40 protein-coding genes and 1 tRNA gene (2 of these 41 cut by a window edge) are annotated in these 57,671 nt (G+C 60.2%); 31 read left to right on the top strand and 10 right to left on the bottom strand.

Annotated features, from left to right (window positions below):
- The 15 genes from WKV53_RS08045 to WKV53_RS08110 form a co-directional block, all read left to right on the top strand.
- Positions 1 to 1,278, top strand: the end of a protein-coding gene (locus WKV53_RS08045; protein ID WP_341404026.1) for a BPTD_3080 family restriction endonuclease. It extends 1,791 nt beyond the left edge of the window; 1,278 of the gene's 3,069 nt are visible here — the last part of the coding sequence; its start codon lies off the left edge, out of view; it ends in the stop codon at positions 1,276 to 1,278.
- A gap of 52 nt (positions 1,279 to 1,330) precedes the next feature.
- Positions 1,331 to 4,477, top strand: coding sequence for a helicase-related protein (locus tag WKV53_RS08050; protein WP_341404028.1), 3,147 nt, complete (start codon positions 1,331 to 1,333; stop codon positions 4,475 to 4,477).
- Positions 4,474 to 6,411, top strand: a complete 1,938-nt coding sequence (locus WKV53_RS08055) for a hypothetical protein (protein ID WP_341404030.1) — start codon at positions 4,474 to 4,476, stop codon at positions 6,409 to 6,411. Before WKV53_RS08050 ends, WKV53_RS08055 begins: the two co-directional genes overlap by 4 nt.
- Before the next feature lie 19 nt (positions 6,412 to 6,430).
- Positions 6,431 to 9,265, top strand: a complete 2,835-nt coding sequence (locus tag WKV53_RS08060) for a site-specific DNA-methyltransferase (RefSeq protein WP_341404032.1) — start codon at positions 6,431 to 6,433, stop codon at positions 9,263 to 9,265.
- A 14-nt stretch (positions 9,266 to 9,279) separates the two neighbouring features.
- Entirely contained in the window at positions 9,280 to 12,399 is a 3,120-nt protein-coding gene (locus WKV53_RS08065; RefSeq protein ID WP_445974770.1) for an SIR2 family protein, read from the top strand.
- 52 nt (positions 12,400 to 12,451) lie between these two features.
- The gene (locus WKV53_RS08070; protein ID WP_341404036.1) at positions 12,452 to 14,248 is read left to right on the top strand and encodes a DUF262 domain-containing protein; all 1,797 of its coding nucleotides are present in this window, start codon (positions 12,452 to 12,454) and stop codon (positions 14,246 to 14,248) included.
- Positions 14,245 to 15,573, top strand: a complete 1,329-nt coding sequence (locus WKV53_RS08075) for a phospholipase D-like domain-containing protein (RefSeq protein WP_341404038.1) — start codon at positions 14,245 to 14,247, stop codon at positions 15,571 to 15,573. Before WKV53_RS08070 ends, WKV53_RS08075 begins: the two co-directional genes overlap by 4 nt.
- The gene (locus tag WKV53_RS08080; protein WP_341404040.1) at positions 15,570 to 15,986 is read left to right on the top strand and encodes a hypothetical protein; all 417 of its coding nucleotides are present in this window, start codon (positions 15,570 to 15,572) and stop codon (positions 15,984 to 15,986) included. Before WKV53_RS08075 ends, WKV53_RS08080 begins: the two co-directional genes overlap by 4 nt.
- Positions 15,987 to 16,011: 25 nt before the next feature.
- A complete protein-coding gene (locus WKV53_RS08085) occupies positions 16,012 to 16,779 on the top strand; it encodes a DUF6602 domain-containing protein (protein WP_341404042.1) in 768 nt (255 codons plus the stop codon).
- An 8-nt stretch (positions 16,780 to 16,787) separates the two neighbouring features.
- Complete coding sequence (locus tag WKV53_RS08090; protein WP_341404044.1) at positions 16,788 to 18,854, top strand: UvrD-helicase domain-containing protein; 2,067 nt, start codon at positions 16,788 to 16,790, stop codon at positions 18,852 to 18,854.
- Positions 18,855 to 19,380: 526 nt separating this feature from the next.
- Positions 19,381 to 19,995 carry a zinc-binding metallopeptidase family protein gene (locus tag WKV53_RS08095; RefSeq protein ID WP_341404046.1) on the top strand — a complete coding sequence of 205 codons (615 nt, stop codon included), beginning with the start codon at positions 19,381 to 19,383 and terminating at the stop codon, positions 19,993 to 19,995.
- A 227-nt stretch (positions 19,996 to 20,222) separates the two neighbouring features.
- On the top strand, positions 20,223 to 20,429 hold the full coding sequence (locus tag WKV53_RS28680) for a helix-turn-helix domain-containing protein (protein ID WP_375341826.1): 207 nt from the start codon (positions 20,223 to 20,225) through the stop codon (positions 20,427 to 20,429).
- Positions 20,426 to 22,705, top strand: coding sequence for a BT4734/BF3469 family protein (locus tag WKV53_RS08100; RefSeq protein ID WP_341404048.1), 2,280 nt, complete (start codon positions 20,426 to 20,428; stop codon positions 22,703 to 22,705). The genes WKV53_RS28680 and WKV53_RS08100 overlap by 4 nt, the downstream gene beginning before the upstream one ends.
- A gap of 427 nt (positions 22,706 to 23,132) precedes the next feature.
- Positions 23,133 to 23,462 carry a hypothetical protein gene (locus tag WKV53_RS08105; RefSeq protein ID WP_341404050.1) on the top strand — a complete coding sequence of 110 codons (330 nt, stop codon included), beginning with the start codon at positions 23,133 to 23,135 and terminating at the stop codon, positions 23,460 to 23,462.
- Positions 23,459 to 23,731, top strand: a complete 273-nt coding sequence (locus WKV53_RS08110; protein WP_341404052.1) for a hypothetical protein — start codon at positions 23,459 to 23,461, stop codon at positions 23,729 to 23,731. The genes WKV53_RS08105 and WKV53_RS08110 overlap by 4 nt, the downstream gene beginning before the upstream one ends.
- 96 nt (positions 23,732 to 23,827) lie before the next feature.
- Here the strand turns inward: WKV53_RS08110 and WKV53_RS08115 are convergent.
- The 8 genes from WKV53_RS08115 to WKV53_RS08150 all read right to left on the bottom strand — a co-directional run bounded on the left by WKV53_RS08115 (position 23,828) and on the right by WKV53_RS08150 (position 29,845).
- A tRNA-Asp gene (locus WKV53_RS08115) sits at positions 23,828 to 23,904 on the bottom strand.
- A 111-nt stretch (positions 23,905 to 24,015) separates the two neighbouring features.
- Complete coding sequence (fabD, locus tag WKV53_RS08120; RefSeq protein ID WP_341404054.1) at positions 24,016 to 24,942, bottom strand: ACP S-malonyltransferase; 927 nt, start codon at positions 24,940 to 24,942, stop codon at positions 24,016 to 24,018.
- 13 nt (positions 24,943 to 24,955) lie between these two features.
- Positions 24,956 to 26,065 (bottom strand): glycerate kinase, encoded by a 1,110-nt coding sequence (locus tag WKV53_RS08125; protein WP_341404056.1) that lies wholly within the window; start codon positions 26,063 to 26,065, stop codon positions 24,956 to 24,958.
- Positions 26,066 to 26,076: 11 nt separating this feature from the next.
- Positions 26,077 to 26,787: a YebC/PmpR family DNA-binding transcriptional regulator gene (locus WKV53_RS08130; RefSeq protein ID WP_341404058.1), complete on the bottom strand. Its 711-nt coding sequence runs from the start codon at positions 26,785 to 26,787 to the stop codon at positions 26,077 to 26,079.
- Between the two features lie 193 nt (positions 26,788 to 26,980).
- Positions 26,981 to 27,418 carry an Hsp20/alpha crystallin family protein gene (locus tag WKV53_RS08135; protein ID WP_341404059.1) on the bottom strand — a complete coding sequence of 146 codons (438 nt, stop codon included), beginning with the start codon at positions 27,416 to 27,418 and terminating at the stop codon, positions 26,981 to 26,983.
- A gap of 395 nt (positions 27,419 to 27,813) precedes the next feature.
- Positions 27,814 to 28,473, bottom strand: a complete 660-nt coding sequence (locus tag WKV53_RS08140) for a hypothetical protein (RefSeq protein ID WP_341404061.1) — start codon at positions 28,471 to 28,473, stop codon at positions 27,814 to 27,816.
- A 151-nt stretch (positions 28,474 to 28,624) separates the two neighbouring features.
- Positions 28,625 to 28,879, bottom strand: a complete 255-nt coding sequence (locus WKV53_RS08145) for a hypothetical protein (protein WP_341404064.1) — start codon at positions 28,877 to 28,879, stop codon at positions 28,625 to 28,627.
- A gap of 69 nt (positions 28,880 to 28,948) precedes the next feature.
- Positions 28,949 to 29,845, bottom strand: coding sequence for a TIGR01777 family oxidoreductase (locus tag WKV53_RS08150; RefSeq protein WP_341404066.1), 897 nt, complete (start codon positions 29,843 to 29,845; stop codon positions 28,949 to 28,951).
- A 93-nt stretch (positions 29,846 to 29,938) separates the two neighbouring features.
- On the opposite strand from WKV53_RS08150, the gene WKV53_RS08155 reads away from it, so the two are divergent.
- The 15 genes from WKV53_RS08155 to WKV53_RS08225 all read left to right on the top strand — a co-directional run bounded on the left by WKV53_RS08155 (position 29,939) and on the right by WKV53_RS08225 (position 53,435).
- Complete coding sequence (locus WKV53_RS08155; protein WP_341404068.1) at positions 29,939 to 32,527, top strand: LPS-assembly protein LptD; 2,589 nt, start codon at positions 29,939 to 29,941, stop codon at positions 32,525 to 32,527.
- Positions 32,528 to 32,566: 39 nt separating this feature from the next.
- Positions 32,567 to 33,205, top strand: coding sequence for an NAD(P)H-dependent oxidoreductase (locus WKV53_RS08160; protein WP_341404070.1), 639 nt, complete (start codon positions 32,567 to 32,569; stop codon positions 33,203 to 33,205).
- A 135-nt stretch (positions 33,206 to 33,340) separates the two neighbouring features.
- Positions 33,341 to 33,679, top strand: a complete 339-nt coding sequence (locus WKV53_RS08165; protein WP_341404072.1) for a hypothetical protein — start codon at positions 33,341 to 33,343, stop codon at positions 33,677 to 33,679.
- Between the two features lie 69 nt (positions 33,680 to 33,748).
- Positions 33,749 to 34,156, top strand: coding sequence for an ester cyclase (locus tag WKV53_RS08170; RefSeq protein ID WP_341404074.1), 408 nt, complete (start codon positions 33,749 to 33,751; stop codon positions 34,154 to 34,156).
- Positions 34,157 to 34,229: 73 nt separating this feature from the next.
- The gene (locus WKV53_RS08175) at positions 34,230 to 35,174 is read left to right on the top strand and encodes a hypothetical protein (RefSeq protein ID WP_341404075.1); all 945 of its coding nucleotides are present in this window, start codon (positions 34,230 to 34,232) and stop codon (positions 35,172 to 35,174) included.
- Positions 35,175 to 35,184: 10 nt separating this feature from the next.
- On the top strand, positions 35,185 to 35,778 hold the full coding sequence (locus WKV53_RS08180; RefSeq protein ID WP_341404076.1) for an RNA polymerase sigma factor: 594 nt from the start codon (positions 35,185 to 35,187) through the stop codon (positions 35,776 to 35,778).
- Entirely contained in the window at positions 35,775 to 36,113 is a 339-nt protein-coding gene (locus WKV53_RS08185; RefSeq protein WP_341404077.1) for a hypothetical protein, read from the top strand. The genes WKV53_RS08180 and WKV53_RS08185 overlap by 4 nt, the downstream gene beginning before the upstream one ends.
- 102 nt (positions 36,114 to 36,215) lie before the next feature.
- Positions 36,216 to 37,457, top strand: coding sequence for an ATP-dependent 6-phosphofructokinase (locus tag WKV53_RS08190; protein WP_341404078.1), 1,242 nt, complete (start codon positions 36,216 to 36,218; stop codon positions 37,455 to 37,457).
- A 9-nt stretch (positions 37,458 to 37,466) separates the two neighbouring features.
- Positions 37,467 to 38,573, top strand: a complete 1,107-nt coding sequence (gene cax / locus WKV53_RS08195; protein ID WP_341404079.1) for a calcium/proton exchanger — start codon at positions 37,467 to 37,469, stop codon at positions 38,571 to 38,573.
- Positions 38,574 to 38,592: 19 nt separating this feature from the next.
- Complete coding sequence (locus WKV53_RS08200; protein ID WP_345789647.1) at positions 38,593 to 39,606, top strand: 2-hydroxyacid dehydrogenase; 1,014 nt, start codon at positions 38,593 to 38,595, stop codon at positions 39,604 to 39,606.
- Positions 39,603 to 41,720: a glycogen debranching protein GlgX gene (gene glgX / locus WKV53_RS08205; protein WP_341404081.1), complete on the top strand. Its 2,118-nt coding sequence runs from the start codon at positions 39,603 to 39,605 to the stop codon at positions 41,718 to 41,720. Before WKV53_RS08200 ends, glgX begins: the two co-directional genes overlap by 4 nt.
- A 33-nt stretch (positions 41,721 to 41,753) precedes the next feature.
- The gene (locus tag WKV53_RS08210) at positions 41,754 to 44,222 is read left to right on the top strand and encodes a glycogen/starch/alpha-glucan phosphorylase (protein WP_341404082.1); all 2,469 of its coding nucleotides are present in this window, start codon (positions 41,754 to 41,756) and stop codon (positions 44,220 to 44,222) included.
- A complete protein-coding gene (locus tag WKV53_RS08215) occupies positions 44,219 to 46,519 on the top strand; it encodes an acetate/propionate family kinase (protein ID WP_341404083.1) in 2,301 nt (766 codons plus the stop codon). Before WKV53_RS08210 ends, WKV53_RS08215 begins: the two co-directional genes overlap by 4 nt.
- Before the next feature lie 24 nt (positions 46,520 to 46,543).
- The gene (locus tag WKV53_RS08220; RefSeq protein ID WP_341404084.1) at positions 46,544 to 49,651 is read left to right on the top strand and encodes a discoidin domain-containing protein; all 3,108 of its coding nucleotides are present in this window, start codon (positions 46,544 to 46,546) and stop codon (positions 49,649 to 49,651) included.
- 25 nt (positions 49,652 to 49,676) lie between these two features.
- Entirely contained in the window at positions 49,677 to 53,435 is a 3,759-nt protein-coding gene (locus WKV53_RS08225; RefSeq protein WP_341404085.1) for a GH36-type glycosyl hydrolase domain-containing protein, read from the top strand.
- Here WKV53_RS08225 and lnt read toward each other — a convergent pair.
- Positions 53,422 to 55,179 carry an apolipoprotein N-acyltransferase gene (gene lnt / locus WKV53_RS08230; RefSeq protein ID WP_341404086.1) on the bottom strand — a complete coding sequence of 586 codons (1,758 nt, stop codon included), beginning with the start codon at positions 55,177 to 55,179 and terminating at the stop codon, positions 53,422 to 53,424. The genes WKV53_RS08225 and lnt overlap by 14 nt on opposite strands.
- A gap of 11 nt (positions 55,180 to 55,190) precedes the next feature.
- Positions 55,191 to 57,119 carry a phospho-sugar mutase gene (locus tag WKV53_RS08235; RefSeq protein WP_341404087.1) on the bottom strand — a complete coding sequence of 643 codons (1,929 nt, stop codon included), beginning with the start codon at positions 57,117 to 57,119 and terminating at the stop codon, positions 55,191 to 55,193.
- Positions 57,120 to 57,165: 46 nt separating this feature from the next.
- Here WKV53_RS08235 and WKV53_RS08240 point away from each other — a divergent pair, with 46 nt between their 5' ends.
- Positions 57,166 to 57,671, top strand: the 5' portion of a protein-coding gene (locus WKV53_RS08240) for a class I SAM-dependent rRNA methyltransferase (protein WP_341404088.1). The gene runs 388 nt beyond the window's last position; only the first 506 of its 894 coding nucleotides appear in the window; the start codon lies at positions 57,166 to 57,168; the stop codon falls past the right edge of the window.

A 57,671-nucleotide genomic window follows, 5' to 3' on the forward strand; every position in this document is an offset into this window, starting at 1 on the left:
GGGCGCTTGGGAGAATCGATCCGCTGCGTCGTCTCCGTGTCGATGCTTACCGAAGGTTGGGACGCGAATACGGTCACCCATATTCTTGGCGTCCGAGCGTTTGGCACCCAGCTCCTGTGCGAGCAGGTCGTTGGTCGCGGCCTACGCCGCCAATCCTACGAGCTGAATTCAGAGGGACTCTTCGACGTGGAGTACTCCGACATCCTCGGCATTCCCTTCGATTTCACCGCCAAGCCAGTCGTCGCGAATCCCAAACCGCCCAAGGAGACGGTCCGAGTCCATGCCGTTCGTCCCGACCGCGATGCCTTGGAGATCACCTTCCCCCGTGTCCAAGGATATCGGACGGAACTGCCCTCCGAGCGCCTAAGCGCCAAATTCAACGACGATCACATCCTTGTGTTAGACCCCAAGCTTGTCGGGTCCACGACGGTTCTAAACTCCGGTATTATCGGAGAGCAGATTGACCTCACACTCGATCACCTCGCCGAAGTGAGGAAAAGCACCGTGATCTACGAACTAACCAGCCACCTGCTCTTCACCAAATTCCGCGATCCTGGCGAGGAGCCGAAGATGCACCTCTTCGGCCAACTCAAGCGCATCGTCCGAGAGTGGCTCGATGGCGGCTACCTGAAGCTCGTCGGCGGCACCCAGCTCGCCCAGATCAAATACAAGGCGCTTACCGACATGGCCTGCGAGCGTATCCGAAAGGCCATCACCGACGCCCACATTGGCGAGAACAAGATTCTCGCCATCATCGATCCTTTCAACCCCATCGGTTCGACATCCTCGGTGAACTTCAACACCTCCAAGGATACCTACGCCACCAATCATGACCGATCTCACGTGAACTACGTGGTGACGGACTCCGACTGGGAGGCGGAGTTCGCCCGTGTGGCGGAGTCGCGCAAGGAGGTGCTCTATTACGTAAAGAACCAAGGTCTCGGCTTGGAAGTTCCCTACCTCATGGGAGCGGACACTCATCGCTACATTCCCGACTTCCTCCTTCGCATCGACGACGGCAAAGGCCCTGACAATCCGCTCAACCTCGTCATCGAAATTAAGGGTTACCGAGGAGAGGACGCGAAGGAAAAGGCCAGCACCATGCGCTCCTATTGGATTCCGGGGGTCAACAACCTGGGCATCTATGGACGATGGGCGTTTGCCGAGTTCACCGAAGTTTTCGCCATGGAGAAGGATTTCGAAAAGCTCCTTCAGGACAAGTTTGACCAAGCCTTCGCCGCAGCGGGCGAAGGAGAAACCCAGAACCTGATCGTCTGAGATTCCGCAACCTATGCCCCCCCTGGCAGACATTGACGTAGTGAAAGGTGTCATGGTGCGACACCTACGACAGCCCACCTTGGTCGGCCAGCTTACCGGCAAAAAGATGTCGGCGGTCGTCCCCATGGTGGAGGTCCGCTGGGGCATCAAGACAGAGTTTGTGGCATTGGCCGTCTTGGAGACCTTCGCCGATGACGACGACAATGACTTCGAATCCATCGTCGCCAAAAGCCGCTACGAAAAGATCGAAGAGTTACGCTCCCTCATGACTTTCGAAAAGCTCAGCGGCTCGTTGAGCAACGTCATGTATTCGATGCGGACGGCGGAGATCAAGTTCTTCGCCCATCAGTTCGTCCCCGTCCTGAAGTTCGTCAATTCACCGCTTAGCCGCCTGCTGATCGCTGATGAAGTAGGTCTCGGTAAAACCATCGAAGCCGGGCTGATCTGGACGGAGTGCCGTGCTCGCTATCAGGCACGCCGACTCTTGATCATTTGCCCACCAACGCTGGTTCCCAAATGGCTTCGCGAACTTCGGAACCGGTTTTCCATCGATGCGGAGGAAGCCACCGCCAAAGACCTCCAAAACAGATTCGAGCGATTCGAAAAGCGAGGTCCCACCGAATCGTTCGCCTTGGTCACCTCCTACCACGCTCTCCGTCCGCGCAGATCGGAAAGGAGGCTGCTTCAGCCATGGCTGGCGCTCCAAGGAACGGATGTCGAATTCGAGGGCAAGCCTTCGATCAAGGATTGGAAGCCCCGGCCCGCGCTTTTCCGACAGCTTTTGGAATGGGACGGCAAAGATCCCTTCATCGACCTTGCCGTTTTCGACGAAGCCCACCTGATGAAGAACACGGCGACGGCAAATCACCTGGTCGGCGACGTGATCGCCTCGTCCGCCCAAGCAGTGATCGCCTTGTCGGCCACGCCCTTGACCAACCAAAGTCGTGATCTTTACGCGCTGCTCCGGCTGGTCGATCCCGACATGTTCCGTTCCGAGGCCATCTTCCAGGACTTGCGGCGGCGAAACATCCCGGCGGTGAAGCTCGCCAGCGAGCTTTCAAAGGCTCAGATCAACATCGATCGCTGTCAGGAGCTTCTCTCAGAGATTCCGGAATCGGCGGCGCGGGACAACCTTGATCATCGCATCAGTCAGATCGGCAGCGCATCCGATCTAACAGCCGACGACCGGATCGATATCCTCGGGAAGGCGACCCGTCTCAATGAGCTAGGCTCGTTCCTCACTCGCACCCGGAAGGTCGAAATCCCAGAGCACAAGGCTGTGCGGGAGCCCGTGACGCTGACCGTCGAACCGGAAGACGAGGAGTTGGTCTTCTACAACGCTGTCCTGTCCCTTATTCGACAGCGGGTGAAGGAAAAGGGAGAGATGCTTTCGCTATTCCATCTGATTGCCCCAGCCCTTTCCATGACGAGCTGTCTGCCCCTAATGGCGGAAAAGCTTCGCAAAGGCGAATCCCGCTGGGGCGACTTGGACGATCTTGCCTATCTCGACACCGCCTATACCGAGGATTCCGACGATTCCGACTTCGTTGGTGAGAACCAGACATCCATTCTCGGCGACCGCTCATGGTTGCCGAATTTCGATTTCGAAGCGGCGGACACCAAATACACCGCGCTAAAGAAGGAGCTGTTGGGACGGGCAACGACCGAAAAGGTGATCATCTTCGCCTTCTTCAAGGGGACGCTCCATTACTTGAAGCGGCGGCTGGAGGAGGACGGCATGCGCTGCATGCTGGTGACAGGTGACGTGAAGGACCTCGATGAACGCGACCAGCTTCTTCAGGATTTCGCCAAGCCGGAGTATCGGATTCTCCTCTGCTCGGAGGTCGCCGCGGAAGGCGTAGACCTTCAGTTCTGCCGCGTCATGGTCAACTACGACCTGCCCTGGAACCCTATGCGGGTGGAACAGCGCATCGGTCGTATCGACCGCATCGGACAAGAAGCGAAATCCATCGTCATCATCAACTTCCACGTCAAAGGCACCATCGACGGGAGCATCTACACCCATCTTCACAGTAAGATCGGGCTTTTCGAGGATACCATCGGCGACCTGGAAGGCATCGTTGGCGAATACGTGAACCGCCTGACGTTGGAGCTGCTCAGCAACGACCTGACCCCCAAGCAGGTCGAGGCGCGGGTCCAGCAAGTGGCAAAAGCCATTGCGCTGGAAAGGCAGCAAATGGCTGCCATCGACCAAGAGTCCGACACGCTCCTCGGACTGCGCTCCTATTTCCACGAAACCGTCACCCGTAGCCGCTCGCTCGGTCGCTATATCAAGCCCTCCGAGCTTCGGTTGTTCACGGACGACTTCTTCGCCGAAACCTACAGCGGAGGCGACTCCTGCCAGTTGAACTGGGACAGCCCCGCCAAGGACTGTCTTGCGATCACGTTCAGCTTCCACGCTTTCGAGGACTTCAAAACCTACCTGACCAATCAGGCCCAGCCAATTCCGAAGGGTTTCAATCAAAGCACCCGGACTGGCGTCCTCACTCTCGATCCCGAGGTCCACGAGAAGCTCAAACGCAAGCACCGCAATCTGATCCTGGCGAATCACCTCCACCCCTTCGTTGGGTGGATGACATCCACCTACCAACACCGTCAAAAGAGCTGGCATCCGGCAGCTGCGGTCAAGGTCGCGACGGGTGCCGTTCCGCCCTCCGTCTATTTCTACGTGGTGATGCGCATCACGCTAAAGCACCACGTGCTTTCCAAGGAGGAGTTGCTGTTCCGCGCCATCGACGCCGAGACTCTCCAAGTTCAGCCGCTCACCGAATCGGAGGCTCTTCTCAATGACGTCCTCGACCACGGAGCCACCTGGAGCAATCCAGCCGGTTTCCCCGACCACGGCGACGCTCTTGCCGACGCTCTTGATCGATTGGAACGCGATTGCACCGAAATCCAAGATGCGTTTGCCGAGGAATTGGAACTTCGCATTAATACCAAACGCGCCCAAATCGAGAGCCACTTCACCCGCCAGATCGAGACCCAGAGGCGGCGACTGGAAAGCATGTCTCAATCGGGAAGCGCACGAGCACAGGACATTGCGGGTGCCCGCACCCGCATCGGGAACCTGGAAGTTCGCTTCAAGGAAGAGCTGGAAAATCTCGACTCCGCCGAAGAGATCACCCCGGAGTTCAAGCGAGTCGCCTGCGGTCTCATCAAAACCTGCGCTGACCGATGAACTTCTTCTTTGTCGCAGGATTCGACTTCGGTACCAGCTACTCGAAGGTGGTACTGCGTGACCAGTTCACCGGTGTCGCCAAGGTCGTCACCTTTGGCAAGAGCGCCTCCGGCCTACTCCCCTCACTCGTCCGTGTTGGTGATTCGCAAGTCGCCGGTCCCGGCGGGCTGGAACAGAAGGGAATTCTCCTTTCGTACCCCAAGCTAATCGCCGCAGATGCCGCATCGGGCAAATGCGACTTCTCCTCTCTCTACGGCGACAGTCTCAAGGATGTCCTTACCCAACTGCGAGCCAAGGACGTGAAGGGCGCGGCCCACCTGCTTCTTACCCGCTACTTCCTCAGCGTCCTCGATGGAATCCACGATTCCATCGCTGGGGACGAGGACTGGAAGGGATTCAATCCGGAGGCAGACCCACTCGTCGTCCAGATTGCCGTCCCGACCGGACTCATGTCGGATGGCGACAAGTCGGTGGACAAGCTGATGCAGGGGGCTCTTGCCTCTGCCACGCTCATGCGCAACAAGCCGAGCCAGTCATCCCCCGTTTCCACGGTGGACGAGCTTTGGGCTGCCACCAAACAGCTCGGCAAGCTATCCCCCGCCGACCGCGAGGCGCTAGACACTCGCTGCATCACCTACCCTGAGGTCGCGGCCGGAGTTCAGACTGTCCTGCGCTCCCGGAACACTCCGGATGGCAAATACATCACCCTCGATGTGGGAGCTGGCACCGTGGACATCAATGCCTTCCTTCGCCGCAGTCGTGATCGAGATGAGGACAACCCCGGGCTCGACTACTGGGCTTGCGAAGTGGAGCCCCTCGGCTTCGCCCGCTTGAACCTCGGGAAAACCCGGACCAACGTTGAGTTTCATGAAACGACAGTGAATCCCCTGCCCGAGCCGCTGTTGCTAGCAAGGCTGGGGGAAACCATCGGCCGCCTGATGGGAAATGCATTTCGCTTCCAACCCCACGCCACCACCGGCAGCGGTCCTTCGCCTTGGCGCGGTGAAACTTATGCCTACGCTTGGGGCGGGGGTGCCGCGCACCAGCCCTATCTCGATCAGTTCCGTTCCTCGCTAAACGCCCTGCGACTCAACATTCCGAATGTCAACTTGCTGCCGTCGCCCGGTGACCACTTCACCTTGCCGGCCGACTTGGAGGGCAATTTCGGCCGGCTCGCCGTCGCCTACGGTCTCTCCTACCACCAGGCAAACCTGGAGGCAGTTCGGCTGCCGCATCAGATCAAATCTTTCGAGGAGCTGCACCCGGTCCGCTGGAAAGATGCTTATCGTGGCAAAACCGGTATCTGTTCCTGCCGGGGAAATCCAGCCTGCCCAGCTTGCTTCGGAGCCGGCTTCATCGATCCCAAAAAGGAACTTATCCCCCGATGGCTGCCTTCGGGCTTCGGCACCAATCGCCACCCCACCGCTCATCGCATCAGCCGCTTCGAGCTGGCATTGGACAATCTCATCCGGGACTACCACGGCCTCGGCCATCGGATAATCCTCGCAGATCGGGTTCGCCGCATGAATGAAATCAACGAACTGCTCAAGCGCCCGGAGGTCCAGAAAAACCACGGCCTGGTGACGGACGCCCAGCACATCCTCCTCCATAACCTCGCTCTCTTCAAGGGCAGGATTCGCCTCCAAACCCTCTCCGCGGTTCCGACCACCGGTGGCTGCCGGGCCGTCGTGAACCTCCATCGGCGGCTGACCGACGAAATGGTGATCCTCCACCCTAAGCCGGATACGATCACCGTTTCGATCAACGTCCCTCCACCGCCCGATTACCTGGAGCTGGGTTGCATCATCCAAAGGAATGACCGCGGGAAGTTCTTCCTCAAAGCCACTGAGGACGTAGCCTCACCTCCATCCGTTCCCGCTGGCCCCAGAACGGTCGTCCGCGACCTTCGCCAGAACCGCCGACCTAACTCCTGATCTCTTTCCCGACTCATCCATGGCCGCAAAGAAGAAGCCCGTCCCCCTCTACAAGCAAGTCGCCAACCTCAAGCACGCTGAGGCCACGCGGAAAAACCTGCCTACCGCTGAGCATCAGTCCGTGATGGCCGAAGACGAGCGGTCGCCGGTTCGTGTCGCCTACGAGCGACGGAACCGCGACCTCGATCCTCAGCTTGTATGGCGGGGCAAGGACGAGCAGGACTGGTCCGACCTCGTCGTCCACGCACCGCCGCTCTACATTCAGGAGAAGGTCCACCCGAAAGTGCTGATCGACGATCTGACTAAGCAAACCCGCGAACGGGCTCAACTAGGTGGCTTTGAAACACTCGACCTTTTCGCCGACTTCAACGGCTTGCCGGCGGATGCGAAGTCCACCGAGTTCTATCAGCACGACGCCCATTGGACTAATCGGATGATTCTCGGAGATTCGCTTCAGGTCATGGCGAGTCTGGCAGAACGAGAAGGTCTACGAGGAAAGGTGCAGTGCATCTACTTCGATCCGCCTTACGGAATTAGATTCAATAGCAACTTCCAGTGGTCTACCACCAGCCGCGACGTGAAGGACGGCAAGGCCGACCACATCACTCGCGAGCCCGAACAGGTCAAAGCGTTCCGCGATACCTGGCGCGATGGAATCCACAGCTACCTCACCTATTTGCGCGACCGCCTAACAGTTGCACGTGATCTCCTCACCGACTCTGGCTCCATCTTCGTCCAGATCGGCGATGAAAATGTCCATCGCGTACGGGCTGTGATGGATGAGGTATTTGGAGAATTGAACTTCGTAAGTCTTATTACCGTCAAAAAGACCAGCAGCGCATCAAGCGAACTACTTGCCGGAGTTGGTGATTACCTGCTGTGGTATGGGAAACAGCATAGCGCAACCAAATACAGGCAGCCCTTCTTCAAAAAAAAGGCCGGAGACGCGGGAGCGACCCAGTATAACTTCGTTCAGAACGAAGACGGCACTCGACGTTCGCTTAAAAAAAGTGAGTCAGCAGTGGAAGCGGCAACAATTGGGAAACTCTTCGCTCATGGGGACCTCACGAGTCAGCGCCCGCCCGGCGATTTCCCGATCGAATTCGAAGGCCGAACTATACGTCCTTCGCGTGGGTACTGGAAGTCAGGCCCGCAAGGTGTTCACCGCCTCAAATTGGCGCGCCGCCTGATGCTTGTTGGCAATACTCTCCGTTACGTCAGGTTCTTTGAGGACTTCCCTGTATTCGCGGCCACCAACCTTTGGGACGACACTGTCACTTCCGGATTCGACGACTCAAAGCTCTATGTCGTACAGACGAATTCCAGCATTGTTGAGCGATGCATTCTAATGACCACTGACCCTGGTGATCTGGTTCTCGACCCGACTTGTGGTTCGGGGACCACTGCCACAGTCGCCGAGCAATGGGGTCGCCGATGGATCACAATCGACACCTCTCGCGTAGCATTGGCACTGGCACGCGCGCGAATCATGGGAGCACGCTACCCATTTTACCTCCTGGCTGATTCACGTGAAGGGCAACTCAAGGAAGCTGAAGTCACCCGCACTGCTCCGAGCACTCAACCGGTTCACGGCAACATTCGCCACGGCTTCGTCTATGAGCGCGTTGCTCATATCACACTCAAGTCTATCGCCAACAATTCCGAGATCGACGTGATTTGGGAAAAATGGCAAGAAACCTTGGAACCATTGCGGGACGAGCTAAATTCAGCTCTAAAGAAAAATTTGCCGGAGTGGGAGATTCCGCGCCAAGCGGAAAAGGGGTGGTCCGATTCAGCAAGAGTAGCCCATGACCAATGGTGGGAAGCGAGGATCAATCGTCAAAGGGAGATCGATGCCTCCATTGCCGCAAAGGCTGAATCGCAATACCTCTACGACCACCCCTATGAGGACAAGAAGACCGTCCGCGTCGCCGGCCCATTTACCGTCGAGTCGCTCTCGCCGCATCGCGTTCTCCACGTCGATGAGAACGACGAGGTTGTGGACGGCTGGCGCATCCGCGAGGACGAGCCGCAGCTCGCCCGCACCAACGACTTCGCCAGCATGATCCTGGACAACCTGCGCACCGCTGGCGTGCAGCAAGCGCACAAAGAGGACCGCATCGTCTTCTCCTCCATCACCCCGATTCCCCTCCGACTGCCGGACGGCGCGGAGAACTGCGGCTACATCTGCGCCGAAGGCCGCTACTCCGAAGGCGATTCCGAGAACGCCCCGGTAAAGCGTGCGGGCATCTTTATCGGTCCCGAATTCGGTACGGTCTCCCGTCCCGATCTTGTCGCCGCCGCCCGCGAAGCCGGCGAGCTGGGATTCGACGTGCTCATTGCGTGCGCCTTCAACTACGACGCTCACAGCGCCGAGTTCGAAAAGCTCGGCCGCATCCCGGTCCTGAAATCCCGCATGAATGCTGACCTTCACATGGCCGGCGATCTCAAGAATACCGGAAAGGGCAACCTCTTCGTCATCTTCGGCGAACCGGACATCGACATCCTCCCCACCAAGGACGGCAAAGTGCAGGTGAAGATCAATGGCGTGGATGTATTCAAGCCCTCCAGCGGTGAGGTTGTCTCCTCCGGCCCGGACGGCATCGCCTGTTGGTTCATCGACACCGACTACAACGAGGAATCGTTCTTCGTCCGCCACGCATACTTCCTCGGTCAGAACGATCCCTACAAATCGCTAAAAACCACGCTCAAGGCAGAGATCGACGAAGACGCTTGGTCCTCTCTCAAGAGCGACACCAGTCGCTCCTTCCCCAAGCCCACCACCGGCCGGATCGCCGTTAAGGTGATCAATCACCTCGGGGATGAGGTGATGAAGGTGTTTTCGGTGACGTGAACAGCTACTCTTAGATGGACTCTGACCAACTGCTGACTCTGGACGCTCTGGTGCGGTCTTTGACCGTCAATCGAGGACGATCGGTCTGCCTTCTGCTAGGTGCTGGTGCCTCTATTTCCTCGGGCATGCCAACTGCCCAACGATGTATTTGGGAATGGAAGCGGGACATCTTTTCCACGCAGAATCCTAGGCTTCGAGAATCCGTAGGAGAGTTGACTCTCGCAGGCACCAAAAAGCGTATTCAAACGTGGCTGGATCAGCGACCTGGCTACCCGCCTGAAGGCGATGCTTCCGAATACTCTTTTTTCGCCCAGGAGTGCTATCCAACCAGCGAGGACCGGCGCGCATTTTTTCAGCGGTATGTCGCAAGTTCTCGACCGCATCTGGGCTACTCTCTCCTTCCCTTACTGGCCCAGACAGGACTCTTGAGGACGATCTGGACAACCAATTTTGACGGACTGGTATCGAGGTCCTGCGCCGCCGCGAATATTACGTGCATCGAAGTTGGACTGGATTCAGCTCAACGAGCCGCACGCTCACAATCGCAAGGGGAGATTCGATTAGTATCATTACACGGTGACTACCGATACGACGAATTGAAGAATACCAGCGCAGAGCTACAACGCCAGGATCAGGCTCTTCGCGAAGAACTGCTGCACGAACTTCAAGATCACGATCTGATCGTAGTTGGCTACAGCGGCCGAGACGATTCCCTCATGGAGGTGCTTCGTTCGGCCTATGGGAAGAGAAACCCTTGCCGGCTCTTCTGGTGCGGATACGGAGCGGTTGTTCCTGAACCCGTGGACTCGCTCTTTAGAACGGCACGTGAAGCAGGTAACAGTACCTACTTCATTGACTCCGGAGGTTTTGACGACCTATTTACGCGACTGGCTCTCCGGCATCTTGACGGCGATTTGCTCGCGCAAGCAAAAGGACTATTGGATACAATGGAGGCGACGACTAGCCCGATAGCGCCGTTCACTGCTCCATCGCAGCCTCCCACTTCGATCATCAAGGGCAACGCCTACCCCCTGATTTTTCCCTCTCACGTACTGAAGGTTCCGCTTAGGTTCCCGCCCGACGTAAGGCCACGGACCTGGCTGGAGGACAATCTTCCTGTCAGCAAAGGAGCTATTGTGGGATTCAAAGACTGTGCATTGGCGTTCGCCGAAACGAGCGATGTCCTTGCTGCCTTCTCGGATGCCATTACTGGAGAGCCCATCTCCGACGCCCTTACTGAAGTTCAACTTGAGAAAGACCCTCGTATACTGTCGCTTGTCAGACGTGCACTCGTTCAATCGATCGCGAAACTGCTAGGCCTCGGTACCGATTCCAATCGGAGGGTTTGGGAGACAACGTCATACGACAAGCACACTTTCAATGGCACCCGGTATGGAATCCACCGGGCGATGTCCCTGCGACTTGAGTCGATCAACGGGAAGACGCATGTCGCGATCATGCCGGAGGTAGTCGCCACCCTGCCCGATGGCCAATTGGCCGACTTCGAGGCAACCAAGGACATCCGCATCAAGGTGTATGGCTACCAGCATAACGATGTCTTCGATCGGGACATCAGCTACTGGGTCAGACAAATGAAGGAGACGGACCTACCTGCGATCGGAGGAGGCACATTCCGAATTTCGCGTGCTCCGATCTATGCCGGGCTAGTCCAACGTGGCTTCAGCGCCCTCCCTGAGGACATTCAACGGCACGTGACTCAACGCGGATTGGTCGTGCCGGACGCCAATCTCGTTTTTAGTTCGGCTAACGGTTCGACGGAAGTTCGGAACGTGAATCCGCTCAAGGGATTGGTTCAGAACCGCCCTTGGGATTTCCAACTTACCTCCTCCGGTCTGTCGCCCTCCATCGAGATCGCGGCGATATGCCCCCCTCAAGACGCCGGGAAAATCCGTCGCTTTCTGTCTCAGTTTCAAGAGTCGTCTGACCCTGGAAAATCAGAACGCGACTACGTCCAGCCCTTTCCGGGATTCTCTGGCGCATTCGGGATACCCCTGAAGCTTCCATCTCAAGGCCAGCCCGGTTGGGCAACTCTTGACGATTCTATTTCGGGCACTGGGCTGGTCCCTTCCAAGATGCTAGCCCATCGAATCTGCCAAGCCTTGGATTCGATACGCTACCTCAAGCCAAGTGCTGTGGTGGCAATTTTCGTTCCAGAACGATGGGCCCCCTTTGAGAAGGTGGACGCGGATCAAGAACGATTTGATCTCCATCATTTCGTAAAATCCTACGCAGCGCGGCATGGGCAAAGCACTCAGTTTATCAGGGAAAGAACAGCCCTCAGCACCCAGCCGTGCAGGGTTCGCTGGTGGCTATCACTGGCATTGTATTCGAAAGCGCAGCGAACTCCTTGGCGTCTCGATAGCCTTGACGACAACACGGCTTTCGTCGGAATAGGCTACAGCATCGACGGATCAGCTGACCGAGGCCATCACATCCTGTTGGGGTGCAGCCATCTCTACAACTCCCGTGGCGAGGGGTTGCAGTTCCGACTTGGACGAGTCGAATCGCCAATCATGCGAGGACGAAACCCCTATATGTCCATCGATGACGCTCGCCGGACGGGAGAGACCATACGCGAGCTATTCTACGATGCAAAAATGCGGCTTCCGACAAGGGTGGTCGTTCACAAGCGGACCCCCTTTATTGAGGAAGAACGCAAGGGGTTGTTGCAAGGGCTGGAAGGTGTGGAAAATGTTGAACTCATCGAGATCACGATTGAAGAGTCACTCCGTTACCTCGCGTCCAAATTGGTGAATGGGAAGCCGGAGATCGACAAGTATCCGATTCCTCGCGGCGCAGCGGTTGTCCTCAATTCGACTTCGACCTTACTGTGGGTTCATGGCGTAACACCTAGCGCCCAGAACCCAAGTTGGAAGTATTACCAAGGCAAACGGCGGATACCCACCCCCCTTCTCATCCGTCGCTACAGCGGAAAATCGGACGTGACACAGGTTGCGAGCGAAATCTTGGGACTCTCCAAAATGAACTGGAACACCTTCGATTACTACTCCCGCCTGCCGGCAACCCTCGACTCAGCAAGCGCCATCGCCCGCATGGGGTCTTACCTCACCGGATTTGGCCATGCTCCTTACGACTATCGCCTTCTCATTTGAAAGCGTGGCCGACTCCAGCAGCATTTGTTAGAGACTTTCCCTCCCATTAGAAATGATCATCAAGCCAACCTCGCTTACCGTTACTCAATTGCTCGGTTCTGCAAATGAGCAGTACGTTGTCCCAGCCTATCAGAGGCGCTATTCTTGGAAAGAGCGGCAGCTAGCGGACCTTTGGGACGACATCGATGTCATTGACGGCAGCGACAACCACTTATTGGGCAGCATCGTTTGCCTCACCGGTCACCACACTGCTGGATTGAACAGGCTGGAAGTAGTGGACGGCCAACAGCGGCTCACAACCCTGAGCATCCTCCTCCATTGCATTCACGAACGCCTGAAAGCTGACGGAGCTACAGACGAGGCTCAAGAAATCGACCGACTACTCCATGCCAAACCTCTCGGTGGCAAAAGCGTTAGGAAGGTCTGTCTAGATTCGATGGATTCAGGAGAGTTCGAGTTGCTCGCAAAAGGTGAATCCGCCGAGCAACTGTGCAATTCGCAGTTAGCCAATGCCTTCGCAACCTTTCGCGGATGGGTTGCCGAGATCGATTTGGAACACTTGCGCCAATTGCTTTACCGCCTCATGAACCAAGCCATCGTGATCCGTCTCGATGTGAGCGAAGCAAAAGACGCCTTCAAACTCTTCGAAACGATCAACAATCGCGGCCTTCGCCTCAGTCCAACCGACATCATCAAGAATTTCATCCTCGGAAATTCTGCTAGATTCGGAAAGGACGAGCTGGACATGGCTCGGAGAAAATGGGGCCAACTTATTTCACACCTCGACGGTATCAATTCCGAGGCGTTCTTCCGCCATTTCCTGTGCGCCCATCTTAAGAAGCGCATTACAGCGTCGTACGTGATTCCAAATTTCAAGATGGTCTTCATGCTTGAAGTCGAAGAAGCGGAGAAGCTGCCCGAGCTTCATTGGTATACCGACGACGAGGGCTCAGACGAGGAAGAAGACGACGACGGCTACGCCGAGACGAATGGTGAAACCGTGGTCAAAGAAGAGGACTTGGACGAGATCGAGCGCGTCCCCTTCGCCACATTTTTGGATCGTCTCGTTAACAGTGCGAAAACCTACCGCGAGATCGCACTCGCCTCAACGGGTAAGCCCAAACTGGACCGACGGCTCCGGAATTTGAGAATGATCAAGTCCCTTCAGACCTTCGGATTTCTCATGGCCGTCCGAACCAGTGGATGCAGCGACGACAATTTCGAAAAGATTCTCAAGCTCACCGAGGCCTTGCTCGTCCGTCGTCACATTTGCCGAGAGCGAGCCAATGAGAACGAGACCGCTTTTGCTAAACTTTGCGGTGTCGATCCCCGAAATCCCTTGCCGGAAGTCATCGAGGCCTACCGGCTCCTCTCGCCAACAGACGAGCGATTCCGGGCAGAGTTTGCTGAGACTCGATTCATCCCCCGGCTCATCGAGCGCGCCCGGTATTGCCTCGAACAGATCGAACTGAATCGACACGGCAGGCATCCAGAACTCCTCGTAGGCGGACCGGATTTGGTTCACGTCGAGCACATTATTCCTCAGAAGATCAAGACCCGCAGAGCCAAGTCCGAGTTCGGTGATTGGCCAGCTTACCTCGGCGCGAAGTACGAAAGCCAGCATCCGAAGTTCGTTTCGAGAATCGGAAATCTCACGCTTTTTGCCGGTCCCTTGAATATCGGCGCATCCAATAATCCGTATGGTCGGAAGAAGTCGGCCTACAAGGAATCCGCAATTCACATCACGAAGGTGCTTCCCACCGACTACACGAACTTCCGGTTCGCCCAAGTTGAGGCTCGATCTGAGGAATTCGCCGATCTGGCTTTGGAAATCTGGCCCATTCCATGAACTCTATCTCGAAGAACTCCCCAATGTCTCTTCGCGCAACCGTCCTGTTCGATACGCCTCAGCACGAGCTGGCCTCGCTTCTTCGCAAGAAAATAGCTTCATCAACGAAAACCCAAATCGTAGCGGGATTTGCGACCGTCGAGGGAATGGCCGCAATTGAGGGAGCCCTTTCAGCCAATCCGTTGACGCTCGACACCTTCATTGTAGGAGCTGGAACCTATCGCGCCTACGAAGCCTTCGACCGATTGATCAACCTGAGCATTCCTCAGGACCGCCTGTTCGTCCACCTTGGACATACAAGGCTGACTGGCAACCAAGCCACATATCGCTTCTATCGGTATCACCCCATGCTCCATAGCAAGGTCTATTATATGGAGCACGAGAACGGAACCGCCTCGGCGGTAATCGGGTCTCACAACGTGACGGGATTTGCTCTCATGGGGCTAAATGGCGAGGCTGCGGTCTTGTTGGAAGGGCCCAAGGATGACCCTGAGTTTGACAAGATTCGGGGTCACATCAACGCAGCCAAGGCTGAATCCCTTCAGTATGCGCCCCAGATGAAGTTGGCTTTCTCATGGTGGACCCATCAGTTTGTCGAGGGACTTGCCGATAAGGCTAACGACGCGCCACGCGAGGGCGAGAATAAGACCACCATCGTCATTCTGTGTGAATCGAAGGACAGAAGACTCCCAAAGAGAAAGGAGAGCATTTACTTCGAACTCAGGTCGGCGCTGGGGAAAGTAAAGTCGCTCAGAGCCGAGGTACATCTCTACGTTTTCGACTCTCTTCCAGCAAGCCCGCTTGAAGCCTTAGCCAACCGCTCCCAAGCGCGAGCCTCGTTTTGGTGCAGGCCAATCGGCGTGGAGGAGGAACAGGGCGGTGTCGAACTCCTAGCCGAATGGCAGCTCAATGATGACAGGCATCCGATTCTTAAGCCCACGTCTAAGCCATTCAGGCCGAAACCGACTCCCGACATGCAGCAGGTGAGGGTCGTCGTTTACAACGAAGTCCGCGGCGATTTCGAATACCTATTCGACCCTCCTGAGCTGGGATGGGTGCCTCGGGTAGACCAAGAGAGGTCGGTTCAAGTGCCTGCGGATTTTGCCGAAACGCTTGCGCCCTTGGAAATTATTCCGTCCGAGGACCAGCCTTGGTTCCTCGTTCAAGGGTTGTCCCGTGCCGAACGCCAGAAAGATGACCGATACCTAAAAGCGTTGGACGACATGTCTCCCTCCGCTGGATCGTATTTCCTGATGTCTTTACGGAGAAAGGACCAGTCGCCAGATGAGGACGAGCCTAAGAGCCGAGGAAGGAGGAAGAAGTGACGCCCTACTTCACTCCTGACCCTCACCAATTACGCTGGGCTAAAAGAAGGGCCCAACGATACGGCGGCGGCGTAACTCGCTTCCTCGAAATAGTGTCAGAGCAAAAAGGCAAGTGCGCGCTTTCAGGCGTGCCTCTATTGTTCGACTCAGCCCATGGAACAGCGATACCGGGGCGTGGAGTTCACGCACGTTACGCGGCGCTCGATCATGTTTCACCTGCTTGCGAGTCTCAAGGATTCCAGATCGTCTGCTACGCGTTGAACGACCTCAAAGGCCATCTCCCTTATGATTGCTTCCAGGCGCTCAAAAGCACAGGAGCGTGGGAATCACTAATGACCCGTTGGAATGCCGTGCATGCCAAGCAGCCGATGGATTCGAAGGCATTTTATTCGCTTTTGAAGACGCAAGGTTAGTGAGTTTCATAATCGATTGCCCACAATGGACCCCAAATTCCATTTTGAATCGCTCACGCAGGAGTTGGAGTCGCTGAAGAATCGCGTTCGCCACTTCATCGATCATCGCCACCCACCCACCGACGGGGAATGGAAGGAATCGGTATTGCGATCCATGCTGGCGCAGCGACTTCCCGACACTGTGAAAGTGGGACGAGGATTCATTCTGCGCAGAGACCAGCCATCATCACAATGTGACGTGCTGCTCTACCGAAGCGATCATCCCATCCCATTTTGCGACGGGGATTGTGTATTCATCTCAGAAGACGCAGTGCTGGGCGTAATTGAGGTAAAAACACGCCTCGACAAGGATGAGTTCCGTCAAGCATTGGGGAAGCTCGCAGACATCGGCGCTGCGTTTACCCGGAGAGGCGAGCTTCCAATCTTGGGCCTTTTTAGCTACGAAAAGCAAGGAGATGCGAGGAAGTGGTTTTCCGAAATCATCCCCCGAATCTGTGACACAAGCCTCCGGAAGGTTGATCTGGTTAGTGTTGGCTGCGACCACTTCGCGAAGTGGTGGCAACACGATCCGAGCACGGCGGCTCCAACGAACACCACAAACCGCCACGCATATGCAAAATGGCACAGCTACACCCTTCGCCGCATGGCGGCCGGTTACTTCATTGCAAACGTGATCGACATCGTGACCGGAGGCCTAGCATCGAGAAACGATAGCATATGGTTCCCCGGTGAAGGAAAGGAAGAGATCGGCCAACGCCAGATCATTAACCCCGAGTTCAATCCCAATCCTTGAGTACTACGATGGACTTCCTCATCGCTGACACGTTCACCGATAGCCTCGCCAAGCTTACGGGGCAGGAGCAGAAGTCCGTGAAGACTGCTGCCTTCGACCTTCAGATGAACCCGGCTCATCCGAGCCTCCAATTCCATCGCGTGGAGAATTCGAAGGACCCGAACTTCTGGTCGGTTCGGGTCAATCTTGATCTACGCATCATCATCCACAAGACGGCCGGCAGTTTCTTGCTTTGCTACGTGGGGCACCATGACGACGCATACAACTGGGGACAGAGGCGCAAGATCGAGCAGCACCCACGGACGGGAGCAATCCAGATCGTTGAAGTCCGCGAGAGAGTGGAAGAAATTTCGACCTATCGCGATCCTATTAAGGAAGTCTCCGGACCGCCCGAACTTTCGCTCTTCGCCAAATTTCCGGATGATGAGCTACTCGACTACGGGGTGCCCGCCGAATGGATCGGCGACGTAAAGTCCGCTACGGAATCGACGCTCTTTGATTTGGCGGAGCACCTCCCGCAGGAGGCAGCGGAAGCCCTGCTAGAGTTGGCCACCGGAGGCACGCCTCAAAAACCAAAGACGGAAGTCGGCGGATTCGACCATCCCGATACCCAGCGGCGCATCCGCTTGGTCACCGGCGAAGCGGAACTCGCCTTGGCGCTAGAGTATCCATGGGAGAAGTGGACCGTCTTTCTTCACCCGTCTCAGCGCAGCGTGGTTGAGCGCAATTTCAACGGTCCAGCCCGAGTCTCAGGTTCGGCAGGCACTGGCAAGACCGTCGTTGCTCTGCACCGTGCCGTATTCCTAGCGAAGAAGCATCTCGGAGCCCGAATCCTGCTAACAACATTCTCCGAGGCCCTGGCGACATTGCTTCAGATCAAGCTGGAACGGCTCATCGATCCAGAGTCGGAGACAGCCAAGCGAATCACGGTTCAGAGTCTTCAGCAAGTAGCTACCGAACTAGCCGAAGGTGAGATGGAAGGCGAGGAGATGGTGTCTGACGAACGCCTCGGGGACTTGATCGCATACTCGGCCAAGCAGGCCGGTGAGACTCAATACCCTGCCCGCTTCCTGGAAATCGAGTGGAATGAAGTCGTCGATCCGTGGCAGCTCAGCGACTGGGACAGCTATCGCGACGTGCCGCGCCTCGGCCGAAAGACGCGGCTGGGCGTCAAGCAACGCGAGGCGCTGTGGCAGGTGTTCGAACGGGTTCGTGATTCTCTCCATGAACGCAATCTGACGACATGGCCGACGATTCTCAGGAAGATCACGTCCAAGATTGCGAGCGGTGCTATCCCCCGCCCCTTCGACATCGTGGTGGTGGATGAGGCTCAGGATTTGGGTGTGCCGGAGATTCGCTTTCTGGTCGCGCTCACGGGAGGAAAGCCCGATTCGCTCTTTCTGGCTGGCGACCTCGGACAGCGGATTTTTCAGCAGCCCTTTTCCTGGAAGGCAGTCGGCATCGACATTCGCGGTCGGTCCCACACCCTCCGGGTGAACTACCGGACTTCCCATCAAATTCGCCTGCATGCGGATCGTTTGTTGCCGGAATCGGTCAGCGACGTGGATGGGAATGCGGAGAGCCGCAAGGGCACTGTATCGGTCTTCAATGGCCCCCTTCCCGAGGTGCGAATCTTCGATGGCATCGACGCCGAGATCGAAGGCGTTGCGCAGGTCCTGCTCGACTGGACGGCAGAGAAGCTATTGCCGGACGAACTGGGCATCTTCGTGCGAAGCGAGGCGCAGCTCGCTCGCGCTCGGGCGGCGCTCAAGGATGCCGGACTCGGCTGGGTGGAGCTGGAGAGAAACAGCAGGCCGGTTAGAGGCAAGGTGTCTCTCTCAACCATGCACCTCGCAAAAGGACTGGAGTTCCGGGCAGCGATTGTGATGGCGTGCGACGATGAGGTTCTACCGCTTCAGGATCGGGTGGAAACGGTCGCCGATGAAGCCGACTTGGAGGAGGTCTATACAACCGAGCGCCACCTTCTCTACGTAGCCTGCACCCGTGCGAGAGATCGCCTGCTCGTTTGCGGCGTGGACCCGGAGTCGGAGTTTCTTGGAGACCTTGGGCTCTAGCGGTTTCGTATACCAGGTTACAAGCAGGACATCTCCGCACGAAGGTGCACGAGATTTCAAAGATTGATGTGCCCCCTCTCGGCCGACCCGACAATGAACATCGATCACCACTTCATTCTAACCTCCTCTCTTGAAGCCGACACTCGTGCCATCTGCGGACCTGAAAGACGTGTCGTGGGGACGCCCGGGCACGCCGTCGCTGAAAGGTTCATTGCGCGACGGATGGAGAAGATCGACCTCCACACCTACGACGGTCCTCACCTCGCCATGCCTTATCAGTGGGAGAGACTGACTTTCACAAACTTCGCCGGGGTGGTGCGCGGACGCAATTTCAAGCTCCCACCCATTGTCATCGGAGCGCACTACGACAGTGCGTTAGAGGCCCCCCTGTGCCGACGACAATGGTGCCGCGATCTCTGTTTGCCTGGCTCTTGCTGAAATGGCGATGGAGCACAAGGGGTTAGCCCGGGATTTGGTCATCCTCCTCTTTGATGCAGGAGCTTTCCCTTATCACCGAAGCCCTGCCATGGGCAGCAGCTACTTTATCGATCATCAGCTTGATCCCAGGGATGCCGATCTCTCGATGATTTTCAAGACGGTGGGACACGATCTTCCGCTGTCTTGGATGCCCTACGCAGGACTCTTGGCCCGTGATCTTGGCATCCCAGCCTTGAAGGACATCGTGTTTGTGACCGGCGCGGAAAGTAACGCCGATCTCGCCACGCTGCTGGATCGCGTTCCCTTGCCGGAGCGGCTCAAACTCATCGCTACACTGAACCGGTACATTCGCAACGTAAGCCCCCAGGACGCGTTTTCGCGAAATCGAGTGCCGTTCTTGTTCTTTTCCTGTGGCCGATGGGAGCACCATCAGGAACCAAGGGATGACTTGGACCTTTTGAATTACGCAAAGATGGCGCGTCTTGCACACTACTCCTTCGACCTGACGTGCCAGTTTGATACCGAACCTTCAGTTCCGGGGCATCGGGAACCGGAGGAAACCGTGGCATTCGAAGCATCGACCTTCAAAAAGTCGCTCGGTGAACTCTACCCTCTCCTGTGTGAATGGGCTGGTGTCAACGATATGGATGATCGCGAGGCCTTGGATCGCATGGCGGCGCAGATTCTAGCGGCTCAAATTTGATCAGTTGCAGACGGGTGACACTCTAACGAACCCTGCGGCGGGCACTGACAAATTTTTTTTGAGGTCCAAAGCGCCACGGGACCCAACAGAATCCTACAGGTCCAAATAATTCCCCCCTAACGATTCCCAAAGATCCCCAAAGAACCCTACAAACCCCAAGGATTCCCACAGAACCTACTGAACAGCAATATCTTGCAAGTAGATTTAAATTTGTCACCAGTCTCCACATGCCACCAGCGCATGCGACAAATCACGATGAGCTTCTTTCGGTTGCCGAGACCGCAGCCCGATGGAAGAGCCACCCCGAAACAGTAAAACGGCGGATTCGCTCGGGAGCACTCCCAGCCCTCCGTTTCGGCCGCGGGATGATCCGAATCCGCTTGAGCGACCTACTGGCGTTCGAAGAAGCCCAATTCATCCGCGCCGAACAATGAGAACCCCCGACGAAATTACGGCGGGTTCCACGACCGCTGGGACCCTCGAAGCCCAAATCAGCATCTTCCAGGGTGTCTGGGGCAAGAAGCCCACCGAAACAATGACGATGGCGGACTATCTCCGCCGAGTGTCGGCTGGTGATTGGAAACAACCCGTGGAGGAGTGCCGGGGTCTTCTAGCAGCGGGCGATGAGGCCGCATACCGGGATGGGAAGAAGAGCTTGCCAGCCGTTTGCCTGAGCGGGACCGCGAAGACCCGCGACTCGTCGGTCCCATTAGTGGATCGAGAATTCGAACACAACGGATTCCTGCAAGGCGATCTGGACGAGAAGGACCACAAGGGTATCTCCTTGAAAGAGATCGAAAGCCGGCTGCGGTCGATCCCGGAGGTTGCATTCTACTTTCGCTCCCCGAGCGGCAAGGGATTCAAGGTGGGAGTTCGCGTTCGTCCGGATGTCGAGTGTCACGAAGCTGCATTCGTCAGTGCTTCGGGCCGATTTGCAGCGAACGGTCTCAAACTAGACCCCTCGACCAAGGACCCAATGCGTCTCTGTTTCGTGTCATACGATCCAGACGTGTGGATTCGAGAAGGAGAAACAAAGGAATTGGAACACGACGAACGGTGCCTACGGCTTTCGCGAGAAAGCGAAATCGATTGCCGGTATCCCAAGCCAAGTGAGGATCAAGTTCGCGACATGCTTTCGTTCATTCCGCCGCGGCCGGAGTATACGATGTGGCTCAAAATCATTGCGAGTGTGTGCGATGCCGTGGGCGAAGAGGCCGGGCTTCGCCTCCTGAAGGAATGGAGTCCCGAAGAACGGGAAGGCGAATACGAGGAGAAGATCAGGCACCGATTGGAGCGAGTGGCGGCGGCGACGCTGTTCTTCTACGCCCGTGAACACGGTTGGACCGGTGGGTGCCAACCGGCAGATGTCCGCTTTTTTCCCCAGCGTGGAGAGTATTTCATCCGCGCCGCCCACTGTTGGCGTCCCTACCGAAGCCGGCTTCATGTCCTCAACCGATTGATGAAATCTCAGCCCGATGAACTTTCACCCAAAGAGAAACGGCGTCGGGCGGAAAACCTCCTTCAGACAATCGAAGAACGTAACGTGATTGACTGGGCAGGCCCGCTCGCGGGCCACCCGGCGGGCCCCCATAGCGCGGGTCAGCACCAGCTTCTGGTCACCATCGGTCCGTCTCTCGTCCCGCCCGAACCGGGCAACTGCGACACCATTCTCGCAATCTTGGAGGCGGTTATTGGCAATGATGATCACGCAGGGAACAAGCAGGTCGAATACGTGCTAGCTTGGCTGAAGCTGGGGTTGACTGCGATCCGCTCAGCTGTGCGGACTCCGGGTCATGTACTGATCTTTGCTGGAGTGCCCGAATCGGGAAAATCGCTACTGGTCTACCTTTTCAAGCTCGTGTTCGGCGGGCGAGTGGGAGTGCCGCACCAAGCGTGGAGTCGCGAAACCACCTTCAACGCTGACCTGATGGGAGCCGAGCTGCTGGTGATCGACGACTGCTACAACTCCGGCGAGATGGCCAAACGTCGAGCACTGGCGACATCCATGAAGGAATCGCTATTCAATGACGAGGTCCGCATTCATCCGAAGGGCCGCGAAGCATTTTGCGTTCAACCAGTTTGGCGGGCGGTGATGTGCTGCAACGACGATCCGGACTCCCTGTATGTGGTCCCGCCTTTGACCAGCGATGTTCGCGATAAATTCACGATTCTCCGAACCCACCGGCGACCGCTGCCCCTGCTCCCATCAAGCCCGGAGAAGCGACGAGAGTTCCAGCAGCGGGTCCAGCGTGAATTGCCCGCGTTTATTCACCACCTGGACAACTTGACGATCCCAAGTTGGCTGAAGGCAAATAACCGCTGTGGAATCGAACCCTTCCACCATCCCTACATCAAGGCGCTGCTGGGAGACCTGAATCCGGAGGTCCAGTTGCTGGAACTCATCGACTATGCCATGAGCTTTGCTGAAGGTGGAGACGCCCAAAAGGGATCGTGGGACCCGGTGCGTCTGTTGCCGGAGCAGAAGCGAACGATTTGGACCGCGGCCGAGCTTCTCTCTCACATCGGCCAGCCTGGGCATCTGCCCCTGCATATGTGCAAGGGACTTCCGAATTCCCCGCAGCGAATGGGCCGCTACCTAATGTCGCTTGCCAAGTCTCACCCCCATCGCGTCCGGGAAGCGTCCATGCGAAACGGATATAATCGCTTCGAGATTCTCCCCCCGCCCGAAACACAGCAACCGACAGAATGAGAGCTTCCTTTCTGCCCCCTTTTCGGCAGCCCTCTGCCCCTTACTGGCAGCGGGTAGAGGGTGGCGGGTTACGTCGCAGGTCGCACAGTTCAAGCGGTGGGATCAGTGCATTACCTTCCGTGGATTTCACCGAACAAGAACTCGAAGGTGTCACTTCTGAACTCCGAAATCTTACAATTTCATGTCCACTAAACCACTCTCCCATGCCCCTGCCGATTCCCCCGCCCCATTACCACCGAACCGACAACGGCCCTCACGTGAAGCGTGGGCACAGTTGAAAGCCGCCTTTTTGGCGGGTGCCGAACTGCGTCCTCTTGCCAGGGCCATTGGGGTCGCCGAGGGTACCCTACTGTCTCGTGCTTCCCGCGAAAGATGGTCCGACGAGCGAGACGCTGCTCGTGCCCAGGTAGCTGCCCTCAGCGGCTCCATGGAAGAGCTTTCGCAATCGATTGCAGTCGAGCGCGAGCAGCGGGCACAGCGCCATCTGGACCGTATGGGTAACCTCACAGAATGCGTTGGTGACCGGGTCCAGAAGATGTCGCCCATCGAGGCTCTCGACCGCATCCACAAGATTTCCATTTTTGATCGCTTGGCCAGACGAGCCCTGGGCCTCGACTTTCGGCCCAAGGAAGAGGCTAAGCCCCCGATGATTAATCTGGCGGTGCTTAGCATGGACGGACCGAGCGTGGTGCTGGACCTCCACGCCGCCCAAACGAGCCCATCCTTAAAATCCCAAACCCTCTCTCTCCCAGAATGAGTTCCAAGTTTTCCGTGGCAGGTACAGCCTGCAACCTTTTCGCCGTCCACACAATTTCCGGACAGTCTCATCCCACCTCGCGGGATGATCTTCACTTGATGCCCTGCCCCGTGGTCGTCCTCAAAGAGAATGCGGACGGAAGCTACGAATTAGCGCCAAAGATCGTGGTCGAATTTGGGCTGATTGATCCGGGCGGCGAGAACTTCCTCGGGTTCGCCGATTCGTTCGAGCAAGCCGTAGGCAACTTCCTGCCCCGCTCGCCCCTGTAAAACAAGACGCCCGAAGCTTTCGCTTCGGGCGGTGTCGGACCTGAGTCGGACTCAGGTTCTACTTTGGCCAACCTCTTGATCCCCAAGGGGAGAGATTGGCGGAGCGGACGGGACTCGAACCCGCGACCTCCGCCGTGACAGGGCGGCATTCTAACCAACTGAACTACCGCTCCACTGGTAGTTTCTCTTGCGCGCCGTCCGGTGCTTGGTGCCCCGTGCGGCGTGCGCGGAAGCTAGGTACCTCCCCGGCCCCGCGCAATACCTATTTTGACTTTTTCTTACATTCAGGAGAGGGCTTCCACGACCGATTCCAAGGACGCCAGATCCTCAATGGAATACACCGTTGCCTCCTTCGAAATCTTCGCCACGAGACCCGCCAAAACCTTGCCAGGACCGAGTTCGATGAAGGTCCGATGGCCCTTTCCGATCAACAATTCGATCGATTCCGTCCAGCGCACCGAGCCCGTCACCTGCTTCTCCAGCATGCTGCGGATCTCCGCGGGATCGGACACCACCGAGGCACCGAAATTGCAGACCACCGGCAAAACCGGCGACTGCACCGGCACGCCCGCCAGCTCGGCGGCTAGCTTGTCCTGCGCGGCCTGCATCAGGCGGCTGTGGTAGGCCCCGGCGACGTTCAGCTTGATCGCGCGGCGGATGCCGTGGTCACGGGCCTTTTCCACCGCGGCATCGATCCCGGCGACGGTGCCGGAGAGCACGATCTGGCCGGGTGCATTGAAGTTGGCCACATCCACATCGCACTCGGCAGCGAGCGCGCGGACGGCATCCTCTTCACCACCGATCAGAGCGGCCATTGAGCCCTGCGTGGCTTGGCAGGCTTCCTCCATGAAAAGGCCGCGCCGGGCGACGATCTTGAGTCCGTCTTCAAACGAAAACGTTCCCGCAGCCGCATGCGCCGTGAACTCACCGAGCGACAGGCCTGCGGCGGCCACCGGATTCAGACCGCCCACGCGTTCCCTCAGCAGCGCCAAGGCCACGAGGCCGTGGAGATACAGCGCCGGCTGGCAGCGCGAGGTCCGGGTCAGCTCGTCATCCGGCCCTTCGAACATCACCTCCGAAAGGGCGAAACCAAGTGCCTCGTCAGCCTTCTTGAACAACCCGCGCGCCGTCTCCGACGCCTCGTGGAAATCCTTGCCCATGCCCACCTTCTGGGCGCCTTGTCCGGAGAATAGAAGAACCACGTCGCTCATGTCGCCGCCTGTCCTAGCGGGCGGCCAACCCACGGAGCAAGTCCGCATGCTCCGCAACGAGCGCGGTGACAAGCTCCGGCGCGCGGGCAATCGACTCCGCCACCGGCAGGCCGAAGCTCTCAAGCGACAGACAGGCATCGAATAGCGGCCGCGCCGAATCCTCGATTCGCCCCGCCACCGCGACCACCGGGATGCCCGCGGCCTTCGCCATCGCGGCGACTCCCGCAGGCCCCTTGCCCCCGAGCGTCTGGACATCAAGCGAACCCTCGCCGGTGATCACGAGATCGGCCGTCTTCAAGCGCTCCGCCATGCCAAGCGCTTCCGCCACGAGGTCAAAACCCGCAACAAGCTTCGCATCCGCAAAGCGCAGCAGGCCGAAACCAAGTCCTCCCGCGGCACCTGCCCCTGGGGTATTCGCTTGGACCTCCCCACCGGAAACCTGCACAAGCCGGGAAAGCACGCCATCCAAGAATGCCACATCCTCCGGCGATGCCCCCTTCTGAGGACCGAAGACAGCCGAAGCGCCGCGCGGACCGGTAAGTGGATTGTCCACGTCACAGGCAACGATCACTTCTGGAAGCGGTATCCTTTCCGACTCGTCGACGCGATCAAGCGTGACGAATACACCCGGCACCGGAGGAAGATAGGTGCCTTGATCGTCGAGGAATCTGACTCCAAGCGCGGCCGCCATGCCGGCTCCGCCATCATTGGTAGCGCTCCCTCCGAGTCCAACGAGCACTCTAGTGGCACCCGATACCTCGATGGCATGCCGTATCAATTGTCCGGTGCCATAGGTGCTGGAAACGCTGGGATTCCGATCCTCGGGACGGATCCTCCACAGTCCGCTGGCAGAGGCCATTTCGATGACTGCCACCACTCCCTTGCTACTACGATAGATGCCGTAGCTCGCCTCGATGGGTCGCAGCTTTGCATCGGTGCACGGCGCGGTCACCCACTCCCCGCCGCTACCCGCCAGCATCGCATCCACGAAGCCCTCGCCGCCATCGGCAATCGGGCAGATGTCGATCTCCCACTCCCCGGGAAGCCCGGCGCGGATCGCCTCGCAGGCTTCCGTCGCGCCCAGGGATCCCTTGAATTTGTCGCAAGCCAGCAGGACGCGCATTGAAGCAATTGTCAGGCGAGATTCGTGAAAACGACCTGCACGTCGTCGTCCTCCTCGATCTTCTCGAGGATCACTTCAACCTCGGCCATCTGCTCTTCGGTGAGCTCGATCGGCTGGGTCGGGATGCGCTCCAGGCCAGCCTTCTTGGTGGCAATTCCGAGCTTTTCCACGGCCGCGGTAAGACTGGAGAAGTTGGCGTATTCCCCGATCGCCCGGGCGATGCCGTCCTCGACTTCCAGCTCTTCCAAGCCGCCATCGATGAGCTCCATCTCGATCTCCTCGAGATTCATTCCCGGCGTCACCTCGAACTCCACCACCGACTTGCGGGTGAACATGAAATCCAGCTGGCCGCTGTTCACGATCTGGCCGCCGTTCTTGTTGAAGATGGTCTTCATGTTGACCACCGAGCGGTTGGTATTGTCGGTGGCACACTCGATGTAGAAGAGCGAGCCGTGCGGCCCCTTGCCCTCATAGGCCACTTCCACGATGTCCGCGGCGTCCTTGCCGGCGGCGCGCTTGATGGCGGCGTCGATCTTGTCCTTCGGCAGGTTCTGGCCCTTCGCATTGGCAATGGCGAGGCGCAGCGGGGCATTGGCCGCCGGGTCCGGGCCGCCATTTTTTGCAGCCATGGTGATGGATTTGGCGAGCTTGGGGAAAACGCGGGACATGGTGTCCCAGCGGGCTTCCTTGGCTCGGCGTCGGCATTCGAAGGCGCGTCCCATGATACTTGATGAAATTCTTGGCTGGCCGGATTGAAGCGGATCGGCGGCATCGGGCAAGCCCGCAAGCACTTGTCTGCCGCCGGGAAAACGGGCAGGCGGTGATGCCACGGCCGAAAACAAAATGGGGCCGGCAGCAGGGCCCCATGAAAAGCCCTGCTGCCCGCCCAAACAATCCTCCGAATTGCCCTAGAAATCAGTTCACCTTCACCTCGATCTCACGCGACTGAGCCTTCTCCTGCTTCGGCAGATGGACGAACAGGACGCCATCCTTGAACTGCGCCTCGACCTTCTCGGCATCGGCATTCTCCGGCAGGTTGAAGCTCCGTAGGAAAGTGCCGTAGGACCGTTCGACGCGGTGATACTTCTTGCCGTTCTGTTCCTTCTCGAAGGCACGCTCGCCCTTGATCGCCAGCCGGCCCTTCTCGACCGTGACATGGACATTCTCGCGGGCGACTCCGGGAAGCTCGGCTTTCACGAGATATTCCTTTTCATCCTCGAGGATATCAACAACCGGCACCCATTCGGCAACGGCGGCACCTCCGCATTCGCGCTCGTTGCCCAGGGCATTCAGCACGCGATGCTGCAATTCGTGGATGTCGCGAAGGGGATTCCAGTGAGTCAGAACTTTCATGATCGTGGTCGTAAGTAGTGGTTTGAAAGACGGATCATTGAGTGGGTCGCGAAAGCAACAGGGCCGTCTCCCGATCGCTTCCGGCTCTGGAACCCACCACCGCACTCCGGCGACGAGCTCCAAGGCGAAAGGAGAGTTGCAGGCGAAATGCCAGCGCGTTCACAGCGACACAACGAGCTGAATATCAGCACTCGTCACTTCGCCCACGATTCCCAACCCGCGACAAAGTGCTGCGGAGGAAAGTCAACCTTTGTCACAGAGGCGGGACAGGGTGTCCGCCCCTTGGGATCGGAGACCCGGACTGCGTGCAGCCTGCTGTCGCTCAAGGCCAGCAGCCCTGCTGCGGGTAAGCACCTCGGTGTATCCGATCACTTGGAGGCTCTCCAAATGCTCCTTCACTGGGAGCGCACACCATTCTTCTTCCCGCTCCCGCCCGCTTCCCTCAGCGACTCCTGAATTTTCTTCAGATCAATGGGCTTCTTGTAAGCGACAAAGCTGTTGGCCGCGGCGACTAGCGACTTGCTGACCGTCTCCGGCTTCATCTTCTTGGGCACTGCCGCATTGAGGACGATGACATGCCCGCTTGCGACGCGGGTCAGGTAAATCTGGCGGGAAATCTGGGTATCCACGCCTTTCGGCATGGCATAGGACCATGAGAGAGCATTGGTGCCGTCACGCAGCGAAACGAATTCCGACTCGATGGTCAGGTCTGACTTCGTGAGCTTCTCAATGTATTTCTCCTCCCAGTCGCGGTGCGCCTGCAGCAGCTCCTTGGGAGCCACGTTCGCGGCCTTCTTGCCAAGGACTTCGGCAGCCGTGGTCGTCTGGATTTGGAAGACGATTCCACCCACGTTCAGGAAGAAGTTGTCCGGGTTATCCATCGCTTTGACGGAATCGCCCGGGATCTCCACGGTGAACCGGCAGTCCGGCACATCCCAGACGACGAGTGCTCCCGTCACGGATTTGAGCGCCACCACCCCTTCGGCGGTGGCAGGAGCAGGCAGCCACAGGACTATTGCAGCCAAGACAAGCGGAAGGAACACGGAGCGTTTCATGAAGCGGGATCGGGATGCGCCGGAGTTAAACATCTCAATCACCTGCAGACTCAAGGATGGAAATAACAATCCCGGCAGTGAGTCTAACATTCGAAGGAAATGAAAACCGCAGCACGGCGTCCCTTACGCGCATGACGCCTCGTCGGGCGCTTCACTCCAGCCACAGATCCCGTTCCATCTCCATCAGCATGCGATCACCGGACGCCGCCTTGTGCGCGTCGCTGACTGAGTCGCCATGGCGGAGATGAGCGCGGAAGGCATCCTTTTCGTAGTCCTCCCCCGAATCATCATCGAGATGAAGGGCACTTTCGATCATAGCGGTGGCCAGGCCGGAAGCCATGCGAGCGCAGCTCGAGAGAGACAGCGAAGCAAGAACGACCACGAGAAGATATGGAGGAGTCTTCATGGAAACAAGTCAGGGGTTACATGACCATGAACACCCCTCTCCACGAATGGTCGCGCGCTTTCTCAGCCGCTAGCTCCCCACCAGCTCGACCAACGCCATATCCAGCGTCGGATAGCGGAATCGAAAACCACTCTCTAACAGCGCCCGCGGCACTGCGCGATGACTCGCCAGCACCGCCGGCCCGAAGTCACCGAGCGCCAGCTTCAGCGCGAACGGCGACACCGTCATGAAGGCCGGCCGCTTGAGCGCCTTCGCCAGTTTCCTGGTAAAGTCGGCATTCCGCTCCGGCTCGGGAGCGCTGCCATTGATCGGGCCGTTCAGCGAGGCATGGCCGATGCCGTGCAGCATCGAACCCACTAGATCCTGGACATGGATCCACGGCATCCACTGCGTCCCCGACCCCAGACGACCCCCGAGTCCCAGGCGAAACGGCAGCGTCATCTGCTTGAAGGCCGCTCCCTCGCGCCCGAGCACCACCCCGGTCCGCCATTTCATCACCCGCAAACCGAGTTCCGCCACCCCATCCGCGGCAGCCTCCCAGTCCCGGCACAGCTGCGCCAAGTACCCGCCACCCACCCCCGCGTCGTCCTCGAGAATCTCGTCACCACGATCGCCATAGATGCCGACGGCCGAGGAGTTCACCAGCACCCGAGGACGCTCCCCGGCGGCCAGTTTTTCCAAGCCGCGGCCCAGCGCTTCCGTCACGCCGATCCGGCTGTCATGAAAGCGCTTTTTATTCGCGGCGGTCCAGCGCTTGTTGATCGGCTCCCCGGCTAGATTGACCAGGGCGCTCAGGCCGCGGAAATCCGGGTGATCCGACCACTCTCGCCACGCCGGGATTCCCGGCTCGGGTCCCCTCACCTCGCGGCTGAATCCGCAGACTTTCCAGCCCGCGGCCGTCGCTTGGCGCGCCAATTCGCGGCCGATGAAGCCGGACGCACCGACGATCCCTAGCGTGCCTTCCATTTCCCGTCATGTTCGGCCTGCAGCCCCGTCCTGCAACCGCTTTCAGGCTTTGACCTTTACTTGAATCCGGTGACCCCGTCTCATCCCGCCACGATGAGGGTTGCCGTTGTCCCTGCCATTTTTCTCACCACGCTCCGGCTCGCCGCACAGGAACCAGAATTTGTCCTGCCGGAAGCCAATCCCGCCCCGGCCGCCGAAGCCGTCCCACCCGCGGACGCCCCCCTGCCCATCGCTCCCGTGCCGGTGCCGGAGGGCATCAAGCTTTTCCCCCAGGATCCTGCCGTCGCCGGCAGCTTCGGGATGCCGCAGGACGTCCACATCCACGACGAGGGCCCCAAGGTCGAGTACGACGTCCAAACCGGCATCGTCCAGTTTTCCGGCCCTTTCCACGTCGACACCGACAACGGCATGAAACTGCGCTCCGACAAGGCGCGCTGGGACCAGAAGGAGCTCAAATTCTACGTAGACGGCTCGGTCAAGATGACCACCAAGGACGGCACGGAGGTCTTCGCCGACCACGCCGTGGCCGATACCAAGACCAAAACCGTCACCCTGACCGACAACGTCAGCGTCTATCAAAACAGCCTGCTGCAACGCGGGAACAAGATCGTCTACTACTGGGGCGAGGAAAAATTCGAGGCGAGCGACCTGCGCGCGGGTGTCGATCCTCTCCTGCTGGAGGCCGGCCGGTTCACGCTCGAGGACCGGGGCGGCAAGCAGGTCTACGTCGGCCACGACGCCGGCGTGACCACCCACGATGTGGAGGAGCCGGGCTTCTGGCTCCGTGCCAAGGAAACCACCATCTATCCGGGCGACAAGGTCACCTTCAAGAACCTGCGCCTCTACGCCGGCGATACCCCGATTTTCTGGCTGCCCTACCTGTCCCAGCCGCTGGACAGCGACCTGGGCTACCACTTCGTCCCCGGTGCCCGCTCGAACTGGGGAGCCTTCCTGCTCAATAGCTACGGCCTGATGCTCGGCGGTCATCCGAATCCCGAGACCGGCGAAAACGAGGACGCCTGGCTGCTCTCGCGCTGGCACTTCGACCTGCGCACCCGCCGCGGCGTCGGCACCGGCGTCGATCTGAGTGACAAGCGACTGGAGGACAATCCGAACCTCACCGGCCTCTCGCTCTACTACTCGAACGACCTCAATCCCGACATCAGCCGCACCGGCATCACCCGCGGCTTCGTCAATGAGGACCGCTACCGCATCGCCCTCCAGCACCGCGTGCCGCTGGATCTGGAGAAGGACGCCGAATGGCGCGTGGATGCCAACCTGAACATCCTCAGCGACAACTACTACCTCGAGGACTTCAATCCGGACCTGTTCCGCAATGATCCGAATCCGGACAACACCATCGGCCTCTTCCGGCGCGACGATGGCACGCTCTTCAGCATCTTCGGTCGCCTGCGGCCGAATGAATTCTACCGTTCGGACACCCGGCTTCCGGAGATCGCCCTGGATTTCGCCCGCCGGCCGCTGTTCGACTCGCCGATCCTCCATGAGGGCTCGGCTTCCTTCGACGTGGTGGAGGAAGAAATCGGCAGCGCCTCGATGTCCGCCGTCCGCCAGTTGCTGAAATTGCCGGCTGGCGATCCGATGATTCCGCTCCTCCTTTCCCAGCTTCCCGCCTATGAGCGCGAGTTGGTCCAGAGGATCCGTTCGTTGCCACCCGGCAGTCCGGCGATTCCCGGCCTCGCCACCCAGCTCTTCAGCCCCGGCTACACCCGCTTCAACACGTACCAGGAGTTCTCCATGCCCATGAACTGGGGCGGGCTGGCATTCACGCCGGAGGCAGGCATCGGATACAGCCGCTACTCGAATGTGGATGGTCCGTCGAAATCAGTGGATCGCACCCATCTGCACGCCGGCTTCGAGGCTTCCATGAAGTTTTCCAAGGATCTCGGCGACATCAAGGACCGCAATCTGGGACTCGAGGGCCTCATGCACGTCGTCCAGCCCTACGCCCGCTTCTCCTACATCTCTACGGATGACCTCGATCCACTGTTCCCCTCCGTGGACCGCGAGACTTTCAGCACCCGTCCGCAGCCGATCTCGGTGCCAAGCTTCACCGCCATCGATAGCCTCCGCGATTGGAGCATCTTCCGCTTCGGCATGAGGAACAAGCTGATCACCAAGCGTGATGGCCAGAGCTACGACTGGCTCGCGATGGATACCTATTTCGACGCCTTCATCACCGACCCGGACTACAACCGGAACTTCTCCAACCTCTACAACGACCTGAAGTGGAGCCCGTTGCCATGGTTCAATATGAACCTTGAAACGCAGTTCCCCATCATCGGCGACGGCTCAGGATTCTCGGAAGTCGCCACTCGCGCGAATTTCATGCCTAACGAAAACCTCGAGTTTTCAGTCGGTTACCGCCTGCTCGACAACCACCCGGTGCTGACCGACTCGCAGCGCCTCGACCTGCGGACCTATGCCCGTCTCAATGACAAGTGGGGCGTCGGTGCCTTCCAGCTCTGGGAACTCGATGACGGCACATTGGAAGTCCAGCAGTACACCCTCAACCGCGACTTCAACTCGTGGATCGCTTCGGTCGGCATCACCAAGCGCGACAACCGCTACCAGGATGAGTTCGGCGTGATCTTCAGCTTCACCCTGAAGGACTTCCCGTCCGCCTCCGTGCCCTTCAAGCTGGACGCGAGCCAGGAATAACCAGCCCGCCCCGAGTTTCCTTTGAATTCCATTTCTCCCATGACTCCCTCGCAACTCCTCACGTCGCTCAATTTCCGCTACGCCACGAAGAGATTCGACCCGGCCCGGCAGATCCCCGACGAGGAGTGGGAGGTGCTTGAGCAGTCCTTGGTCCTGGCCCCGTCGTCGTTCGGCCTGCAGCCGTGGAAATTCATCGTGATCAACGATCCCGAGCTGCGCGCCCGCCTGCGCCAGCACTCCTGGGGTCAGTCACAGATCACCGATGCCTCGCGCTTGGTCGTGTTCACCACCCGCACCGACATGACCGAGCCGGATGTCGATCGCTTCATGACCCGCCTCGCCGCCGTGCAGGGCCGCGATCCATCGACCCTTGAGGGCTACCGGAATGTGGTCGTGAGCTTTGCCTCCGCCATGAACCGCGAAGCGCGCCACGCCTGGAACTCTCGCCAGACCTACATCGCACTGGGCCAATTCATGGCCTCTGCCGCGGTGCTGGGCATCGACACCTGCCCGATCGAAGGCTTCGACCCCGCCGGCTACGATGCAGAGCTCGAGTTGACCGACACCGGCTACGCGACCTCGGTCGTCTGCGCCGCCGGCTATCGCTCCCCGGAGGACAAATACGCCACCACGCCGAAAGCTCGCTTCCCCCACGAGGAACTGATCGAGCACCGCTAATCTCCACGCTGCAAAGTGCAGCTGTTAGGGTGGAGCCCTGCATGATTGGAGGGTCGGAAGACGCGGGCAAACCACGCAGCATCTAGGATTTGGATGCTGGCACGTGTGATGCCATGGAGGTGCCACTGCACTGCCATGAAACCGAATCTCCTCGTCATGAATCCCTCTGGAAGCGAGCCAGCCGCTTGGGTGGAAGCCCTCTGCAACCAGTGGATGGAAGACTGCTACGTCTACCTCCTCTGCCCCGGCTGCGGGTTCCGGGAAGACAATGCACGCGGCCTCCGCTTCCTCTCTCACACCAACGACGCCGTTCCGAACTTCGGCCACCTGGACGCCATCGTTACTTTCGAAGAATCGGATGCCGTCCAGCGATTGCTGGATGCCTATCCGGAGGCGGCGGTGCGGACAATCCCGTTGGTCGGAGATATCCTCCCTGATCAAGCAGCGTTCCAAGGACATCCCCTGGCAGCTTGAAAAGCGTAGGCCGCGACCGGGGAAGATTCACCGTGCTTTTCCTCGACGGATCTCTAGGTTGCGCGGTTGATGAGCACACGAACCCCCTCGGAAGTTGGACGTCTCTGGTTCGGAGACATGTGGAATAACCGCGACACCGGCTTGCTTCGCGAATTGATGGCACCGGACGCCACCGGCACTTTCGAAGGTGGCCGGACGATGACCGGACCAGACGACTTCATCGCCTTTCAGGCCGCCTTCCTCGATGCGGTACCGGACCTCAAGGTGGAGCTGGTGAAAAGCGTCAGCGAAGGCGATGATGTCTGCATCCACTGGCGCGGTTCTGGCCTCCACTGCGGGGCAGGACTGGGTTGCGCGCCCAGCAACAAGCAGATCGATTTCCAGGGCGTCACCTGGCTGACCGTGAAGAACGGCCAGATCGTCACCGGCCAGGATTTCTGGAACCTCGGCGGCCTGATGCAGCACTTGGCGGAATAGATTTCTCAATTTTTCCCCGGGGATTCCGGTGGGGACTTGCGTGTTTCCTTTTGAAACCAAGTCAACACTCACCATGAAATCCCGACTTCTCTCACTCCTGCTCTGCCCGATGGCCTTGGGCGCTCAGGAAGCGCCTCCTATTACCATCCCCGAACCGGTCGCCATCATCCCCTCTTCGGTGAACCAGTGGAGCCAAGGGTTCGTCTCCATGTCCACGCACGGAACGCCCAGGCTTCTCGATGTCATCGGCTCGATGAAAGAGCAGCTCGGCGAGCTGAACTGGATCATGCAGGGCGATGTCGGGGACATCGAGCTGCCGGCCTTCAGCGTGAAGGATGTCTCACCGGAGAGCTTGTTGACGCTGTTGGGAACAGCGGCCGGCTTTGAGGTCCAGTCCGCGCCCCCCCAAGCTCCCGGTCAGCAGCAAATCGTGATGATTCGCCGCAGCACCAACCCTCCCGCAGCACCACAGGCAAGCACGGCCAAGGATCTGCGGACGGTGCCAATGAGCGCGAACGATCCGGAGCCCAAGAAGTCGAAGGGCACATCGGCATCAGCCGCTCCGGAGAGCGTCCCGCTGCCCTCCAAACAATCGGCGAAGATCATGAAGGTGATGAGCCTCGGAGCCTTCTCGGATGAAGCATCGTGGGCCCGGAATGTCAGGGGGCTGAGCAGTCTCCTGCACAAGACCCTGACCCAAGGCGGTAAGCTTCCCGATGACGCACTGACCTTTGATGACGAGTCCCGCCTGCTGATCATTCGCATGGAACCGGAAAGGGCGGGAGAAGCAGTGCAGCTCGTCGAGGGATTTGTCGCCTCTTTGAAGGAGCGGCAAGCGGCCGTCGACGAGCAGATCAAGGACCTCTTGAAGAAAAAGGTGGCCACTCAGATGGAGCTCAAGTCGGCGACCTCCTTGGGCAAAGGAGAGAATCACCCCCAGATCCAGCAATTGGAGCTCGAACTCGACAGCCTCGCAAAGGCGATCGCCGAGATTGAGGAATCCCACGGACTTCGCTAGCCTCTCACCGATGGACCTCGCCGTGCCGGAAATCGACGCGATTGCGAACGGGGATTCGGAGCAAGCCCCCTTGCTGCTCACGCTCACCGCGGGCCTGGCTCGCGGTGACGACGCGGCATGGCGGGAGTTCTTCGACGCCTACGAGGGCCGCTTGATGGCCTACATCCGCACCTGCCAGGCAGGAAATCCGGAAGGCGTGGACGATGTCTATCAAGAGACCATGCTGCGGGTGATGCGGCACGCGCGCCCTTTCTCCGACGAAGCGGCGTTCTGGTCATGGCTCACGGTCATCGCCCGCTCCGCCATCACCGATCACTGGCGCAAGCGTTCGGCGTGGCGGCGGTTCCTTGATCGCTTTGTCAGCGATCGATCCCGAGCGCCGGCGGAACGTGGGCGTTCGGACGATGGCTTTGAACGGGCGCTGGCGGGAATGGATGATGGAATGCGAAAGTTACTCGAGCGGAAATACGACGAGAAGTGGAGCGTCCGGCGCTTGGCGGATGCGGAAAATGTCAGCGAGAAGGTATTGGAACATCGCTTGGCGAAGGCCCGCCTGGAACTGGGCCGCGCCATGCGGAGAATCGGTGAGGAGGACGCGTCATGAACGAAAACGATCGAGGGAAGCTATTGAGAGATGTGATGGCCACCGGCCTGGCAGTCAGGCGCCGCCGTCGCAGGAAATTGAAGACGTTCATCACAGGTGGCTGCGCGATGGCCGCATGCATCTTGCTGGCGATGAAGATTCACCCATCCTACCAATCCCCCGCAGGCAAATCCCTGATCGTGGAGACCCGCGACCCCGTGCCACCTCCGGTGCCGCAGCCCCCACAGCCCCAGCGGGACAAGGATGAAGCCCTTCTGGAGAGCCTCGCAGAGGCTGGTCCGGTCATCATCACGATGGCCGACGGGAGCCGACAACTCTACCTGACCCGTCCGTGAAAAGTGCGGGAAACCGCTGAAATGCAGGCCCATATCAAATTGCGATAAACCAAAGTCCAATAGACCCGGCCACTGACGAGGGCGCACGATTCAGCCAGAGTCATGCAAACGCCCTCACTCGGCCAAGCACGCTACGCTTCGGGCCTCGGTCATACTGTCGGCGATGATGTCCTCATCTCCGAGCGGATCGAATGCGGCGCCGACCCCGGACATTGCTTCGAACTGGCCGGGCCGCGGGAACTCATCTTTTTCAATCCCAAGGAAACGCGCGCCGGCATCGTCACTTGTGGCGGCCTTTGTCCCGGCCTGAACAATGTGATCCGCTCGCTGTTCTGCGAACTGCACTACGGCTATGGCATCGCGGAAGTCATCGGATTCCGCGGCGGCTACGCAGGGTTGGATCCCGCTTCCGGGATCAACCCTGTAACGATTACCCCGGAATTCGTCGAGGGCATCCATCGCCAAGGCGGCACCATCCTCGGAACGTCGCGTGGACCCGTGGACGTCAGCCGCGCCGTCGACAACCTGATCGCGCGTGGGATCCATATCCTGTTCACCGTGGGCGGCGATGGCACCCAGCGCGGAGCGAATGATCTCTATCAGGAAGCCCGCCGCCGCGGCCACCTGCTGTCGGTCGTCGGCGTGCCAAAGACCATCGACAACGACGTCGCCTTCGTCTCGCGCACCTTCGGCTTCTTCAGTGCCGTGGAAGAAGCGGCACGGGTGCTGGACTGCGCACACACCGAAGCCCGCAGCACTCTCGGCGGCATCGGCTTGGTAAAATTGATGGGCCGCCACGCCGGCTTCATCACCGCCGGTGCCACGGTCGCGAGCCAGGATGTGAACTTCGCGCTGATTCCGGAAGTCCCCTTCAAACTCGAAGCCTTCCTCTCCGCGCTCGAACAGCGAATGCGTACCAAGTCCCACGCCGTGATCGCGGTGGCCGAGGGCGCAGGCCAAGACCTCCTCGAGGCCGATGCCTCGGCACGCGACGCCTCCGGTAACGTGAAGCTCAAGGACATCGGCATCTTCCTCCGCGGCCACATTGAAGCCCACATGAAGACCGCCGGATTGCCAGTGGCGATCCGCTACTTCGATCCCAGCTACCAAGTCCGCAGCTGCCCGGCGAATTGCGAGGACTCGCTGCTCTGCGACCTCTTCGCGCGGAATGCCGTCCACGCGGCCATGGCTGGCAAGACCGGCGTCGTGATCGGCTTCCTCCACGAGCGTTTCATCCACGTCCCCATCGAGCTGCTGGCCAGCCAGGTGAAGCGTCTCGACCCCGCCGGTGGCTGGTGGCGCTCGGTGCTCTCCTCGACGGGCCAGCCGGCGAATTTCTCCTAAGCCCATCCCATGAAGGCCCTCCTCTCGGAAATCCGGCGCAATCCGCTGCTGTGGCTTCTGGTCTGCGTGCCTGTGGTCTTTGCCGCTCATTCGATGAAGCCGGAAGCGCATACGCTGCACTTCCTCCTGTCGCTCGGCGCCATCGTTCCTCTCGCGGCGCTGCTCAGCCACGCGACCGAATCGGTAACTTCGAAAACCGGTGACGCCGTGGGCGGACTGCTCAATGCCACGCTCGGGAACTTGACCGAGCTGGTCATCGCACTCGCAGCCCTCCGCGCGGGCGAATACCTGCTGGTTAAGGCTTCGGTCGCCGGCGCGATCGTCGCCAATACACTCTTCATGCTCGGAGCATCCTTCCTGCTCGGTGGCTTGAAGCACCACACGCAGGAATACAACCGCGTCAGCGCCCGCCTTCAGGCCGGGTTGCTATTCTTGGCCACCATCGCATTGCTGGTGCCATCGGCCATCGTCGAGGCGGACGCAGGCGCAGGCACCGCTGCGGCGGCCTTCAGCCAGAAATTGAGCGTCGGCCTGTCGATCCTCCTGATCGGTGCCTACGCGCTTGGCATGTTGTTCTCGCTGAAAACCCATCGCGAATTCTTCGGCACCGCCAGTCACGGTGACGGTGATGGCGAGGAACCATGGCCGATCGGCCTCGCGCTGGGAACCCTGGCGGTAGTCACGATCTTCGTCGCCTTGGTCAGCGAGGTCTTCGTCGAGTCCGTGCAGGAAGCGGCCAAGACCTTCGGCATGACCCCGGCATTCGTGGGCTTCATCGTCGTCGCCTTGGTCGGCGGCGCGGCAGAAATGGCCTCGGCCTTTTCCGGCGCTCGGAAAAACCGGCTCGATCTCAGTGTGGGCATCGCTCTCGGCAGTGCCTCGCAGATCGCCCTCTTCGTGGCTCCGGTGCTGGTGCTGCTGAGCTACATCATCGGGCCCACGCCGATGAGCCTGCAATTCTGGCCCGGTGCGGTGGTCATGATGCTAATTGCTACCCTCACCGCCTCACTCGCGACGAATAGCGGACGCTCGGCGTGGTTCGTCGGAGTATTGGTGCTAATGGTATACCTGATCTTCGCCATGACCCTCTACCTGCTGCCACCGGCCAACGCCTGAAGCGCTCCCACCCACCATGATCCGCACCGTTGTTTTCGACGCCAAGCCCTACGACCGCGAGCCCCTGCACCATGCATCCGCGGGCATGGACATCGACTGGCGCTTCATGGACTGCCGGCTCACGGCCGAGACGTCCGCCGCAGCCACCGGCGCACAAGCGGTCTGCATCTTCGTGAACGACCACGCCGACCGTCCGTGCCTCGAAGCACTGAAGGCACTCGGCGTGAAACACATCGCCTTGCGCTGTGCCGGCTTCAATGGCGTGGATCTCGTCGCCGCCAGGGACCTCGGTCTCTCAGTGACCCGCGTGCCGGCCTATTCACCCCACGCTGTCGCCGAGCACGCAGTGGCCCTATTGCTCGCGCTCAACCGCAAGATCCCGCGCGCGAACAACCGCGTGCACGATCTCAACTTCTCGCTCAATGGCCTCGTCGGCTTCGACCTGCACGGCAAGACAGCCGGCATCGTCGGCACCGGCAAGATCGGCCGCATCACCGCACAGATCCTCCGTGGCTTCGGCATGCGCGTGCTGGCCTACGATCCCTACCCTTCGCCTGACTGGGCCGTCGAGCATGGCATCGAGTATTCCGATCCTCGGACTTTGGCGACGGAGTCCGAGGTGATCTCGCTGCACACGCCTCTGACCCCGGAAACGCACCACATCATCCGCAAGGAGACGCTGGAGCTGATGAAGCCCGGCACCATCCTGATCAATGTGAGCCGCGGTGCCCTGATCGACACACGCGCCTTGATCGAGGCATTGAAGGCGGGACGCCTCGGCGGCGTCGCGCTCGATGTCTATGAGGAAGAGGAGGGCGTCTTCTTCGAGGACCTCTCCGGCCAGATCCTCCAGGACGATGACCTCGCCCGCCTGCTGACTTTCCCGAATGTCCTGATCACCGCACACCAGGCCTTTCTAACAAAGGAAGCACTGTCGGAAATCGCGCGCGTCACTGTGGCCAATCTCACCGCCGGTGCCGAAGGGCGGCCCTTCCTGCCGGAGACCGCCTTGGTCGATCTTTCATCGCCATGAGCGTGCAACGGTCAGCACCCGCAGTTGCTCCGGTGTGGCCGGGCCGGCCATCGCCGCTCGGAGCAACATTCGATGGCAAGGGCGTGAATTTCGCGCTGTTCTCCGATCATGCAACCAAGGTCGAGCTATGCTTGTTCGACTCCGCCGATGCACAGGTCGAGTCACGTCGGATCATGCTGCCGGAAAAGTCCGACCAAGTATGGCACGGCTATGTGCCCGGCGTGCAGCCCGGCCAGATCTACGGCTACCGCGTCCACGGCCCCCATGATCCTGAACGAGGGCATCTCTTCCAGCCAGCCAAGGTGCTGCTCGACCCCTACGCCAAGTCGATCGCCCGCGATGTACGATGGACACCGGAGATCCTCGACGCGGACGGCGATACCGCCGCCTGCGCTCCCCTCGCCCGCGTCATCGACACATCCTTCGCGTGGCCCGATGACCCACCACTCCGCACACCATGGCACCAGACCGTGGTCTATGAGCTGCACGTGAAGGGATTCACCAAGCAGCACCCGGACATCCCGGAGCCCCTGCGCGGCACCTATGCCGGCCTCGCGTCACCCGCAGCGACTTCCTATCTGAAGGCGCTCGGCATCACTGCGGTGGAACTCCTGCCCGTCCACTACCACGTCGACGAACCGCATCTGGTGAAATCCGGCCGGACGAATTATTGGGGCTACAATACCCTCGGTTACTTCGCACCCGACCCGCGCTATGCCGCCAGCGGCCCGGATGGCGCCGTGGCCGAGTTCCAAGAAATGGTCCGCTCACTTCACGCCGCAGGCATCGAGGTGATCCTCGACGTCGTCTATAACCACACGGCCGAAGGCGATCACCACGGACCGATGCTCTCATTCCGCGGCATCGACAATGCCGCCTATTATCGGCTGAAGGACGACCGCACGCGCTACCTCGATTTCACCGGCTGCGGAAATTCACTGAACGTCGCCCACCCGCGCACGCTTCAGCTCATCATGGACTCACTGCGCCACTGGGTACTGGAGATGCATGTCGATGGCTTCCGCTTCGATCTCGCCAGTGCCTTGGCGCGCGAGCTGTGGGAAGTCGATCGCCTCGGTGCCTTCTTCGACATCATTCACCAGGACCCGGTGCTCTCGCAGGTCAAACTCATCGCCGAGCCATGGGACCTCGGGCCGAATGGCTATCAGGTCGGAAATTTCCCCGTGCTGTGGAGCGAGTGGAATGGCAAGTATCGCGACTGCGTTCGGCGCTTCTGGACCGGCCGCGGCGGCTCGGTCGGCGAGTTCGCCACCCGCCTTGCCGGCAGCAGCGATCTCTACGCGCACAATGGCCGCCGACCGCATGCCAGCCTGAACTTCATCACCGCCCACGACGGCTTCACGCTCCGCGACCTGGTCAGCTACGATCATAAGCACAACGAGGCCAACGGCGAAGACAACCGCGACGGCAACAACCAGAACGACAGCTGGAACTGCGGCACCGAAGGCCCCACCGACGACCCCGAAATCAACACCCTCCGCCAACGCCAGCAACGGAACCTGCTTGCCACCCTGATCCTCTCGCAGGGGGTGCCGATGCTACTCGCCGGCGACGAATTCGGCCGCATTCAGCAGGGCAACAACAACCCCTACTGCCAGGACTCGTCACTGGTGTGGCTTGATTGGAAGCACAGCCCCTCCCAACTCGAATTGCTCGCCTTCACCAGGAGGCTGCTGCAACTCCGCCGCGAGCAACCGGTCTTCCGTCGTCGCCGCTTCTTCCTCGGCCGCGCGATTCACGGCGAAGAGATCAAGGACCTCCACTGGCTCAAGCCCGATGGCCACGAGATGACCGATCATGACTGGCACGCCGGTCATGCCCACTGCCTTTGCATGGCGCTACCCGGCGACCAGATCGAGGAAACCGGTGAACAGGGAGATCGCATCACCGGCGACACCTTTGCCATCCTCTTCAATGCTCATGATGAGGAAGTGCCGTTCCAACTGGGAGAACGCGACCGCAAGGTCGAGTGGCAAGTCGAGTTCGACACCGCCGACCCGGAGGCAATCGGCCGACGTATCGCCCATCTCGCCACCTATCCCCTCCACGGCCGTTCCCTGGTCCTGCTGCGGGCCATGCCGTCCGCTCCGTGAAAGGAGCGGCTTCCATCAAACCACCCATCTGCCATGAAAGGAATCCCCATCTCCGACTCGATTCGCACCGGCATCGGCGCGGATGACTTGCGACAGGCGTTCCTCGACAATCTCGTCTGCGCCCTCGGACGTCTGCCCGCCTACTCGACGAGGCATGACCACTACCTCGCCCTTGCCATGACGGTCCGCGACCACGTCATGCGCCGCGGCGTCCGCTGCTTCGAGAAGGGCGACAATCTCTTGGTACGACGCGTGGCGTACTTCTCTGCCGAGTTCTTGCCCGGCCCCCACCTCGGTAATCATCTGCTGAACCTCGGACTGACCGAGTCCATCCGCAAAATGCTCGATGGCCTCGGCATCAATCTCGATGACTTGCTAGCTGAGGAGGAGGAACCCGGGCTCGGAAATGGCGGCCTCGGGCGCTTGGCGTCGTGCTATCTCGACTCGCTCGCCACCGTGGGAGTGCAATCGGTGGGCTACGGCATCCGCTACGAGTTCGGCATCTTCGATCAGACGATCCGCGATGGCTGGCAGATCCAGGGCACCGACAAGTGGCTGCATGGCGGCAATCCATGGGAAGTCCACCGGCCGGGAGCCGTGCAGGACGTGATGTTCGGCGGCCACACCGAGCCATGGCAGGACGAGAGTGACAGCCCCCGGAAGCGCTGGGTGCCGTCCATCGTGATCCGTGGCGAAGCCTACGACACGCCGATCTCCGGCTACGACTCGGACACCTGTGCCTTGATGCGACTGTGGAAAGCCGAAGCCGTTGAGTCCTTCGACTTCTCCGCCTTCAACCACGGCGACTACGACCGGGCCGTCGAACAAAAGGTCGCCTCGGAAAACCTCAGCAAAGTGCTCTACCCGAATGACGAGCTTCACCGCGGCAAGGAGCTGCGGCTAAAGCAGCAGTACTTTTTCACCTGCTGCGCACTTCAGGACATGCTGCGCATCTTGTCGCTGCGCGGAGCCCCGCCGGAGAGCTTCCACAGCAACTGGGCAGTCCAGCTCAATGACACCCACCCGGCCATCGCCGTCGCGGAACTCATGCGCCTGCTGGTCGATCAGCACGGACTCGGGTGGGATGTCGCCTGGAAAGTCACACGCAGCACCTTCTCCTATACCAATCACACCCTGCTTCCCGAAGCCTTGGAGCGCTGGCCGGTCGACATGATCGGCGGCCTGCTACCGCGCCACCTGGAAATCATCTACGAGATCAATGCCCGCTTCCTCGATGAAGTGCGCGCCGCCTTTCCCGGCGACGATGAGCGGCTCGCCCGCCTCTCCCTGATCGATGAAAGCGGACCTCGCTACGTCCGCATGGCAAACCTCGCCTGCGTCGGGAGCCAGACCGTGAACGGCGTCGCGGAACTTCACTCGAAACTCCTGCGGCAAACGGTCCTAGCCGACTTTGCCGCGCTATGGCCCGAAAAGTTCACCAACGTGACCAATGGCGTCACCCCCCGCCGCTTCGTGGCCCTCGCCAACCCCGGCCTCGGCAAGCTGCTCGCCAAGGTGGCCGGCAAAAACTGGCCCGGCGATCTCGAAAAGCTGCACAAGCTCGAACCTCACGCCGAAGACCCCGCCTTTCGTCAGGAATGGCGCGAGGTGAAGCTCTCTAACAAACGCCACTTGGCATCCTTGATCGCCGAACGCACCGGCATCGAGGTCGATCCAACCTCCCTCTTCGACGTCCAAGTGAAGCGCATCCATGAATACAAGCGCCAGCACCTCAACCTGCTCCACGTGCTGACGCTCTACCTGCGCCTCAAGAAAGATCCGAAAGCAGAAGTTCCCGCCCGCACCTTCATCTTCGGAGGCAAGGCCGCACCCGGCTACTTCCTCGCCAAGCGCATCATCCGTCTCGCCACCGCTGCCGGCGAACTCATCAACCACGACCGTGACATCGCCGGCCGCATTAAGGTGGTCTTCTTTCCCGATTTCAATGTCCGCAACGGCCAGTCCATCTATCCCGCGGTCGATCTCTCGGAGCAGATCTCACTCGCGGGCATGGAAGCATCCGGCACCGGCAACATGAAGATGTCTCTCAACGGGGCACTGACGATCGGCACGCTGGATGGAGCTAATGTCGAAATCCGTGAGGCAGTGGGGGAGGAAAACTTCTTCCTCTTCGGGCTCAATGCCGCCGAGGTCCCCGCGCTCAAGCACGGTGGCTACCGGCCCCGTGATCGCTACGAGTCGGATCCTCTCCTGCGGGAAGTCATCGACTTCCTCACCAGCGGAGCACTCGGCGAAGACCGGGATCTCTTCCAACCGCTAGTGGACAACCTCCTCTACCACGATCCCTACCTGCTGCTGGCCGACTACCGCGGCTACTTGAATGCCCAGCAGCGCGTCAGCGAACTGTGGATGGATCCCGAGGCATGGACCCGCGCCTCCATCCTCAATACCGCCCGCATGGGTCGCTTTTCCTCCGACCGCTCGATCCGCGACTACTGCCAGCGGGTCTGGAAGGTGAACGTCAAGAAGCTGAAAAAATGAACGGTGACTTCCTCCGCTCCCGGGTTCCGCTCTTCGAAGGATTTGAAGAAGCGCGTCTGAACGAAATTGCCGTAGGTTCACGGATCGAGTCCTTCGCTCCCGGCGAAGCGGTGACCTACGCAGGCGAAGTCGTGCACTCGCTGGGAGTCGTCCTCGAAGGCGAACTCTCGGCATCGGTCACCGGCGACGATGGATCGCCGCGAGCGCTCGGACATCTTGGTGCCGGTGAAACCTTTGGCGAGATGGCACTGATGAGCGGAGAAGCTGCCCTCGCGGATCTAACAGCCACCACGTCCGTCAAAGTGATGGAAGTGCCGCTCGGCCTGTTTCAATCGCACGTGATGGCAGAGCCACGGGCGGTGCAGCACATTTCGCGGACCATCGGCGAGCGCTTCCGCATGGTGATGTCGGACCCGGCGAAAGCCGCCGCCGTGATGCGCAAGGATGACGTCGACGGACTTCTCGCCCTCAAGGGCGAACGGCCCCAGCGCATCCTCGTGCTGAATTGCGGATCGTCGTCATTAAAATGGAGCCTCTTCGACACCGGCCAGCCGGGCAACGACGTCCAAGGCCACATTGAACGCATCGGCGACAATGGCACCCGGCTGGTCCAGCATGGCCCGCGCTGTGAAGTGACCCGCAACCTGCCAAAGGGCGGCCACGTCGAAGCCTTCTCCGCGATGATGGAAGCCCTCCTGGATCGCGGCACCGGAGTCATCCCTGAGGCGGCAGCGATCGACGTGATCGGTCATCGCGTTGTTCACGGCGGCGAGAAGTTCACCGGCGCGGTCGTCATTGATGAAGGCGTGTTGGCAGCGTTGGATGCCTTGGCTCCGCTCGCACCACTGCACAATCCCCGCAATACCGCGTGCATCCGCGAGTCACTCCGAGCCTTCCCCACCGCCCCTCAGGTCGCCGTCTTCGATACTGCCTTCCACTCCACTCTTCCACCGCACGCCTACCTCTACGGGCTACCATACGACTACTACAAGACCAAGGGCATCCGGCGCTTCGGCTTCCACGGCTCCTCGCACGGCCACGTGGCACTCGCCGCCGCTCAGTATTTGAAGCGGCGGCCACGTGAACTGAAAATCGTCAGCTGCCATCTCGGCAATGGCGCATCGCTCTGTGCCATCGATCACGGTCGTTCGATCGATACCACCATGGGCTTCACGCCCTGCGAAGGCCTGATCATGGGCACCCGCTGCGGTGACCTCGATCCCGGCGTGGCCGCCTATCTGGAACGCACCGATGGCATTACCGCCGGACAACTGGATGAAGTGCTGAACCGCAAGAGCGGCCTACTCGGGATCTCCGGCGTCTCCAGCGACATGCGCGAGATCGAAGCCGCTGCCGAAGCGGGGGACGCCCGCGCGCTGATCGCCTTCAAGACATTCTGCTACCGGGTGCGAAAGTCCATCGGCGCGGCCGTCGCGGCGCTCGGCGGAATCGATGCACTCGTCTTCACCGCAGGCATCGGTCAGGGCAGCGCCGGAGTTCGCGGAGCAGCGGTCCAAGGTTTGCAGTGCATGGGCATCCAGCTCGATGAGGAACTCAACCGCTCCGTCAATGGCAAAGAGTCCTCCCGCATCTCCCCGGACGGATCACAGGTTGCCGTGCTCGTCTTGCCCACCGACGAGGAGCGCATGATCGCGCGTGAAACCCTGCGCGCCATCGAACGCGATCACCTCGTCCGCGTCAGCGAAGCATGCCGCACGCAGCCCGTGCCCATCGAGGTATCCGCTCACCACATCCACCTGACACAAGAGCACGTCGAATCCTTGTTCGGACCCGGCCACCAGCTCACCTGGCACGCTGACCTTTCTCAGCCCGGACAATACGCGTGCAAAGAGCAACTCGCCATCGTCGGTCCGAAGGGCCGGATCGACCGCGTCCGGGTGTTAGGTCCCGTGCGCAAGGCAACGCAGGTCGAGATTGCGATGACCGAACAATTCAAGCTCGGCATCCACCCACCGATCCGCGAGTCCGGCGATATCAAGGGCTCGCCGGGCTGCACCCTCGAAGGGCCCGTCGGCAGCGTAACCCTCGAACGCGGCGTGATTTGCGCCATGCGCCACATCCACATGACCCCGGCCGATGCCCTCCGTTACGGCCTGCGCGACAAGGCAACTGTGCGCATACGGGTCGCAGGTGACCGGGAGGTGATTTTCGGCGACGTGCGGATACGGGTCGACCCGAACTTTGCACTGGCGATGCACATTGACACGGATGAGGCAAATGCCGCGAACCTGGGAAATGGCGCACAAGGCTTCATTGACGGCATCCAGGATGACTGACATGTTCAAGAGTCTAACAAACCCATGAAAGAGCTTGTGTTCGACGACTTCGCCACCGCGGCGGGCTGGCAGGCCTTCGCCTCGGGAGAAGCCGAAATGAAGATCACCGTGGAAGCCGGCGCGCTGCGACTGGACTTCGATTTCCACGGCGGCGGTGGCTTCGTGGTTGCGCGGAAGGAATTCCGCAGGACCATGCCCGTCGACTATGCCTTCGCCTTCCGGGTGCGCGGCTCGGCGCCGAAAAACAAGTTCGAGTTCAAGCTGGCCGACCCGTCGAACCGGAATGTCTGGCGCTGGCAAGAGGACGAGTTCGATTTCCGTGAAGCTCCACGCGAATTGAATCTTCACGGCAGCCGCATCGACTTCGCGTGGGGACCGGCTGGTGGCGGTCGGATTGAAAAACTCGGTGCGATCGAATTCGTCCTGAGCGCCGGTCCGGGCGGCAAGGGCACCGTCTGGATCGACCACTTTCGCTTTCAGGATCGCACCAACCGCCGGAAGCCACGCGTCACCACTTCAAGTTCGGCAGCGGGATCGAACGCCGCCGGCTTGCTATCGGCACGTCCGAAATGTGAATGGCGGAGCGAACCCTCAGACCAGCAACCATGGCTGGCCGTCGATTTCCATGAACCGCGCGAGGTTGGAGGCCTGATCATCGATTGGTTGCCCCGCCCCGCAACTCGTGCCTTCGCCGTGGAGGCCTCGGACGATGGCAAGGAATGGCGAGTCCTTCACCGCGTCACGGACGCCCGCGGCGTTCGCAGCTTCATCCACCTCCCGGTGACCCATTCGCGGTTCCTACGCCTATCCTTTGTGATGCCGCCGCCCGGTTTGAAACGCATCGCGATCCAGTCGTTCACGTTCTCGAAAACGTTGATCGATACTTTCCACTCGATCGCCGCGCTCAGCCAGCGCGGCTACTACCCTCGCTATCTGACCCGCGAGCAAAGCTACTGGACCTGCGCCGGCAGCCCCGAGGGCCTCACCTGCGCGCTGATCAATGAGGAAGGCATGGTCGAGCCGGACAAGGGCAGCTTCTCGCTCGAGCCCTTCCTGCATTTGGAAAATGAACTCATCACTTGGGCAGACGCGCGGCGCTCGGTGGACATGGAGCCGGATGGCTTGCCGATTCCCTCGGCATTCTGGTCGCTGCCGGGCCTGAAGCTCCAGACCACCGCCTTCGCCACCGGCAAAGGCGCGGATTGCGTTCTCTTCGTCCGCTATCGTGTGACGAACTCCTCAGCGAAAAGCCGGCGCGTGAAGCTGTTCGTGGCGATGCGCCCCTTCCAAGTGAACCCGCCATGGCAGGAATGGAATCAACTCGGCGGCGTCAGCAAGATCACCCACGTCAAGCGCACCGGCAATGCCGTCTGGGTGAATGGCGACAAGCCAGTGATCCCGCTCAGCGCGCCGTCATCCTTCGGCTGCGCCTCCTTCGAACAAGGGTCCGTTAGCGAACATCTCGCCGCAGGCACGTTGCCCGAACAACAGGAAGTCCAAGACGACTTCGGTTTTGCATCGGCAGCACTCGGCTTCGAAATGAAGCTCGCGGCAGGCACTTCGCGTGAAGTCTTCGTGGCGGTGCCCTTTGGTCGCGCGACCAGTGCCGACAAAGTCGCACAAATCGCCGGCCTCAACGGTGCCGTCCAGTTCTCCGAGGCGCAGCGCGCCTTGGCTAGCCGTGTCGATCACGTTGAATTCCGCATGCCGGGCGGCAATGCCCGCGACGCCGCCGAAACCTTCAAGACCGCCGCCGGGCAAATCCTCATCAACCGCGACGGCCCTGCGTTCCAGCCCGGCCCGCGTCGCTACACCCGCTCGTGGATTCGCGATGGCGTCATCATGGGTGCAGCGCTACTCCGCACCGGCGAAACCGCCGCCCTAACAGAATTCATCAAGTGGTATGCGCCCTTCCAACGGCCGTCGGGCTTCGTGCCCTGCTGCGTTGACCGCAATGGACCCGACTGGCTCGTAGAGCACGATAGCCATGGCCAGCTCGTCTACGGCGTGCGCGAGTGCTTTCGCTTCACTCACGACCTGGCCTTCTTGCAGGAGATGTGGCCACACGTGAAGAAAGCCGCGCGCTTCATCGAGCGCCTGCGCGCCCGCCGGCTGACACCGGAGTATCAGGCGCCGGAAAAGCGTGACCGCTATGGTCTGCTTCCGGAGTCGGCTAGCCACGAAGGCTATCTCGCCCACCCGGTACATTCCTATTGGGATGACTTCTGGGCGCTGCGCGGACTGCTCGATGCCGCGGCCATCGCAAACCTCCTCGGCAAGCGTAAGGACGCGACCGACTTCACGGTTCTCGCCGGTTCACTGCGCGAAACGCTTCGAGCCTCGATCGTCATGGTTATCGCGGAACGCAAGCTGAACTACATTCCGGGTTCCGTGGAATGGGCGGACTTCGATCCGACTGCGACCTCGAATGCCATCGCCCTGCTGCAAGCCGCCGATTTCCTGCCGCGCGAACAGCTCGATGCCATGTACGATCTCTTTGTCCACGACTTCCGCCGCAAGCATCGCGGCGAAATGGATTGGAACAACTACACCGCCTACGAGATCCGCATCGTCGGCGCGCTCGTCCGCCTTGGAAAGCGCGCGGAAGCGAATGAATTGTTAGACCACTTCCTCGCCGACCGCCGTCCGCTGCGCTGGAACCAATGGCCCGAGATCTCGTGGCGCGATCCCCGCAGCCCCGGTCACCTCGGCGATGTGCCCCACACGTGGATCTCCGCCGAATACATGCTGGCCTTCGCGAGCCTCTTCGCCTGGGAGCGCGAGAGCGATGACTCGCTGGTCATCGCCTCCGGAATCTCTCCCCATTGGCTGGCCAATCCACGCGGGCTCGCGGTGAAAGGCCTGCACACGTGGCATGGCACCCTTGATCTCACATTGAAGCTCGACCACGAACTGGTGATCGAGCTCTCCGGAAATGTCCGTCCCCCACCGGGCGGCTTCGTCCTGCGCCCCCCCTGCCCTGCCCCGATCCGCTCGGTCACTTCGAATGGCCGCAAGCTCACCGGTTTCGCGCCGGACGAGATCACCATCCACGACTTCCCGGCCACCATCGTCATCGGCTTCTCCAAATCACGCACACCTTCACGCAGCCGCGCTCTCAACGGCGTCTGATCCCTCTTCCCGCACTCCTCGCAGTATGAAACCGGACCCCTTGCTTCCCGCGCCGCACGCACGCCTGCTGTCCAACGGCCGCTACTACACCTTCATCACCGCCGCCGGCACCGGACAATCGCGGCGGTATGGCCACGTGGTCAATCGCTGGCACGGCGATCCCGTCGAGGATGCACAGGGGCAATTCATCTATCTGCGGGACCTCGACACCGGCACGCTGTGGTCCGCCGCCATGCAGCCCGTGAAATGCGGCAGCACCAGCTACCAATCCTCCGACCTGCCCGGCTCCTTCAGGATCACCAGCGAGGCAAATGGCATCCGCTCCCAACTCGACATCGCTGTCTCACCGACGGACGACATCGAAGTGCGACGCCTGCAATTGACGAACCTGACCAAGCGGCCGCGACGGATCGAGGTGACGAGCTTCCTCGAAGCCGTGTTGACTTGGCAAGGCGCGGACATCGGCCATCCGGCCTTCTCGAAGCTCTTCGTTCAGACCTCCCGCGAGGGCGGAACGCTCTTCGCCGAACGCCGGCCCCGTGGAGCCGATGAGACCTGGCCCTGCCTCTTCCACTCTCTAACCGGAGCGGTGGCACAATCCTGGGAGACCGACCGGCTGCGCTTCCTCGGTCGCGGGCGAACCGCCGCAGAACCACTGGCCTTGGAGTCCGAGGTGCTATCCGGCTCGGTCGGCAATGTGCTCGATCCCTGCCTGAGCCTGCGAACGGTCGTCGAGCTTGGAGCGGAAGCAGAGGTGGTCCTTGGCTTTGTCACGGGCATCGCCGAGGACAAGGGGAAGGCTGCGGCATGGTCTGCAAAGTATGGCGAGATCAACCCCATCGACCACGTCCTGAATGAAGCGGTCGAAGCCGAGGAGAACCTGCGCCTGGAACACGGGCTCGATGACAATGCCGCCTCCAAGTTCCAGTCGCTCGCCGCGGCGATGCACTATGGACATCGTAGTTTGGTGCCGCCTCCTCGAAACTTGGACGTATCCACGGTGCCACCGATCCCGCGCGACCGACCGACGATGGTCCTCTGCGACGGTTGGTCCGCCGCCTCCACCCAGGAAGCGATCAAGGCCCGGCGCTACTGGGGAACCAAGGGCTTCTATACGAATTTCGCGGTGCTCGATGACTCAGCCAAGACACCTGAGGGCCAAGATGACCGGGTCTTCACGCTTTCGCCGAAGGCACTTGGCGAGGACGGCACCTCGCTGCTCTTCGCCATCGCCACGCTGGTCGTGAAGGGCGCGGTGCCCGATCTCACCAACAACCACGCCCCCGGCGCACCACCGGAAATCGCCGGAGTTGAGTGTAGCGAGAGCGACGTCAGCAAAGAAGAACTACACTTTTTCAATGGCTACGGTGGCTTCAGTGCCGACGGTAGCGAGTATGTCATCCGCCTCCCTCGCGACGGCAAGCGCCCCCCGATGCCATGGATCAATGTGGTGGCCAACGAGCAAGCTGGCTTCATTGTCAGCGAAAATGGCGCAGGCTGCACATGGGCTCGCAATAGCCAGGCAAACCGCCTGACCCCTTGGTCGAATGAGCCCGCGAACGATCCGCATGGCGAGGCATTCTATCTCCGCGATGAAACGACCGGCGTGGTATGGTCGCCGTTACCGGGACCAGTGCCAGCGGCTTGCGATCATGAAGTCCGGCACGGCTTGGGATCGACGCGCTTTCGTTCGGCTTGCCAAGACCTCGAGCAAGACTCGGTGATGTTCGTGCCACGCCATGATCCGGTGAAAATCGTGATCGTGCGTCTGGTGAATCGCTCGAACGAGACCAAGAAGCTTTCGTTCACAGCCTACCAGCGCCTGATCATGGGCAACCTGCCGGAGTCGCCGAGCCTGATCGTCACTCGTCAGGAGGGCGATGGAACCTTGCGCGCTCAGAATCTGGCCGCCGGAGAGTTCCGCGGCGGGATCGCTTTCACGGCCATGAGTCTTCATGGTGCGAAAGCCGGGGCTTCGACGTTCAGCTGCGATCGCTTCACCTTCCTCGGTCGTCACGGCACACCTGCGAATCCGGCGGCCTTGCGGACCGCGGGCGAGCTCGATGGCGCCGTCGGCGCGGGACTCGATCCGTGTTTCGTCCAGCAGTCATCCTTCGAACTCGCACCGGGTGCCACTGCCGAATGCATCGTGCTCTTCGGCGAGGCAATGTCGGAGTCCACCGCCAGCGAGATCATCGAACGCTTCGCCGACCTCGCGGCGGTAAGATCGGCGTTGGAGGAGATTCAGGAATTCTGGAAGTCGCTCGTAGGCACCATGAAAGTCACCACGCCATCACCGGTGATGAACTTGATGGTGAACGCCTGGCTTCCCTATCAGACATTGTGCTGCCGGATGTGGGCTCGCTCCGCCTTCTACCAATCCAGCGGTGCCTTCGGGTATCGCGATCAGCTTCAGGACTCCGGCTCGCTGCTGCCGCTTGATCCGTCGTTCGCGCGACGCCAGATCCTGTTGCACGCCTTACAACAATTCAAGGAAGGCGACGTGCTTCACTGGTGGCACGCGGAGCCGATCGGCCGCGGCCTCCGCACCCGCTTCTCGGATGACCTGCTATGGCTGCCCTTCCTGACCTGCGACTACGTGCGCGCCACCGGCGACAAGGCGATTCTCGATGAACGGCTTCCGTATCTCAAGGCGGCCCTGTTGCCCGAGGGCCACGACGAGAACTACCTCACCCCGGAGCCGGCGGGCGAAGATGGCACGCTCTACGACCACTGCTGCCGCACCATTGAGCGATCATTGGTCACCGGTGCACACGGTTTGCCCCTCATGGGAACCGGCGATTGGAACGACGGCATGAGCCGCGTCGGCCGCGAGGGCAAGGGCGAGAGCGTGTGGGTCGGTTTCTTCCTGTATCGCATTCTCGGAGCCTTCATTCCGGTCTGCGAAGACCGCGGGGATACCGAACGCGCTACTCGCTACGAGGAACATCGTGGCAAGCTGCTCGCCGCGCTGAACGACGGCGGCTGGGACGGCGAGTGGTATCGCCGCGCTTATTACGACAATGGCGCACCGCTCGGATCCAAGAAAAGCGACGAGTGCAAGATCGATACGCTCGCACAATCGTGGGCAATCCTTTCCAAGGCCGCGCCACAGGACCGAGCCGATCTCGCCATGGAAGCGATGGAGCGCGAACTCGTCTCCGAAAAGGAAGGCCTAATCCGCCTGCTCACGCCACCGTTCATCAACACGCCGAATGACCCCGGCTACATCAAGGGCTACGTGGCCGGCGTTCGCGAAAACGGCGGCCAATACACCCACGCCGCCTGCTGGGCAGTCCAGTCGGTCGCCGTCCATGGCGAAAACAACAGGGCCCTGCGCCTATGGGAAATGCTCGCCCCGGTCAGCCACTCACTCACGCAGGAAGCCGCGGACGTCTACAAGGTTGAGCCCTATGCTGTGGCGGCCGACGTTTATGGTGCCCCGCCACACATCGGCCGCGGCGGCTGGACCTGGTACACCGGTTCCTGCGGCTGGATGTATCGGGTGGCCATCGAGTCGATCCTTGGCCTGAGGATCGAGGATGGCGCGACGCTGACGCTCAAGCCATGCATTCCGGATGATTGGCCCGAGTTCCAGATCGAAGGCCGTCTCGCCGATGGCTCGGCACAATACCGGGTCACGGTGGTGAATCCCGAGGGATTCGCGAAACAGATCCGATCCGCAACTCTCGATGGCGTGGCCGTCGAGGTAGTGGATGGCATTGCCAAAATCCCCCTGCCCCGGAACGGAGCCGAGCACGAAGTCCGGATCACGATGGGCTAAGCGGCGGCGTCCCGGCCTTCCGTTCGCGCAAGGCCGGGATCGCGCCTAACAGAACACCCACCACCGCGAGCACGATCACTCCCCAATCGCCGATGATTGCGTAAAGCGTGGTCGGCGGATTCTTCGGGATATCCAGCTCCGTGAGCAGGTGCCCGCGCGTAAAGGTGCTGCCACTCGGATCGCGAAGCTCCTGAAGCTTGCCGCCATCCGGATGCACGGTACTACCCGTGGCGGTGATCGCCGCACTGACACCGGTATTGGCACAGCGGATCATCGGACGGCGAAGCTCGATCGCCCGGAAGCGTGCGTTCGCAAAATGCTGTGCCGCCCCTGCGCTCTCCTTGAACCAGCCGTCATTGGTGACATTGACGATCACCTGCGGACCTCCCCGAACGAACTTCCGCAGCAAACGCGGCACGGTGTCTTCGAAGCAAACCGAAGGAATCACGCCCACCGTTTCCCCACGAATCCCCACCGGTAGAGGATCGAGGCTTTCCCCCATGCTGAAGGCACCGCCATACTTCACTCCCGACTGCTGCTCATAGATCTTCGCCAGGAAGGGCAGCTTGTCGACGAACGGGATGTATTCCCCGAAGATGACCAGGTGATGCTTGCGGAAGGTCTGCAGCTCCTTCTCCGGATTCTGCGCTGGGATCACGGCCAGCGAATTCCAGACTCGGGCGTCGCTCTTCATCACGAATTCGTCGCCTTCGCGATCAGCCTCCATCTCGTTCAAGCCGAGCATCAGCGTGAAATCGTCTCCACCCTCGCGGATACGATCGAGCGTGGTGTAGTTATCCTGCCCCATCGCCCACTCACCATTGTCGGTGCGAAGGAGGCGGCCGGTCAGCGCGGTCTCCGGCCACAGCACCCAGTCAGGTTTCGTGGGAAGTTTCCCTTGGGGATTGATGGGGTGAACCGCTTCACCATCGACAACCCCGAGCGCCTCAAGCGTCTCGTCCTCGTAGCCGAGGTGGATGTCGGTGGCACTCCACAGCTGGTGCGCCGCTTCTTGCGGAATATTGAGCTGCACCAGCAGGGCATTCAGCCGGATCGAGTCGACCTTCAGCGCGGAGATCATCCGCCACATGCCATACCCGTAGGAACCAACCATCACGAGGACCACACTGCCGAGCGCGATGCGCCGCCGCATGCCCATGCCATCTGCCTGAAACCGGGGAACCCGGCGCACGAATACCTGCAACAGCACGCCCTGCACAAACACCGGCAGGATCGACAAACCGATCGCTCCTAACAGATCCGCGCTTTGGGCAAAGATCAGCGTCTGATGAAAACCAGTGCCAAGCGTGTTCCAGCCGAAGCCAGTGAACAGCCAACTGCGCAACCACTCGAGACCCGTCCATACCAACGCACAGGCCAAGGCATGGCGTGGCACGTGAAACAGCCCCCTCTCCTCACCCCGCCAAGGATTCCCCCAAGTCGCGGCAAACAGCGCCCATACCGCCGGAAACAGCGCGAGATAAACCGACAGCGCCACCCAACCGACATCACTGACGGAGCGCAACCACGCCAGATTCGGCAGGAAAAACGCCAGCCCTGTTAGAAGGCCGAGCCCGAAGGCGTTGCGCTTCCGTCTCCGCTCACCCAGCGACCACAGTGCGAACAATATCGGCAGCAGGACGATCCAGATGATCTGGCTGAGCCCATACGGCGGGAACAGCGCAGCAATGCCAAAGCCGCTGGCCACGGCGGCCAGCGGGCGGAGAAACAGAAGCTTCTTCATGCAGCGTCAGATCAGGCCATGCGGCTCTTCGCATCCGCTTCGATGGCCGACCACAGGGTATCGAGAGACGCACCTACCTTGGCCTTGGAAGCTGCGAGATCATCGGACGGACCCGCCTTGCCGAAGAGGTAGAACTTGATCTTCGGCTCGGTCCCGGACGGGCGCACCGCGAAGGATCGGCCATCGGCGAGATCGACAAAGAGCATCTTCTCCTTCGGCAGCGCATCGCCCTCGGCGTCGAAGAGATCCTGCATCGCGAAGTCCCGGATCTTCGCCACCGCCGAACCATCCACCTCGGTCGGCGGATTCTTCGAATACGAGGTGGCAAGCGCCGCGATCTTGGCAGCCCCATCGGCACCCTCCATCACCAGCGATTTGCCTCGCTCCTCGTGGTAGCCGAACTCACGGAAAATATCGTCCAGCACGTCGGCCAGCGTCTTTCCCACCGACTTTGCATAGGCCGCCACTTCGGCGAACATCACCGCGGCCCCATTGCCATCCTTGTCGCGCACGAAGTCACAGCCGAGGTAGCCGTAGCTTTCCTCACCGCCGAAGAGGAAGAAGCGCGAGTATTCGAGGCGAAGATTCCGAGTGGTCGTTTCATCCAGCGAGCGATAGTCGCCTTTCTTATCGACAGGAATCGCGTCCTCATACTTCCGCAGCTTCTCCGCGATGTATTTGAAACCGGTCAGCGTATCGACCACGCCGATGCCATAGTGGTGCGCGATCTCGCTCTGCAACTCGGTGGTGACAAAAGTCTTCACGAAAATCGCTCGTGCACGCGTCGTGTCGTTCAACCAACCGATCTCAAACGCCGTCTTCGCGCGATACCATGCCATCAGCGAGCCAATCTGGTTGCCAGTAAGCAGGCGCATCTTGCCTGCGGAATCGCGCACCACCACGCCCATCCGATCATTGTCCGGATCAGTACCGATCACGATCTCAGCACCTTCCTTTTCTGCGAGATCGACACCCATTTTGAGCGCCGGCGCGTTCTCGGGATTCGGCGACTCCACGGTCGGGAATCGGCCATCCTGCACATCCTGCTCTGGCACGGTGATCACCTCGAAGCCGAGCTCGCGGAGCATCGGCACGATGATCACGCCGCCGACGCCGTGGAGGTTCGTGTAAACCACACGGGTCTTGGCACCCTCCAACAGCTTCGGCTGCATCAGCAGAGACTTCAGGCGATCCATGTAGCGACGGTCCATCTCCGCACCCAGCGTGGTGACCGTGCCATGTTCGGCGGCGGGCAATGGCTCATAGATCTCACTCTCGAGCGCATTCACCTCGGCGATGATCGCGGAAGCATGCGGCTCCACAATCTGCGCGCCGTCGTTGAAGTACGCCTTGAAGCCATTGTCGTGCGACGGGTTGTGGCTCGCGGTAAGCACCACGCCCGCATCCGCGCGCAGTTCGCGGATCGTGAAGGAAAGCTGCGGCGTCGCCCGACCGGACTCGTAGAGGAAAGCATCGCAGCCCAGCTCCGTGCTCACCTTGGCGCAGAACTCGGCGAAATCGCGCGAGAAGTGGCGGGTGTCGTGCGCGAAGACCAGCTTGGGCTTCCGCGACGGACCCACGTGGCGCTTGGCGTAGGCAATCAGGCCACGAACCGCGCGCGAAACGTTGAAGAAATTCATCGTCGCGGTGCCGAAGCACGGGTGCTCCGGGCGATCGTTCGGGCCGCCCTTCCCCTGCTCCGCGGTGGTGACCACCTTGCCGATGGTGCGGCCTCGCAGGCCGCCGGTGCCGAAGGCGAGGGTCTTGAAGAAGCGGTCATTCAGCTCTTCCCACTGCCCGGCATTGGCCAGCTCGGTGATGGCGGCTTCCGCCAACGGAGAGGCCGAGCCGCGCAGCAGCAGGTCGATATTCTTGCGCGAGCTTTCGAGGAGCTGGCCGGAGGCGAGGGCTTGGTCGAGAAGGGAGGCGAGGACGCTCATTTCGCGCTGGATGCTAGCGCCCCCTTGCTCCATGGCAATGCCTCCCATGCGACATCTGCTCGAAGCCGCGCTCGCCCGCCGTGCCCCGCTGCGCCGGTCAGGAACCGATGCGTGGCGCCTGATCGATGGCGAGGGCGACGACCTGCCGGGCTTGGAACTGGAGGATTACGCCGGAAAATGGCTCCTCTCCACCCGCGACCGCCAGCCCCCCGCCGCCCTCGTGGAGTGGCTGAAATCCAAGGGCCACCCGACCTACTGGAAGCGGCTGGACCAGCAGCAAAAGGAGTCGCCCGCCCACCTCTGCGGACCAGCTCGGGAGGAGCCATTTTCGATCCACGAAAGCGGGCTGGCCTTCGAAATCTCGTTCCAGTCCGGCTACTCACAGGGAATCTTCCTCGACCAGCGCGACAATCGCGCCGAATTGAGGTCCCGCCTCTCCTCCGGCCAGACCCTCCTCAATACCTTCGCCTACACCGGCGCCTTCTCGGTCTTCGCCGCCGCAGCCGGGGCTACCGCCACCACCCTCGATCTCGCCCAGCCCTATCTCGACTG

It is taken from the genome of Luteolibacter sp. Y139 (assembly GCF_038066715.1).
GTDB classification, from domain to species: domain Bacteria; phylum Verrucomicrobiota; class Verrucomicrobiia; order Verrucomicrobiales; family Akkermansiaceae; genus Haloferula; species Haloferula soli.

Bases quoted from the DNA above. Each gene is read 5' to 3' on its own strand.
- WKV53_RS08050 (WP_341404028.1), top strand. From the start codon at position 1,331: ATGGTGCGACACCTACGACAGCCCACCTTGGTCGGCCAGCTTACCGGC.
- WKV53_RS08055 (WP_341404030.1), top strand. From the start codon at position 4,474: ATGAACTTCTTCTTTGTCGCAGGATTCGACTTCGGTACCAGCTACTCG.
- WKV53_RS08060 (WP_341404032.1), top strand. From the start codon at position 6,431: ATGGCCGCAAAGAAGAAGCCCGTCCCCCTCTACAAGCAAGTCGCCAAC.
- WKV53_RS08065 (WP_445974770.1), top strand. From the start codon at position 9,280: ATGGACTCTGACCAACTGCTGACTCTGGACGCTCTGGTGCGGTCTTTG.
- WKV53_RS08070 (WP_341404036.1), top strand. From the start codon at position 12,452: ATGATCATCAAGCCAACCTCGCTTACCGTTACTCAATTGCTCGGTTCT.
- WKV53_RS08075 (WP_341404038.1), top strand. From the start codon at position 14,245: ATGAACTCTATCTCGAAGAACTCCCCAATGTCTCTTCGCGCAACCGTC.
- WKV53_RS08085 (WP_341404042.1), top strand. From the start codon at position 16,012: ATGGACCCCAAATTCCATTTTGAATCGCTCACGCAGGAGTTGGAGTCG.
- WKV53_RS08090 (WP_341404044.1), top strand. From the start codon at position 16,788: ATGGACTTCCTCATCGCTGACACGTTCACCGATAGCCTCGCCAAGCTT.
- WKV53_RS08095 (WP_341404046.1), top strand. From the start codon at position 19,381: ATGGGCAGCAGCTACTTTATCGATCATCAGCTTGATCCCAGGGATGCC.
- WKV53_RS28680 (WP_375341826.1), top strand. From the start codon at position 20,223: ATGCCACCAGCGCATGCGACAAATCACGATGAGCTTCTTTCGGTTGCC.
- WKV53_RS08100 (WP_341404048.1), top strand. From the start codon at position 20,426: ATGAGAACCCCCGACGAAATTACGGCGGGTTCCACGACCGCTGGGACC.
- WKV53_RS08105 (WP_341404050.1), top strand. From the start codon at position 23,133: ATGGAAGAGCTTTCGCAATCGATTGCAGTCGAGCGCGAGCAGCGGGCA.
- WKV53_RS08110 (WP_341404052.1), top strand. From the start codon at position 23,459: ATGAGTTCCAAGTTTTCCGTGGCAGGTACAGCCTGCAACCTTTTCGCC.
- fabD (WP_341404054.1), bottom strand. From the start codon at position 24,942: ATGAGCGACGTGGTTCTTCTATTCTCCGGACAAGGCGCCCAGAAGGTG.
- WKV53_RS08125 (WP_341404056.1), bottom strand. From the start codon at position 26,065: ATGCGCGTCCTGCTGGCTTGCGACAAATTCAAGGGATCCCTGGGCGCG.
- WKV53_RS08130 (WP_341404058.1), bottom strand. From the start codon at position 26,787: ATGGGACGCGCCTTCGAATGCCGACGCCGAGCCAAGGAAGCCCGCTGG.
- WKV53_RS08135 (WP_341404059.1), bottom strand. From the start codon at position 27,418: ATGAAAGTTCTGACTCACTGGAATCCCCTTCGCGACATCCACGAATTG.
- WKV53_RS08140 (WP_341404061.1), bottom strand. From the start codon at position 28,473: ATGAAACGCTCCGTGTTCCTTCCGCTTGTCTTGGCTGCAATAGTCCTG.
- WKV53_RS08145 (WP_341404064.1), bottom strand. From the start codon at position 28,879: ATGAAGACTCCTCCATATCTTCTCGTGGTCGTTCTTGCTTCGCTGTCT.
- WKV53_RS08150 (WP_341404066.1), bottom strand. From the start codon at position 29,845: ATGGAAGGCACGCTAGGGATCGTCGGTGCGTCCGGCTTCATCGGCCGC.
- WKV53_RS08155 (WP_341404068.1), top strand. From the start codon at position 29,939: ATGAGGGTTGCCGTTGTCCCTGCCATTTTTCTCACCACGCTCCGGCTC.
- WKV53_RS08160 (WP_341404070.1), top strand. From the start codon at position 32,567: ATGACTCCCTCGCAACTCCTCACGTCGCTCAATTTCCGCTACGCCACG.
- WKV53_RS08165 (WP_341404072.1), top strand. From the start codon at position 33,341: ATGAAACCGAATCTCCTCGTCATGAATCCCTCTGGAAGCGAGCCAGCC.
- WKV53_RS08170 (WP_341404074.1), top strand. From the start codon at position 33,749: ATGAGCACACGAACCCCCTCGGAAGTTGGACGTCTCTGGTTCGGAGAC.
- WKV53_RS08175 (WP_341404075.1), top strand. From the start codon at position 34,230: ATGAAATCCCGACTTCTCTCACTCCTGCTCTGCCCGATGGCCTTGGGC.
- WKV53_RS08180 (WP_341404076.1), top strand. From the start codon at position 35,185: ATGGACCTCGCCGTGCCGGAAATCGACGCGATTGCGAACGGGGATTCG.
- WKV53_RS08185 (WP_341404077.1), top strand. From the start codon at position 35,775: ATGAACGAAAACGATCGAGGGAAGCTATTGAGAGATGTGATGGCCACC.
- WKV53_RS08190 (WP_341404078.1), top strand. From the start codon at position 36,216: ATGCAAACGCCCTCACTCGGCCAAGCACGCTACGCTTCGGGCCTCGGT.
- cax (WP_341404079.1), top strand. From the start codon at position 37,467: ATGAAGGCCCTCCTCTCGGAAATCCGGCGCAATCCGCTGCTGTGGCTT.
- glgX (WP_341404081.1), top strand. From the start codon at position 39,603: ATGAGCGTGCAACGGTCAGCACCCGCAGTTGCTCCGGTGTGGCCGGGC.
- WKV53_RS08210 (WP_341404082.1), top strand. From the start codon at position 41,754: ATGAAAGGAATCCCCATCTCCGACTCGATTCGCACCGGCATCGGCGCG.
- WKV53_RS08215 (WP_341404083.1), top strand. From the start codon at position 44,219: ATGAACGGTGACTTCCTCCGCTCCCGGGTTCCGCTCTTCGAAGGATTT.
- WKV53_RS08220 (WP_341404084.1), top strand. From the start codon at position 46,544: ATGAAAGAGCTTGTGTTCGACGACTTCGCCACCGCGGCGGGCTGGCAG.
- WKV53_RS08225 (WP_341404085.1), top strand. From the start codon at position 49,677: ATGAAACCGGACCCCTTGCTTCCCGCGCCGCACGCACGCCTGCTGTCC.
- lnt (WP_341404086.1), bottom strand. From the start codon at position 55,179: ATGAAGAAGCTTCTGTTTCTCCGCCCGCTGGCCGCCGTGGCCAGCGGC.
- WKV53_RS08235 (WP_341404087.1), bottom strand. From the start codon at position 57,119: ATGAGCGTCCTCGCCTCCCTTCTCGACCAAGCCCTCGCCTCCGGCCAG.